This is a genomic window from Cohnella sp. (assembly GCF_041640265.1).
Lineage (GTDB): Bacteria > Bacillota > Bacilli > Paenibacillales > Paenibacillaceae > Cohnella.
Genome location: NZ_JBEQAP010000002.1, coordinates 57672 through 115342, shown reverse-complemented (window position 1 = coordinate 115342; position 57671 = coordinate 57672). Strand labels below are relative to the sequence as shown.

Here is a 57671-nt window from a genome sequence, read left to right as displayed (position 1 = left end):
GACGCCGCACCAGCGCTTGAATATTTTGATGAAATAGTTGTCGTTCTCGAAGCCAACCTGCCGGGCAATCTCGCCCACCGGCTGATTGGTCTCTGTGAGCAGCATCTTGGCTGCCTGAATTCGGCGGTTCTGCACGTAATGGGTCAGCGTTTGGCTCGTTTTCTTCTTGAACAAGTCACTTACGTAGCTCGCATCCATCGATATGAGCTCTGCCGCGCGTTTAAGCGTAATTTCCTCTGCGTAATGCTCTTCGATATGCCGAATGATTTTGTTCATCTCAGGGTGATCCGTCGGCTCGCCCTCGTCCTTCTTCGGAAACCAGCGTTCCGCCTTGCGGAGCTGTTCTTGCTGCTCAAGCTCCCTTGATACCTTGCCCATCGCTTGCTTCAGCCCGTCCACATCCATCGATAGCTTAAGCAAATAACCTGATGCCCCGAACTCCAAAGACTGCCTCGCATATTCGAACTCGTTCATGCAGGTTAGCATGATAAACCGGCAATCATAACCTTCGTCTCTCGCCGACTTGAGCAGCTTTACTCCGTCCATGACGGGCATGTCTATATCGGTAATGACTACATCCGGTTGAAGCTTGCGAATCGCTTCCAAGCCTCCTTGTCCATCATTCGCCGTACCCACGATTTCGAAGGGCAGCTTTGATTTTACCATCAGCTTGGTAAGGCTAGCTCTCGCGTGCTGTTCATCATCCACGATTAAGGTCCGCCACATCTCCATCCGCCTCCTTCTGATAAGGTTTCGATAGTAACAGCGGCAAATGCATCATAACCCGGGTACCGCTCTCGGAAGACTCCAATGACAAACCTGTACTCTGATTCTTGAATAGCAGCTCTAGGCTTTCTCGAATATTCTGCACTCCTATGCTTTTGCGCTTGCGTGACACTTTCTTTTCCTTCGCTCGTTCCACTCCTACTCCATTGTCCGCTACCTCTAAATAGAGGTTCGAATTGCGGGCCTCCGCCTTGATTTCAATTCTGCCGTCCGACAGGGATTGACCGAAGCCATGAATGATGGCGTTCTCCACAAGAGGCTGCAGGCAGAACTTAGGGATGAGCGCATACTGCAGCTCATCGTTGACTTCATAGCTAATTGTGATATGCCCTCCGAACCGGGCACTTTGAATTCGCATATACGATTCGATGAGGGCAATCTCCTCCTTCAGCAGGATGAGATCGACCTCCAGGTTTAATGTCGTTTCTAAGATCTTGCCTAGCGAGACGCAAATCTCATAGATGTCGTCCTCGTCCTTTTCAAGGGCAATGCTCTTAATAGTATTGAGAGTATTCAGCAGAAAATGGGGGTTCATCTGGGAGAGCAGTACTTGAAATCTGACGACCTGCCTCTGCCGTTCCTCCAACTGAAGCTTTTCCAAAAGGGCATTGATATCGTCGATCATCGTGTTGAAGCTCCGGGTAAGCGCCAGAACCTCCCCTCTTCCCTGCTCGGGCAGCTTCACCTTAAGGTTCGCTTTAACCGAGCTTTCCATCTTCCTCTGAAACTTCTTAAGCGGTACGGTGATGGTCGAGGAAATAAAATAGGTCATAAACACAAATACAAGCGTAATCAAACCAAATATAACGAAAAAGCGCTGCTTCAGCGTGTCCACTTCTTCGAACAGCAACGACATCGGCACTTTCTTCACGATGAACCCGTTCAACTGCGGAATTCGACTGAAAGTGTACATCGCCTGTTCACTTTCACTGATGATTGAGGCGGATGCCGACGGATCGTTTTCGCTTATCATTTGTTGCATGACCGAAGGGTCGATCGTTTCCTCATGATAGGATTGGACCATAGACTTGCCTGTATGATCCAGTAAATAATAATAGCCTTCCCGCTGCCGATCTCTCGTCGTTCGATTGAACCATTGCTCGTAATCGATACTTATTCGTGCATAAGCATATTCTTTCAGACTATCGTCACGAAGCATCTGATACAGGCTGAGCATATTCTGGTTCGGCTTCACTACAGGGCTGACATAATTCATATCCTTAGCATTCCAAATATACCGTTCACCTTCGCCCAAGGATAATCTCTGTACCCATGATTCGTTTGTTATGGAGTCATAATTCAGCTGTTCACGGGGGGCAAATGAGGTATAAACATACCCATGCTTATCCACTAGCGTATAATACACGGTCGTACCAGTCAGAAAAAAGCTATTCTCAATACTCGCGAATTTGTTCTCCACGAGATCTTTCCGCTCTATTGGATCATCATATATCTCAGGATTTTTCATGACTTCTCGAATGGTAGTATCTTGTTCCAGAAGCAGGCCTGTTTTCATGACAAGACCCAGAACATCTAGGAAAGATTCCTCGATCTCCACCAGCTGGTCCAGGTTCTTGGCAGAGGCTTCCTCCTGAAGGACTCGCTCCGTTTCCCTGAAGTTATAGATAACGAGCAATACAAAGGGAGCCAGCACTAACAGTAAAAAGGCCATTAATATGCGGTTTTTGAACGTTTCGGGTGTTAAGCGCCGGATCCATCTGTTCATGCGAATATGCCTCCGCTGGTATCTGAATGTTATTATTGGTAATAGTAAAACAAATTACCAAAACAATCGAGAAGAAAAAAAATCCCAACGAGACAGGGCTCATTGGGATTTACTGCATTTTCAATGATAATTAATATGTCATTCTTGAAGCAATTTATCAATTTTCACTGCTGCCTCCGTTAATCCTTCCTTTACCGAGTACTCCCCTTGGAAGATCTTCTTCATATAGGTGCCATATATCTCATCAATCCTACCCCAGTTCTTAACCGGCGGGCGAAGAAACGTATGCTCTAAGGCTTCCGCGAAGGGAGGGATGAATGACTCTCCCTTTACCTTTATTGCTCTAGCTTCTAAATTCGTGGGAATGATACCGGTTTGGGACATCATGATTTGCGATTCTTTTGTTGTCATCCACTTCATGAATTCCCAAGCTTCCTTCTGATTTTTCGAACCCTTTAGAATAACCAAATCCTCCCCGCCCATAATGGAAGAGGGTCCAAGCTGATGCGGGAACGGTACAGCAATAGTGGAGTCTAATGCTCTCTCTAGCTCCGATCCTTGGAAGACGCTATAAAACCACGGTCCATCATCAGTAAGTAGAATTCCCCCTGTTTTGACCCCTTCCCAATAGTCACCGCCGCCATTTAACAGCGTATGATCAATCAACTTCTCATGGTACAAGGAAAGAAGCACCTCAACCGCTTTAACCGTAGCGTCCCCATTTAAATAGCCGCTTGCTTGGGTATAGCTCTCGTTTGTCATCTGCCCTCCGAGAGCATAAATATAGGGCAAGCTCTGCCATGATTCTAATCCGGTTAACCCAATCGAATATCTTTCTCTCCGCGCAAGCTCAATGACCTCTTGGAAGCTCTCTGGCGAATCTGACAGCCCTGCTTTCTCGAGCAATTGACGATTGAATATCAGGACTTTGGTGTTCACATTAATCGGAAGAGAAAAAGAAGCCCCCGCATAATAACCAGCGGATCCTGCATTCCTTTGCAGTAAATCCATTACCGACTCATAATCGTCGAAATCACTCAAGGGAATCAACAATCCGCTGTGCGAGAATTCGGGGACCCATGCAATATCCATCCGAACGACATCGGGCGATCTGTTGGCTGAGGCTTTCGAGATCAGCGTGTACTTCAATTCGGTGTTGTTAGCCTGCCTGACGGGATTCACTTGAATGCTGGGATAGCTCTTCTCGAACGCAGGGATCAATATATCCTCGAGAATTCTTGTCTCCTCATCACTGTAAGTATGCCAGAATTCAACGACCTGCTTCGTGGGACTATTCAGCTTCTCAACAGAGCTGCGGTTACCGATAATGGACTGTTGACCGCATGCCGTCAACAGTAACAAAATACAGACGGTAATTAAATTTCTTCGCATAACCTTCTCCCCTAATCAACCGCTTTGATGATTTTCCCGATATTCCAGAGGTGTCATCTGGGTGATTTTCTTAAACAGCTTGCTGAAATATTTCACATCATTGAACCCCGATTTCTCAGCGACCTCATAGATTTTACATTCGCCCAGGACTAATAATCTCTTCGCTTCATGCATACGAAGATCGATTAAATAATCAATGAAATTCTGTCCAGCCTGCTTCTTGAACAAGTTGGAGCAGTAGTTCTTGCTAACGTGAATCGAATCAGCCACATCCTGCAGGGTTAGCTCCTCTAAGTAATGAAGCTTGATGTACTCGATTGCTTTGGTTACCAGTTGTCCGCTATGGCCCTTATCATTCAATCGCAACAGGCTGGGATGCTCCATTTCCTTCATCAAGCCTCGTACGGTCGATTCTACCTGTTCCAGAGTTTCGCACCGCCACACGTTTTCCCTGAAATCGGAATAGGATCTGGATACCCCATTGGAATAGGCAAAAGCGGTAATAAACTCGACAGCCTCTTTCTTAACCTGCTCAGACGAAAGCTCCTTACTCCTCCAGCGAGCTTCAAGAGTTTCTATTACGGATGTACTTTGCTCGGATTTGCGGATTATCTCCAGAAGGGTATGCATGTTCATTTCAATATGCTCAGTCTCATTTTCACGAATCTTGGACAGTTCCAGCCATTTATAGATCTTTCCCGTTCCTTCGAAAAATCGCAGCAAGCCCGCTGACCGACTCTTGTTGATGCTTTCTTCCAATAGCTGTGTTGCTTGCTCCATGCAATAGCTGATTGTGATCTGCATGCCTAGCGCATCCTCAACAAGTTTCTTGAATTGATACAACATGACTTCCGCATCTTCGGCAGATTCGGCATCTGGATAGAGAAGGTAGATTCCTTCACCTGCCAATAGGGGAGCTGTGCCCTTGTCAAAGGAATCATAGAATATAGCCTGAATATCTTCATAAATCACACTGATATGAAGTTTACCGTATCGCTCTTGCCAATCATGCAACCCATCCAATATAACAAAAGCACACATGTATGTGCCATTATACTCACCGAATATATCCACCAATCGAGAGTCGCTATGATTCGTTACCAATAGTTTAATTATATCCTGCTCATATTTCTTGCGCCGGAGCACGAGAGCATGATTGTTATATTTCTCTATCACATCAAGCTGCTCCCGATGATGTCGCAGGCCTTGCTTACAGCGCCTAAGGACAGAGACTAATTCATCCGCTTCGAGAGAAGGCTTCAACAAGTAATCGATGGCACCGCTCTTCATCCCTTCACGAACATATTCGAACTCGTTATAGCTGCTTATTAGAACAATCTTCATATTCGGGTTCACTTCGAGTGCTTCTCTAGTCAGCTGAAGACCATCCATCACCGGCATCTTAATATCGGTTATAAGAATATCTATATGCTGAGACTTGATGATCTCAAGAGCCTCAAAGCCATTCGCGCAATCTCCTTGTAAGGAAAGACCTTCCTTCTCCCATTCGATGAAGCTCTTCAAACCTTTGCGAATGATCGGCTCATCATCCACGATTAACACTTGGTCCTCCATGCTTCCCCCTCCAATCCTGCGCATCTACATACGCATCATGATGATGAATTGCGTTCCCGCTCCAACCTCACTTGTAATAGAAATAAGGGAACCTTCGCCGCAGTACAGCTTAAGGGAATCATGGACATGCCGCAGCCCGATACCGCCTTGGATAAACCCATCTTTGGAAGTAAGCTTACGCAGCCGATCCTCCGGGATTCCCGCTCCATCGTCCTTGACTAGAATATGCAAATTCCCTTGCTCCTCCGACAATTCGATCCGTATTTTCCCGCCGCGGTTCAAAGGAACAAACCCATGGAAGATCGCATTCTCTACTAACGGTTGAAGAAGCATTCTAGGGATCATAACCTGATGAATTCCGGGCTTTATATCCACCGACAGCTCGTATTTATGCTCGTATCTCATTTCCAGAATCGCGATATATTTTTCAATAATATCAAGTTCCTCTACCACCGTGATCAATTGACCGCTTTTGCCCATATTGGCCTCTAGTAATCTTATTAAGGCTCCCAATCCCTGATCGGCACGCTCATTCTCTCCCGAACGAATCAACCACCTCAACGTGCTTAAGGTATTGTATAGAAAATGAGGATGAATCCGATAAGTAACAGCACGAACCTCTGCAGTAACCTTCAGGCGTTGCTCCTCTTCGATCCTTTTCATAAGCTGTTCAATTTCATCCAGCATTTTATTGAAATGCTTGCTCATCAAGCCTATCTCATCCGTAGATTTAACTTCCGTCCTGACCTTCAAGTCACCTTGCCGTACTCGCTTCATATCTAAAGTCAGTTGCTTGATCGGATTCGTTACCCTCTTTGCAATTAGAAGGCCAACAAGAATCGCTAACAGACCGAAGCAAGCCGAGGTAAAAAGGATCCGATTATGGAGTTTGTCTAGAGCGCCCGTAATTTCCAAAGAGGGTACAGTGCCTACGAGAATCCATCCATTACTCAGCAGTTGCTTCACGCCATAATAGTGAATCTCCTCGCTAGAATACTCAAACTCAGCCGAATCGTCCTTTAGGACAAGATCGTACAAATCAGGCTCCTCTATCCGCTGGCCGATACGCGATAGATCAGCATCAATCATGATGATCCCTTCCGGGTTAACAACCATGTACCTTCCGGTTTCTCCAAGCCTGACCTTATTGATCGTATTGATGATGGCCTTGCCATTTAAGTTCACGACAAGCAAACCGATCTGCTTCAAGGATTCGAAATCTTTAAGCGTTCTACTGATCGGGAGCACCAAGTCCGTGTTATCTCCACCACCGCTGAAAGGATCTTTTCGCAAGGCTTGCCAGATGAGCTCTCCATCTTTTCTTTTGGACTCTTCTACCCAGTCTAGCTGAGTGAGATTTGCCTTCTTCAGCTTGGATGCCGAGAAAGTCCCGCTCCCCCAACTCCATCCGTCTGCGTCCAAGATGTATACGATCCTGACAAACGAACTGGAATAGACCACATTATTTAAGAGTGAAGATAACGATTTGTTGATCTGGTCTTGGGCACCTAACGAGCTGGCATTATAGTTCATAGCTGCTTGCTGCACCTTTAAATCACCATATATTAAATCTGACGTATCGCTGCCTGCATTCAGGATAGAGGACACGGAATCAGCTGTTTGCTTGGTAAGTTGAACCGTCGATGCTCGAACATTTTTTTTGACCAGCGATGAGGATTCCAAATAAAAAAAGAAGCCCGACAGCGTTGTTGGAATGAGAATAATCAGCAGAAAAGCCATAATCATCTTTGAGGCGAAGCGGTTCGAAATTTTCTCGAATAGCAGCATTTTCTGCCCACCTTATACGCGATTGTACTCTTAGTTTACCTGAAAAATTTGGGGTTATATACTGGAAAGAAGTGACGCAACCGCTTTCAGGCTGCGCCACTCTAATTTTGTTTTCATTTCTCGTAGTTAACCGTTATCATATCCCAGTATTTGAGTCTCGGAAGCTTTAAGGTTACCTTGCCGTCCTTTTCTTCATATTGAAGCTGAACCGGCGAGCCGTTGTAATAATCCGGTGAAGCGAACAGGATCTCGGACACCTTGCGGTCTGATTGGAATGAGATAGCTATATCACGCTGTTCCGACGGTTCGGCTTGCGTTCCCGCTGCATCGTTCCATTCCATGGTAGTCGCATCTAAGAAGTTAATGAAGTGGACGATATCGATGCCGTTCTTCCTCTTGGCAAAGGACCAAATCTTACCTTGTTCAGCGTCAGTAGATATTCCGATATTTCCGGATCCTTCTGCCTGCAACTCCGACTCTTCCATTCCATCCCGCAAAACATTTTGGTAGGCGACAAGGAAATCATAATAACGAATTAACTGCTCTTCCAATTCTAAAGGGATTGACAGGTTCTTGTGAGGAAAATATTCTTTGGACAGCATATTTTCTCCAAGCTCCAAGTGGGATCCGCCGGAAGCGAATATCACGGCATCCGTGAGGAGGACACCTGGAGTATTGAACTCTCCCGGGGAATTGGATAAGTCATAATTCATATACCCTGCAAGAACCGTATTTAATTGATTCTTACTGAACTTGCTGTTTTGATCGATTATTTCTTTCAGACTGCGATATTTGGGATGACCCGACCATACTTCCGTATATAGAAAGTCTAAAGGCGCTCCCGCAGCCAGGAAAGCCTGGCCGTACTGGCCAACCGCGTTCATCACATAATCGACATCCAGCTTTTGCTTTGCCGCTTTCAAGAAGGATACATAGCCTTCCGGAAGTCGAACCTTCTTCGAGGCCGCATTCCAGAGCGATCCGCGGTCTCCTAGTTGATCGACATGCCATCCGTCGAAGGGAAGAAGCTTGAACACTTCGACTTCTTTCCCGATCAAATAATCCTGCCATTCCGTATTCTGAGGGTCGTACAGCATAATATCGCTTGCCCAGCTATCTGGAAGCGGATGTTTATCCTGGTTGGTTTGCGCAGGGCCTTTGAACAAACCCCACTCTTTCTTCACACCCTCTTTGTCCGCATTCTCGTATGCACCGAATAAGAGGTTATAATTCATCGCTTTCATATTCCGATCATGTGCCAACTCAATGTAGTTGTTCACGGTTTCCAGTGCGACAGGCCGATTCGCAATATCATTCCACTGCGCGGCTGGCTTGTCGGCATCCATCTTGATAGGTTCATGATGCTTGTATTGCCAGTCGTAGAATTGAATCCCGTTGATATGGAATCTATTTAGACGATCTATCACTTTAGTGATTTCTTCTTTGCTCATGCTTGGGAAATCCGCCAAATAGCCATAACGCGGAAACTTGGCCCAGTCGGAAGAGATATCCACGCCGATGTTCAGATGATCCGTCACTCCGTCTTTAGATACAATAAACACTTCCGCCATATATCCTTTGCCATCGTCCGTTGGCGGTTCCCAACTCCATTCGATCTGCTGTCGGTCTAACTCATGCTCATCATTTCCGATGATCTTGCCAAGATGCCGGTACTGTACCCTTACCTTCGAACCCGTTTCTGCTAACTTGAGCTGAAGCGTGAATTTTACGGATTCCCCAGGATTGTAGGCGGCTTTATCAGTTGATACACTTTCCATAACCGCTTGGACTTTCACGACCTCTTCTGCTTTAATGTCTTGCTTTTTAGTGCATCCGACTGCTAGAACCAAAAAGCAGCTGAGGAATACAATTACTGTTGTTTGACCTCTTGAACATTTCCATGTCATTTAAGTGTACTCCTATTCTATTGACTTATCCTTTGACTCCGCCTTCATTAAATCCGCCTTGGACAAATCGTTTCTGGAAGATCATATATAAGGTTACGGTCGGAATAAGAGCGATAACGGAAGCGGCAAATACCCATCCGTAGTTCGTTGCATATTTGTCATTAAACATGAGAAGCGCAATCGGCAGCGTACGCAACGCTTCGTCCTTGATAATAACGAGTGCGGTAAAGTACTCTTCCCATGTACCCTGGAATGAAAGTACCGCTAGCGTGCCGATCGCCGGAAGAGATTGAGGCAGGTAGATGTTCCAGAAAATTCGCCAGTTCCCTCCGCCGTCTATCAATACGGACTCCTCATATTCCTTGGGAATGCTTTGGAAGAAACCTCTTAAGAAAAATGTACTTCCGACAACACCGCCGCCGATGTAGATCAACCAAAGACCCCAATAGGTATTCACCAATCCAAGCGACTTGATGATAAGGAACTGAGGAATGATGTTGATTACGCCGGGAATCATCATAGTCAGCAGGAATGTACGAAATAAGAATTCTTTCCCTGGGAAATGGAACCTAGCAAACCCATACGCGGTTAAGCAGCCTAGGAACAAGCTGCCTGTCATGGCCACGATCGTAACAAGGGTACTGTTCAGGAAGAATCTAGCAAAATTGTTCTTGCTCCAGACAATCTGGTAGTTATCCAAGTTAGGAGTAACCGAGAACACCTCGCTAGGCCGCGGCAAAGAATAGGCGCCTTTGACGAAGGTTGTCATTATCATATAAATGAAGGGGAATAGAAAAGCCAATGCTCCAAGTATGATGACAATGTATATAAGGAGCTGCATGTGCCATTTTGTTCTCATTGTTTGCCCCCCTATAAAAACCGCTGGTTGCCGAATTTTTTCATCTGGGTATAAGTCAATAGAAATACTGCAATCCCCATCATGACGGCTACAGCGGATGCATAACCAAAGTTAAAGTTCTTGAACGCTTGAATATACATTAAGCTAGGCAACGTCTGCGTTTGATCCATAGGCCCGCCCCTGGTGATGAAATAAACCTGAGGGAAAAAGTTGAAAGCGCCATTGATCAGGTTGATAAGAACAAAGGCCGTTACCGGTACGAGCATGGGAACCGTAATGCTTCTGAATTGTTGAACTCCGTTAGCGCCATCGATCTGCGCCGCCTCGTAATATTCTTTGGAAATCCCCTGCAGCGCCGCCAAATAGATAACAACTCCCCAACCGACCGTTTTCCAAATATGAAAGAGCCAGATCACCATCATCGCCGTCCAATAATTCGCAAGGAAATTAATCGGCTCATCGAAGATTCCCAGCTGTTTATAAAAAATGTAGTTGATAATGCCATACTCGCCGCTCGCAAACAAAAAGCGAAACAAAAAAGCAACGACAATCCATGAGGTAATGATCGGCAGGTAATAAACCGTCCTGAACGCGATTTTATACTTCACGAAATGAAGATTAATCAATACGGCAAATACGATGGCTAGGAACCAGTTGATAGGGACTGTAACGAATACGTTTAAGAATGTATTCTTAATCGCCATCCAAACCTTGTTATTCGGATCGGTAAATGCGGATGTGTAGTTCTCGAAGCCAATATAGGGATTTACGGCATTAGGCATGATGCTGTAATCCTGAAAGCTGATCAGGATGTTCTTGATCATAGGGTAGATGACGAATATGGCCGTACCCACAACACCCAATAAAATAAAAGGCAGAACAGCAATCCATTGCTTCAGGCCCTTCTTAAATGCTTTGGGCTTACGACCGGTTTCCTTCTGTCCTGCGATTTCGATAGACATCTTTATACTCCCTTCTCTTGCTCTCGGATGAGAGAGTAAACCTTCGCCCAGCTGCCCAGACGAAGGTTCTTTGGATCAATATTAGTTTTTCAAAATCGCTTCGATGTTTTTAGCCGCTTCATCCAATGCCTTTTGGGCACTCAACTCACCGCGCACCGCTTTTTCGAATGCCAGATTCACGATACCTTCCATCTCGCCCCATTGCGGGATCGGCGTACGAGGCAGAGCCGTTTCAAGCTGCTTCACATACTCGCTTACGAAAGGTACTTCTAGAAAAGCCGGATCGTTCGCCGCTGCCTTGTTCGCGGGAATTAAGCCTAATTTGCTCATGATTTTTTGCGGTTCGTCCTTAAGCATCCACTTCGCGAATACCCAAGCCTCCACCGGATGTTTGGAATTCGCGAACATAACTAAATCTTCGCCGCCGACAACCGAACGGCTTCCGCCGGGTCCTGCTGGGATTAAGCCGCGTACCGTGTGCTCCATTGGTTTGAATGCAGAATCCTTCTCGTTCATGAGAATGCTATAAAACCAAGGACCGTCATCAATCATCAAGTATTCACTGTTTTTCATTCCATCCCATGTTCCCGGTTCGCCTCCGAGAATAGTTGGGATCACAAGCCCGTCATTGTTCCATTGGACGATCGTTTCAAGCGCCTTCACGCTCTCGGGACTGTTCAAATAACCTTCAACCTTGGAATAGTCTTCATTCGTCATTGAACCGCCTAACGTCCAGAAGTAAGGAAGTGCTCCCCAAGTGTTAGCTCCCGAGACCCCGATTCCTCCCTTTTTCCCCTTCCCAACGGCCAGCTTTGCAGCTGAAACCAATTCTTCAATGGTCTTCGGAGCTTCCGTAAGTCCGATTTCATCCATGATTGCTTTGTTATAGATCGCAATCTTTGTATTGGTGTTTACGGGTACGCCGTAATATCCGCCATTATAGAAGTTGGTTGCCATCAGTGACTCGAATACGCTTGCTTTCAGCTCATCGAAGCCATCTAACTTGCTAACGTCCTGAAGCGCTCCCATCTTAGCAAACTCGGGAACCCATATAATATCCATCCGCATGAGATCGGGAGCCGCATCGCCGGCTACCCCTGCTATAACTTGTTCTTTAAGTCCTTCGTATGGCATGCGCGTCAGCTTTAATTCAATTCCTGGATTTTCTTTCTCGAAGAGCGGTTTAATCTCCTCAATAAGCGCTTTTTCTTCCTGGTCGCTATAGGTATGCCAATATTCAATTGTCACTTTCTTGCCGTCTGCAGCAGGCGCACTTCCTTCTTCGGAAGCGGGTGCCTTTCCGCTATTCCCAGCCGCGCTTGGAGTAGAAGCATTATTGTTACCGCTTCCACACGCAGTAAGTGAGATAGCTATTACCGTTGCTAGAACTCCATAAAACAACTTTTTGTACCCATTCATGAGATGATGACCTCCTTTATATTTGCACTGCTCCTTTATTATGCGGGGATTAAAAACGTTAAGTAACCGTTTTCATTACACTTTTGGAGTAGTATATTTCTCTATTTGGTTAATTCCTTTACTTGCTAAATAGCGAAGGTGTGTTATATTACGGTCTTCTGTGTAACAATAGACACCTTTGAGCAAGCAAGGTCGGCATCGTGGAGCGCTGTTATCGTTTCAACCTAGCAGGTTGTTTCGCCAAAAACTGTTTTTAAAACATTTGAACTGCATAAACTGCAGGTTCCACCAATAAACAGGGGCTGTCTCTCAGGTCTTTAACGACCTTACTAGACAGCCCCTTACACTTATTAAATCGCCGAAACTCGACCCGCAGCGGGAACTTATTAGCCTCCGCAGAATACCGGTTGAGTCAGAAATGAAATTATGGCTTGGATGGAAGTCCGTTCGCTTCCCGAATAAGTGAGAAATAATGATCAGCCCGAACGACTTCATAATCCGATCCGAGCGAATCAGTAATCGCAACGGCATCCGATGGTGTCATGCTCCAAGCAAGCAGCCCCAAGGAGACGAACAGCGGCGATTTACCGTCCCACTGCGATTTGGCTTCCGCTAGGATATTTTTGCCGTCTTGTGCGGTACTGATGCCTTGAATCGTCGATACAGGGAGGTCGCCGTTCAATAATTCCACGCCATATCGGTTTTCCCAGCTTAAGAAAAGACCGGGGACTTTATAATCGTTCCGATAGGCGGCTGTCCTCGATTCACTGAGCGGAACGTTTTCTCCGTCAATCCGGTTCAGTACGTATGGAATGGTCATCCCTGTTTTCTTCAGGTACGAATAAGTTTGCTTCAAGAAATCCGGAAAAGTGTTTTCCGGCCAAGCGTTCGGGTAGAAGTAACCGGCTCCCGACGGCCCGGCGATGAGCAGGTCGTTCTCGGTCGCAGTCGACTGATAGTAGTTCAGCATAGCGGGAGCGCCGTCGTAAAGAAGCGGACTCGATGTCCAGTTGATGGGTACCTTTCCACGGTTTGGGTCGTCCCAAATTATCCGCATGCGGTGCTGATTATATTGGAAATTATCGCCTTCGCTAACCGTATACGTGACATAAATTTTATTCTCTAGCTTCGGCGCTTTAACGGCTTTTGGCTCTGGCGACTGTTTCTTCGTTCCAGAGAATACGGTTAGATTGCTGAACCAGTCAGCGGCGAGGACATATACGCTATGGTTCGACGTAATTTCTACTCCGCTGAATTCGCCTTCGACGTCGTTGCTGAACCAGCCCAGATAGGGCGTTCCGGGTTCAACGTCCGACATAATGTTCTCGAAGAGAGCTTTCTGTTCCGGCACGTTCGCGTCCAGCCAGAAGACCATGGCTCTATTCGCGACTGCATAATCGCGAAGGTAGCCGTACGGTTCTTTATGTTGCGACGAAGGAGGCTGCTCGTTGCCTGCGGAAACTTTGAATTGGTTCCACATATCGACGGAAGCAGTCAACTGCATTGTGCCGGTCGGCGGCGTGAATTTGTATACGAAGTAGCGGCCGTTGTCTGCAAAACGGTGACCTCCGCTTCCTGCGGATACCTGCGAATTTTGAGCGTCGTATAGGAATGGTACTTCTTCTCGCGTACCAGGGATAAACTGAGCAATCACCTGCCCATCGGCCTTCACTGTCACTTGATGAACTGCCGGACCCCAACCGTCTTGCGGGAAGGCATCGTCGAAGCGAAGGTAAACGGACTCTTTACCCAAATAAGCGGATAGATCCAAATCATACGTTTTCCGGTTATTGGCGTCGCGTTCCTGTGTCGTCTCTTCCGCAATCGTCTTGAACGAAGCGGGAATGCCGGAAGGAATCTTAATAGAAGTGTCCGGACTTAACCCGATCAGCATCCGATGGGTCGTTTGCTCCCATAGATGCTCATACTGCCAGGTATAGGCATCCATTCGATCTGTGAATTTACCCTGCAGGTCTTCGAGTACAATCAGATTGTAAGGGGAAGCCGATAATATTGGCGCAAGCTCCGGGCTTACCACGACGGCATCTTTCAATCCTGCCATTGTGGTAGCCACATTGATCGAGTCCGGAATCTTCGGGTCGTAGATGATGATACCTTTGATTTCGTCTTTGAAGCGCATGACAACATCCCAATAACTGTCGTTAACTGTGTAAGGGATATCCAAATCGTTTAGCCAAGTAAACTTGCCTTCCTCTTCGTTTTCCAGCAGGTAGATGCGCGGCTCAGCGCGGTTCACGATGCCTTGTAAAGTGGCCATAAGCAGCTTGATATCACCGGGTGCATCATAGATGTCCGCGACTTCCAGCTGCTTCGCTTTCGCAAAGGTTGGAAGCGCTTGCTTATCAGGCCACAAAATCGAGTCTGCTTGCTGCTTCGAGACGGGATTGGCGGATACGCCGAGCGATAAAGCCAGCGTGCAGATCAGAGTGAGACTGACGGTCGTTAACTTTCGAAGCATGATTGAACACCTCGTCTTTTTTTAGTATGGTGAAGCTATAGTTCTTTTCCTTCCCCATTCACCTCCACCATTAGCTGAATATTTTTATCTGAGAAAATGATTCTCATAATACATATTAAATATATTACATATAGATATTTCAAGTCTTTCGACAAAAGTTCCCATATAAAAACATATATCAGTCAGAATTTAGGTAGAATGATGTGCGTGAACGTGCAGTTTATGATGCTTCGTCCCTATGCTGCGCCAAAGGAGAGTTATTGCTTAATACAGAAGAAGGCTATATTATATATTACAAATATCCATCAGAAGTATGGTGATTAGAGATGAACACAATCGACCGCATTCCGCTCTACCAGAAAATCCAGGATTATATTCGCGAACAGATCGACTCGAAGGGATTAAAGGCCGGCGACCGCATACCGACAGAGAAGGAGCTGATGGAGCTCTTCAATGTTAGTAAAATTACGGTCGTTAACGCCTTGTCCGGCTTGGCTAACGAGAAAATCATCAACCGAGTGCCCGGAAGAGGCAGCTTCGTCAGCGGACGGGAGCCCGAGTCGCAGCAATCCTCTGCCGTCCCATTCGCGGAGCGTCTGGGATCTAAAGTTCAGACGCGTATCATCGGCCTCGTCATGCCTTCCATCTACGACTATTTCACCATCCGGCTGATCGAAGGCGTTCAAAAGGCGCTCGGCGAGAAAGGCTACCGGAGCATGATATTGCTCTCGGGGGGCGAAATCGAGAAAGAAAAAGAAGCCATCAAGACGCTCAAGGAAATCGGGGCGGAAGGGCTGCTTATTTTCCCGGTGGACGAGGAGCAGTATAACGAAGAAATATTAAGCATGAAGTTTGCCGGCTTTCCGTTCGTGCTAATCGACCGTTACTTGCCAGGAGTGGAGACCAACTACATTGCCGCCGATGGCAGGAAGGGCGCGAGTCTTGCGGTTGATTACCTGTGGGAACTCGGGCACCGTGAAATCGCCATCTGTTCCGATTCGCCGCTGCAAACCGTCACGGTGCAGGAACGGATCGAGGGATACATGAGCGCTTTGAAAGATAAAGGCGCGCTCATCAATCCGGCCCATATAATTACCGACTTCCGCGTGGAGAGCTTGAAGGATGCCGAGGCACATCCACTATACCGGTATGTTCGAAACAAGATGGCGACGGCATACATCTCGCTCAATGGAAAACTCGCGGTCCAAATCTACCAAATGGCCCGTCAGGCGGGGCTTGCCATACCGGACGACCTGTCTATCGTCAGCTTTGACGACCCAACGTCGATTGTGGAGGAGTTTAGCATCTTCACCCATGTTAAACAATTCGAAATTGAAATGGGCTATCGCGCGGCTGGCATGCTGCTTGAAACCATACAGGGCGGTGACGGCAAGAGCGGCAAATACGCCAAAACATTGATTGACCCGGAGTTAGTCGTCCGGCAAACGACCGGCAGTCTTCGTAAGTAATTAACCGATTATACGACATGAGATCTTTTCCTTTCAGGAAAGGATCTTTTTTTATTTTTTTTAATATTAAAGATATTGAATATATAGAATAGATATATTATAGTTAATCCATATTAGAAAACACGATGACGGAGGCAAAAGGAGACTGACTATGCCATACGAAACGGTGAGACCAGAGCAATTGAAAGCGTTGTTGAACCAGCTAAAGGAGCATATCTATGCACCTCTTTCGAAACTGAACGTGACAGCTTGGGTGACACCGGAGCCGGTTCCCTATAATGAGCGGATGTCGGGCCGAAGGGTGGAACTAGAACCCGGCGACCAGTGGGGAAATTTGTGGGACTGCGCGTGGTTTCTCTTTACCGGCAAGGTACCGGAGAACGCGAGAGACACCAAAGTCGTACTGCTAATAGACGTGAACGGTGAATTATGCGTTGTTGACGACGAAGGAACGCCGTTGCAGGGGCTGACGAACATCAATTCCGAATATGATTACTCGCTCGGCCTTCCCGGCAAACGGGTTGTCGACGTGAGCGAATCGTCAACCGGAGAGGAGACGATCGAACTGTGGGCTGACGCAGGCTGCAATGATCTGTTCGGACGATTCCGGAGCGGAAAGCTGAAGGAAGCGATCGTCGCCATTTGCCGTGAGGAAGTTAGGCAGCTGTATTATGACACGGAGGTGCTGCTCGAAACCGCTGAACAACTGCCGGCGGGATCGGCGCGAAAAGAGCGAATTTTCCGGGTTCTGTATGAAGTATCACTGCTGCTGACGGAGCTAACCGACGAGCGCATCGCCGATGCGCGGAGCATCTTGGGTGAACAGCTGGCGAAGCGCGGAGGTGACTCGGTGTTGACGATCAGTGCGATCGGTCATGCGCATATCGACCTTGCGTGGCTGTGGCCGATTCGGGAGACGATCCGCAAAGGCGCGAGAACATTCGCTACGACACTGAGGATGATGGAACGTTACCCTGACTATGTGTTCGGAGCTAGCCAGCCCCAGCTGTACGATTGGATGAAGCAGCATTATCCGAAGCTGTATTCTCAGGTCAAGGAGCGAGTTCGGGAAGGTCGATGGGAGCCGCAGGGGGCGATGTGGGTCGAATCGGATACGAATGTCCCAGGCGGAGAATCGCTGGTGAGGCAAATTTTGTATGGCAAGCGGTTTTTTCTACAGGAATTCGGCCAAGAAATGAAGACACTTTGGATGCCGGATGTTTTCGGGTATACGGCGAGCTTGCCTCAAATTTTGGAGAAATCAGGCGTCGACTACATGATGACGCAGAAGCTATCCTGGAGCACGTACAACAGACATCCCCACCATACGTTCATTTGGGAAGGGATTGATGGCTCGAAAGTGCTGACGCACATGCCGCCAGAAGATACGTACAACAGTCCAGCCGCGCCCCGCTCGATCTTGAAGGCGGAGTTCGATTATTTGGACAAAAACGTATCGGATAACTGCCTCATGCTGTTCGGCATAGGCGACGGCGGCGGCGGTCCGGGGGAAGAGCATCTGGAGAGGCTGGCGCGGGAGAAAAATTTGCTAGGCTTAAGCCCGGTCGTACAAGAACCGTCGTCGCGATTTTTCGAGAAGCTGGGCAGAGGCGCTCACAGTTATCAGACCTGGTGCGGGGAGCTTTACCTGGAGAAACACCAAGGAACTCTCACAAGCCAAGCTAGAAACAAACGCTATAACCGAAAGCTGGAGAAAGCGCTGCGGGAGCTCGAGTTCGCTTACGTGCTGGCGGGGATGGCGGACGGAACCCGTTATCCTGCCGAAGATCTAGAGGTAATCTGGAAAGAAGTACTGCTTTACCAGTTCCATGATATTCTGCCTGGCTCTTCGATAAAGCGGGTATACGACGAATCGCTTGAGCGGTACGCCGTTCTGCTGAACCGTGTTGAGGGGATGATCGCTGAGGCCTACGGAGCGGTTGCCTGTCGGCTGACTACGGCAGTAGAAGAAGGGGAGGTTGTCATCTTCAATTCGTTGTCATGGGAGCGGGAAGAGTGGCTGAAGGTTAACGGACGCTGGAAACACGTGCGAGTGCCTGCGATGGGCTGCACATGGGTCAAGGCCGATGCGGTTGCAATAGTGGAAGCGTTGGAAACGGATGCTTCTTTCCCGGAACTGCGGACTTCGGCAATCGACCTCTTCACTGAGAACGACCTCCTTGTCGTGAGGCTAGGTGAAGACGGCTCCATCATCTCCATCCGCGACAAAGAGTACCGACGGGAAGTCGTTCCGCAGGGGCAAAAGGCCAATGAGTTGCTCCTGTACCATGATCAGGGGGATGCTTGGGATTTCCGCCAAGATTATCGGCAAACCGGGGGCAAACCGCTGCAGGTAACCGAAATCGCCGCATTCTCCGACGGGCCGACGACGGGTTTCATTGTGCGCTATGACTTCGGGCAGTCCGTCCTGACACAGAAGGTCGTGCTGACCCAAGGCAGTCGCAGAATCGATTTCGTGACGACGGTCGATTGGAAGGAATCCGGCCAAATGCTCCGTACGTCGTTCCCGGTTAATGTCCGATCGGACAGCGCTAGCTGCGAAATCCAATTCGGCTACCTGAAGCGGCCAACGCACCGTAATACGATGTGGGATTATGCCAAAGACGAAATTTGTGCCCATCATTGGGTGGATCTCTCCGAGCCGGATTACGGGGTTGCGTTGCTTAATGAATGCAAATACGGGCACCGTGTCGAGGGTAACGTACTTGATCTGAATCTGTTGCGCAGTCCGTCTTACCCCGATCCCGAAGCGGACCGGGCGGAACACACCTTTACATACTCGCTCTATCCGCATAAGGGCGATCTTATACAAGCGGGGGTGTACAGGCAGGGCTACGAACTGAACGTTCCACTGCGAGCGGTGGCTGTCAAGGCGTCCAGTCGAGCGGAAAATCTGCCGAAAGAGTATTCGTTCCTGCAACTGGACCATTCGAACGTCATGGTGGAAACGGTGAAGAAAGCCGAGGACGGGGAAGATCTCATTGTACGGATATACGAAACGGCCGGTACTCATCTTCAGACGATACTGCAAACAGGTTTCGACCTTTCGGAGGCTTGGCTCGCCGATTTGATGGAAGCTAAAATCGAGCGGCTTCAACCGGAAGACGGAGCGCTTCTGCTTACCTTTACTCCATTTGAAATTAAAACAATTCGATTGACGGCTGTATCATTGTTCCGGCACAAGGCAGAAGAAGGAGGAGGTTCTCGCCTATGACGGCATCCATGCTGTGGAAACGGATTTGGAAGCACAAAATTTTTTACTTGTTCATGCTGCCCGGCATCATCTGGTTTTTCCTCTTCTCCTACGTCCCTCTATTCGGCATCCAGGTCGCCTTCCGAAACTTTATGTTCTCGGGAGGCTTTACCGGAAGCCCTTGGGCCGGGCTGAAATATTTCCGCCAATTTTTCGATTACTATCAATCCTACGAGCTCATCCGCAACACGATCATCATCAGTATGTTGAAGCTCATGATCGGATTTTCGATGCCGATTATTCTGGCCATTCTCTTAAACGAAGTCCGTAATCTTAAATTCAAAAAAACTGTGCAAACGCTTTCCTACTTACCTTATTTCGTCTCCTGGATCGTCGTTGTTACTTTGATGCAGCGGCTCTTGACACCATTCGGCGGACCGTTTAACGACCTGCTCTCATCCTTCGGCATGGAGCCGATCCAGTTTCTGAACAATACTGCGTGGTTTTATCAGATCATCGTCGGCTCGGACATCTGGAAGAACATCGGGTGGAACTCCATCATTTATATGGCTGCAATTGCCGGTATCGACCAGCAGCTGTACGAAGCGGCTAAGATCGACGGCGCGAGTCGCTTTCGCCAAATCTGGCACGTCACGCTTCCGGGGATCCGCAATATTGCCGTCATTCTGTTCATTCTCTCGGCAGGCAGCCTGATGAGCGCCGGATACGAGCAACTGCTGCTTCTGAACGGACCTGCGACGGCCTCAATCGGCAGCGTCCTCGATGTGCATGTCATCAATTCCGGCATCCGCGAGGGGCGATTGAGCTATGCCGCGGCGGTCGGCTTGTTCCAAAGCGTTATCGCCCTAATCCTGATTTTGACGGTCAACCGTATTGCACGCAAGGTCAGTGACGTATCCCTGTTCTAAGGAGTGGTTTCTTATGAAAGTGATTCGCCGATTCTCCCTGTTCACCTTGTTGAATTACGTCCTCCTGACGCTCTTCGGTTTTTCGATGATTTATCCCTTCATTTATATTCTCGTCTATTCCTTGAACGACGGGAAGGATTCAATGCTGGGCGCCCTTTATTTCCTGCCTCGCAAACTCACGTTGGATAATTATGCGGAGGTGTTCGACAACGCCCGAATCTGGCAGGCCTACAAAATTACGCTGATGCGAACCGTACTCGGTACGTTCCTGCACGTAGTGTTCTGTACGCTGATGGCCTATGCCCTATCGAAAAAATCGCTGCCGGGAAGAACGTTTTTCACGTTCTACATTTTTCTGCCGACCATTTTCAGCGCGGGATTCATTCCTTACTTTATCACGCTGCAGAAGCTCCATCTTATCAATAGCTTCTGGGTGTACGTAATCCCGATGATGTTTAGCTTTTTTCATATCGTCATTATCCGCACATTCCTCCAGGGGATTCCGGAGGAGTTGGAAGAGTCGGCCCGTATCGACGGGTACGGGGATTTCCAAATCTTCCTGAGGGTTATTCTGCCGCTTTCAGGTCCTGTGCTTGCTACCATCTCTCTGTTTATTGGAGTTTCCCACTGGAATGATTGGTTCTCCGGTGCCTATTATGTGTCGGACAAAGATTTGATTCCCGTTCAGACGCTGCTTCAGCAAATGCTTACGGAAGCGGAAGCGTTATCCTCTTCTATGCAGCGGGCGGCGCAGCAAGGCGGTCAGACGGTTAATGTAAACGTGGCCGGAGCCACACCCGAGTCGATGCGGATGGCACTGCTCGTCATTACGGTCTTTCCCATTCTCTGTATCTACCCGTTTCTACAGCGGTACTTCGTCAAGGGCGTCATGCTCGGTTCAGTCAAAGGATAATCGTCCCTAGCCGGGACTTTATCATATTCTATTATGGTATTTGGGAGGGTTCTTTTCTTATGACGAACAAATGGGTAAAAAGCGCCTCGATGCTGCTGGCGGTCGCCATGATGGCCGGAACGCTGTTCGGTTGCAGCGGCGGCAACAACAATGGAAATTCAAGCAGCAGTAACGGAAATGTCAGCAGTGACAAACCGTCTGGGGACGACGGCAAGACTGTCAAAGAAGTCAAGCTCAAAATTCTTCACAACTGGAACGGCTCGACCGGCGCGGACGTCGACATGACGCCCGTGTCCCAAGTTATCAAAGAAAAAACCGGCGTAACCGTGGAATGGGAATATACAGTAGGAAGCGAGGTAGAAAAGGTAAACACGATCTTCGCAACCCAGGACCTTCCGGATATTTATACTGGACCGGCATGGGGCGGCGAGCTGGATGGCATTATCAAAGCAGCTAAGGAAGACCAACTGGTTGATCTGACGGATAAGCTGGACAAATACCCGAACCTGGCGAAAGCAATCGCAAAAGAGAACGTTCCGCCGGCTTTGTACGATAAAGCGATCGACGCCTACGGCGGCAAGAAATTTCTGCTTTATCAGAACCATCCAGCAACTGACAACGACGCCATGGACTGGCTTTACGGCTTCTATGTCCGCAAGGACATCGCCCAGAAAGTCGGGGTGGATCCGCAATCCGTTAAAACGAAGGACGATCTATACAGCTTCCTGAAGAAGATCAAGGACGCAGAACTGAAAGAGAGCGGGATGCCCGTTATTCCGCTTGGCGGCTTCCATAACGGATGGGCAGTCGAAATCGGCAATACGATGTTTTACGGTGCAGGTTATGTCGACAAAGGAGACGGTACGATTACGCATAATTTCTTCACGAAAGCCTTCGAGGACTATACGCTGTACTATCGGAAGCTGATTTCAGAAGGGCTGATCGACTCCGAAACGTTCACTCAGACCGCTCCGATCGCCAATGAGAAAATTAAGCAAGGACGCATCGCCGTTCTGGCAGCGCACTACCCGGCCATTCTCGATGCATCCAAGGATTACGTAAAAGCGCATCCGGGATCAGATTACGTGCCGATCGGTCCTCTGGAACGTGCCGACGCCGAACCAAACCGACCGGCCGATCTGGGTATCCAAGGAAATAACGTGACTGTCATCACGAAGAAAGTCAAAGACGTGGATGCCGCCCTTCGGCTGCTAGACTTCCTCGCGTCAGACGAAGGCTTCATGCTCGCCCGATACGGCGTGCAAGGGGTGCACTGGGATATGGAAAACGGCAAGGCCGTTGCGAAGAAGGAATGGTTTGACAAATTCACGGCAGATACGTCGGGCAAGCTGAAGAAAAACGAAGGCATCAGCATCGGTTTCGAATCATTGACTGGCCAGGATCGAATCAACTCCGTCGGCGGGGGCGACATATGGGCAGATCAAGAACGGCTTGCTGCGATGGAGAATGCCCGTAAAATTCTTCGTCCGAACGGCATCAGTGTCATATCGGCCTACAATGCCGGGGATGTCATAACCAAGACGACTCAGTGGGAAATGCTGAAGCCTTCCATGGACAAAATCGGCGACGCCTGGAAACAAGCGATTTTCACCAAATCCGACGAAGAAGCGCTCAAGGTGCTGAACGATCTTCGCGGGCAGATGAACAAGACAGGGTACCCGGAAGCGATCCAATTTGTCAATGAGAATCTGAAAGGAAAAGAAGTGGTGAAACTGCAGATGCCGAACTAAGGAGGATTATCCTTTGAGCCGGAAAACGAAAGCAGGTCCTGAGTGGACCGGGTTTCAAGAGTCGCGGCCTTACGGGCCCAAGTACGATCTGCGGACTGATTTTGTCATGGTGTACGGTATCGGAAACGACCTGCCAAAGCGGATCAAAGGCTGGAAGCGGGCTGGCTATACGATTCATCTGATGACGGGAGTATCATGGGGCCAGTATCAGGACTATTTGTACGGCCGCTTCGACGGTCGGAATCATTGGGATGAAGCCCAGACCGACCGTGATGGCAAACATTTGCTCCATGGCAAGGATGTTCCGTACATGGTGCCGACGATTTCGTTCGCCGAATATTTGGCGAGCCATATCAAGCTGGCGATCGACTGCGGTGTGGAAGCCATTCACATGGAAGATCCGGAATTCTGGGCGGCTTCGGGGTATTCGGAAGCTTTCAAGCGGGAGTGGCTGAACTATTACGGGGAGGATTGGATTCCTCCCCACTCCTCACCCGACGCCCAATATCGGGCTTCCAAGCTGAAGGCCACGATGTATTACCGGGCGCTCGACCGGATTTGCAGTCAAATGAAGGAATACTCTCTCGTTACCTACGGCAGGACGGTACGCTTCTATGTACCGACCCACAGCCTCGTCAATTACACGCAATGGCGGATTATCAGCCCTGAGGCTCTTTTGGTTTCCATGCCGGCTTGTGACGGCTTTATCGCCCAGATTTGGACGGGGACGGCGCGGACGCCCAACGTTTACAAGGGTGTCCGGCGCGAGCGGACGTTCGAGACGGCGTATTTGGAATACGGCATCATGCAAGAGCTCACGCGCGGCACGGGACGGGATATGTGGTTTCTGCATGATCCGATCGAGGATAATCCACGCTACAGCTGGAGCGATTACCGGAAAAATTACCGATCGACAGTTGTGGCCTCCCTGCTGCATCCCGGCGTCAAGCAGTACGAAGTGTGTCCGTGGCCGCGACGTGTGTTCGAGGGCACTTATCCAACGGAAGATAGGATGGGCAAGGAATCTATTCCCGGTGATTACGCGACTGTCCTGCTTACGGTCATGAACGTGTTGCGCGACATGCATAATCACGAAGAGGAAAGCGGGGGTGAAGCGTACACAACAGGGATTGGCCTCTGCTTAGCCAATTCGGCCATGTACCAACGGGGCGATGTAATTGCGGGCGGGGATGACGAAGGTGCCGCATTCAAATATGACGGCACCATCTCTGCTGAATCGCTAACGACGGAGCAGCAGGAGTTGCTCGATTGGTCTGCGTTCTATGGCTTAGCAATGCCGCTTGTGAAAAGCGGGATCCCGCTTCGGCCGGTGCAGTTCGACAACATCTTAACTTTCCCTGGTTATCTGGAAGGCTACCGGGTGCTGCTCCTTAGTTACGAATTCATGAAACCGGAGCATCCCGGCATTCATCAAGCGATCGGCCAATGGGTAAGGGAAGGCGGCGTACTCATCTATATAGGGGACGGTGCGGACGCATTTCACTCCGTTCGCGAGTGGTGGAATCGCGAGACTGGAAGCCGGAAGTATGACCAGCCCGAGGAGCATCTGTTCGAATCGATGGGACTCGGGCGCAGCCCGGCGGAAGGAGAGCACCGGGTTGGTAGCGGCGCCGTTCTATTCCATTCGTTGAACCCTGCAGCGTTGTCCCGTTCGGAATCGGGAGCGAAGCGAGTTCAGGACAGTGTCCGGCAGGCGCTTATCATTCGCGGGGAAGTGAAGGATTACAAGGAGAACGGACAGGTGCAAGTGAGGCGCGGTCCCTATCTGATCACCCACGCGCTGGACGAGACGGACTCGGCGCAAGTCGTGGTGCTTCAGGGCCTGTACCTCGACTTGTTCGAGGCGGATCTGCCTGTACGGCAGACGGTGGAACTGAAGCCGGGTGAAGACAGCCTGCTTTATGATCTGACCTGGGCGAAGGGAGAGGTTAGGATACCGGCCATTCTCGTCAGTTCCTCGCGGATCAGGGACGAGCGGCAAGAGGAGTCTCGCTTCTCCTTCGTGTCGGAGTCACCATCCGATATGACCGTAAGTACGCGCATTCGTGTCATAGGCGAACCGCTCAGCGTAATGGCCGGCAGCTCAACGGCGGAATTCCACTACGATCAGGAATCGAGAACGGTAATGGTCCGGTATCTCGGGGTACCAGAGGGGATTGAAGTGACCTTGGAGTGGTAACACCCTGTTGAGCCAGATTGTAATACAAAATTAGAGAAAGAGCCGGACAACTATGTCAGGCTCTTTTTTATATGAAACAAATTCGCCTTCCGGCTACGGGTGTTTGGGGTTACACCCCTTCTTGTGTTCCAAAACTGATTAAATTCCCTTGCCCCCGACCGGACGCAGCTTTACCGGTTCCATGCCAGCGATCAACGGCCTGCCGCGCTGGATCAATGCCAATACATTTTCATTCTTAAGAGATGCGGCATGTGCTTCGGCATCCCTCCATAACTCCGTCACCCATACGGCATCCGGGTCCTCGTCCGACACGTTAACGATATACAATGCGCAGCCTTCCGCAGACCCCAGCAGCTCGGCCGCTTCCAGCAAAATTTGCACAAGTGCATCTCTCCGACCCGGATGAGCCGTTAATTTTCCATACATGGCGAATTTGTTCATGTCCATCACCCTTTGCTTTTATTTTTTGCCGACTTCATCGATTCGTAATGCGCTGTAATACCACTGCTTACCTCCGCCAGCTTCTCGACAAGAATGTCCGGCTCAAGAATGATAAGCGATTTGCCGTAAGGGAGAAGATAATAAGGCACATAGGACAGCAAGGAAGGAACGCCAAGCTTGAATAAAGCTTGTTCGTCTTTGCGTTCAACAAGCGCATGGCCAAACAACCAATGCTGGCATAAGAGATCCAACGCTTGCTCGTGCCCTTGTATCCTTACCAATAGGAGAGATTCCGCATCAAGGGAGTCGGGAAGCAGATTGCGCATCAAAAAATCTTTGGCGGAAAAAGCGGCTGGCCGCTCGAAATGACGATCAATCGGTTCCAATCGCACAATGCGATCCGTTCTGAAGCTGCGCAATTCCTGACGAAGGCTGCAAAAGCCAACAGCATACCAGCTGCCCTTCCAGTGTATTATGCCGTAGGGATCGAATATTCGTGTACCGGGAGCATCTCCCTTACCCTTGTTGTATACCATCTCCATTGCCCTGCCTTGGGCTGCTGCTTCCTCCAGAATCCGAAGCATTTCCTGCTGCTTCCCCACGATCGCCGGATGAATAACGGAGAGCCCTCCCATGTGGCGTTCAATGTGATCGAGTTGATCCTCATTCGTGTAGCGCTTCAACTTATCGACCGCTCGGTTAAGCGCATCCTTGAAAGAATATCCCGTCTCCAGTGCGAATGTCGAAGCGTGCACGAGTGCTTTCTGTTCTTCCATATCAAACAGCAGCGGAGATTCCGCGAAACGACCCAGTAAATGATAGCCGCCGTTCGGCCCCGAATCGGCAATAATGGGAACCCCGCTTACACACAATGAATCAATATAGCGATATACCGTGCGGATATGAATCTCCAGCTCATCCGCAAGCTGCTGGGCAGTCATCCGTCTGCCCGACCTAAGTAACCATAAGATGGAAAGCATGTTGTCTGCTTTGGACATACTCTCATCGAAACCTTCCTGTTATGGAATATGATTAGGGATAGGCATCCCTTATCCTCTTCCTTTGTCACATCATTTTCTTGCAATTATCATGAAACGTTTTGAATTGGTCATTATCCCCTTATTTGTTTGATTATCTTCGATGAATTTTTCTAAAACAACAAAGTCATTTTCGCTTTTCCCAAAGTTCGGAATGATTGGTGTGTGTTTCAGAAGGAATACTAGATCTTCGTAAGTTTTGTAAAATTCTGTTGCATCATATTCAAAAGACTGGATATCACTAAACCCTGCTTCACTTAATTCCGAAATATATTTATTTTTTAAAGTCCCGTCTTCAACAGTTGTCCGTTCTTTTCCAAAAGCTTTTATGATATTGAGTTTATCATTTTCACTTACTTGCTGTGTCAGGAACACGCCGTCATTTACTAAGACCTTATCTATTTCTTGTGCGGAAAAAGGTGAGTGCCGACATGATACCACATTAAAAAAGTTCTCGGGAAAGTCAATTTTTCCAGCATCCATTTGTAAAATGCGTACATTTGATTTCTTTGCCTTTTTCAAATTAATATCTGCGGCTTGGATCATTCCAGCTGAATTATCAATTCCCACTAGTAGTAAAGCGACCTCGGCAATTGATAGTAAAGCTTCCCCACCACCAGTACCGATATCCAGCAATATGTCGGATTTTTTGCATTTTTGGGAAACTTCACGATAAAAACTCCATTTTACTCCTTCGGATGTACATTTAACCTTACTAAAGTCCCATCCATTTATTTTTCCAATGCGATCGTAAAAATTCTTATACTCTAATTGATTCATACCTATTTTCAATCCCTTCAATGAGATAATAAAAAGCCAAAGGATTTTGAGATCTGCTGAATAGGATCCAATGAAAGATCATCAGTTCCGTTATCCAGACAAACCTTGGTGTCCATTGGCTTTTACATCAGTGATGACAGCCGACACCGTTCAAAGTTATAGTTTTCATGTGATCAAAAGGGCAGAAAAGCCCCTTGATGGCTGGTACGCGTTTTTCCCAGCCCGAAAACTATATACCTCGAACGATACGGAATGACATCCACTTCACCTCATAAGAAAAGATTATTTTCATTATAAATTCTGGGGAAGTCGCTTTCAAGTATTTCTATTTAGAAGACAGTAGCTTCGATAATGTCTAAACCCATTTGGTTGAATCCGCTAAAGATTCCCCAGCGACAGCCCCTAACGAATTCGAATGGCAATGTAAGAGACAGCTCGCGTTCTGGACAGATTAATGTGGGTTAACTAAATCCTCTAGATACAGACTCCTGTCTATACTCTAAGGACTTGTTTAACATAAATTACAAAAAGGCAGGTGATGTATATGATTGAAATAAAGATTGCTGCCGTTGGCGATCTTTTAATAAACGGAAAAATATGTATGTCTGTTAAGCAAACAGGTGAGAACATATATAACTTTGACTCTATTTTTGAAGAGGTATCACCTTACTTGCAGGAAGCAGATCTTACAATTGGAAATTTGGAAATTCCATTAAAAGGCGATACACCTTTTATTAAAAAAAGGAACCCAAAAACGGGATGTCCTCTATTCAATGCTCCGGAGCAATTAGCTCCCGCTTTGAAAAAAAATGGATTTGATGTACTTTGTACGGTAAACAATCATTGCTTGGATAATGGAATGGACGGATTACAGCGCACACTCGAAGTTCTAGATGAGAATAATTTGACTCATACTGGAACATTTGCAAGCCTGAACCAATCCAAAGAACATCTGATTATGGACGTTAAAGGAATAAAAGTGGGTATTCTCTCATACACCAAGGGCACCAATAGAATACCGATCCCTAGACATATGCGTTGGGCAGTCAATTTGATAAATGAAGACCAAATTATTAAGGATCTTGGTGAATTAAAGAAAAAAACGGATTTGAATATCGTTTATTTACATTTTGGAAAAGAATACCATGAAATGCCGGACCCAAAGCAAAAAAAGCTTGTGAAAGCCTTGTTTCGACACGGAGCTGATATTATTCTTGGATCTCATCCCCATGTTTTACAGCCTCTCATAAGGACGAGATCAAATAAATTAGCAATCTATTCTTTGGGAAATTTCATCTCGATCCGATTGAAAAAAAAACCCCCATACTAATAACGGTTTAATTCTGCAATTAACTGTACGGAAAGAAGAGTGTTCTCGTGCAACGATCACTCGCGTAGATTGGATCCCAACATGGACCCTGCGAAGATTTAAAAATGGAGGTGCATCGTATCGCATCCTTCCTAATCAACAGAAAGAAATAAGCATACGCAGCGTGAGGGAAGATGTCACACTACGAGAGAAAATAATGATGGAAAAAATGTTTAAATACACTTCAAAGTTACTGAAAACAAGATTAACCAGAACCAAGATTTTCAGCAAAAGCAGGAAACATTGAAAGGTTGAGGATGGTCTTCCCAACTAACCTGTCGGCAGCTTAATAAAAAAAGGGCAAGCCCTCAGTGGCTGCCACAAGTTTGATTTATCCATCCCTTATCCCCGGATTCGTATCTGAAAGCTGGTTGGGACTATTCTCCAGCTCCGAACCAGTCCACTCTCTCAGCTCTCTACCCTCGGCTTTGTCGGGTCGCAATTCGGTATTTGCGTCAGCCCGCTTAGCGCGAGTTTGGTGATGTAGTAGCATTCCTCCCGCATCATATGGTCGGGAATTAGCGGCGAAATCTGGTCGAGGACCTGGGAGGACAGCTCGTATTCTTCCAATTCGTTGAGAAATGTCATAAAGAGCCGCATTTCCAGATCGACTTCTAAGTGAAACCTCTGGAAAGCCGGGAATTCTCGTATATTCGTTCGCAAGTACCCGGCCATTTCGATCGCTTTCAAATAAAACTCCTCAAAATGCTTTTCGAATTCTTTGCTTCTCTTGATCAACCTTTTCTCCACCATATCCAGATTCGAAGCGATGGCGCTCGCATGCCCTACCGCGTCCAGAAGCCAAAGCAAATCATGGTGCAGCGGGTCGAATTGCGGCACAGGTTGGCCGGAAAGAATCGCCTGCAGAATCCGTAAATATTCCTCCAGCTCGTTCACCATATGATTGAGGAAGGTTGGCGTGAGCATGATGTTCACTTTGCCCAGCAGCAGCCGTCCAAGCAAATCAAGCTTGAACGCCCGCAGAGCGCACGTCAGGTTGTAGGCTTCCTTGTTCAATGACGACAGATCTGCAGAGGCCGAAGCCCCCCGCGCTACTGCTAGCTGCTGATCGAATCCCTGGATGAATGCTTGGGCTTTCTGAACATCGGCAGTTTCCTTAGGTGACAAGGAATTTAAAATAAACCTGCTATGATCCCCCAAAATTTGAAGCCAAAAACGGTGCTCAAACAATACGCTCTCCGAACGGTAATCATCCATTTTCGCGCACGCTCCTCTCGCCTCACCCTATGCGCGAAGGAAGTCCCTTATGTGCCTCTTCTTATTTAAATGGGACGTTAATTATGAGATTTTGTATACTCTTGCTTCGTACGGACGTAAACGCAATCCATCGAGCTGATCTTCCGTCATATCGTTATAGTTAGCAATAATCAATTGTTTGTGATCGCCGCTGTGTAACTGTAACGAATCGGGAGATTTGAATATCGCTTCACTATTGGAGAAGTTTAAGATCACGAGCCACTTTTCATTAGCCCATGTACGAGTGTATGCATAGATCTGGTCATGATCTTCTGCCACAATGTCATAATTTCCATAAATCATAATGGGATGCACTTTACGCAGCTTAATCAGCTTCTGATAGTAACGGAAGACGGAATCCGCATCCTTGAGCGATTCTTCAACGTTAATAGTCCGGTAGTTGGGATTCACGGCGATCCAAGGCTGACCCGTCGTAAAGCCGGCTTGATCGTTGCCGTTCCATTGCATGGGCGTGCGTGCGTTATCCCGTCCCTTCACATAGATGGAAGCCATTGCTTTCTCCGGAGAAATCCCCCGCTCATTTACGGCTTCGTTATAATAATTAAGAGTTTCAACGTCTTTGTACTCCGCTATGCCTTCAAACTTCACATTGGTCATACCAATCTCTTCCCCCTGATAGATATAGGGAGTTCCTTGCAGCGTATGAAGAAAGGTTGCCAGCAGCTTGGCGGATTGCTTCCTGTAAACCGTGTCATCTCCAAAACGAGAAACCATGCGTGGTTGATCATGGTTATTCAGATAAAGACTGTTCCATCCTTTACCATTCAAACCGTATTGCCACTTACTTGTGACGGCCTTCAAGTCGGCGAGCTTCCACGGCTTGAAATTCCACTTGCCGCCTTCTCCCGAATCGATATCCATAGTCTCAAATTGGAAAACCATATTCACTTCTTTATTCTCGGGTTTCGTGAAGGCGATGGCTTGCTCCGGGGAAACGCCTGGCATTTCACCGACGGACATTGTATCATACCGAGATAAAACCTGTTCATTCATTTCTCTCAAGTAGGAATGGAGACGGGGTCCACATAAGAAGTATTCTCCGCCCCAAGCGTATTTGTCTTCACTCAGTACGCTGGGCAGCCCATCTACTTTGGAAATACAATTGATGACATCCATCCGGAAGCCGTCAATCCCCTTATCCAGCCAGAAGGTCATCATATCGTAAATTTCTTTACGCAGCTGCGGATTCTCCCAATTCAAGTCGGGTTGTTTCTTAGTAAACAGGTGAAGATAATATTCATTCGTTGCCTCATCGTACTGCCACGTGGATCCGCCGAAGAAGGACACCCAGTTGTTCGGCTCGGAACCATCCGGCTTGCCCGGTCTCCAGATGTAGTAATCACGATAAGGGTTATCCTTGGATTTCCTTGATTCCTCGAACCAGACGTGTTCATCCGACGAATGGTTAACGACCAAATCCATGATCAATTTGATTCCACGGCCATGAAGCCCATGCAGCAGATTCTCCCAATCCTCCATCGTTCCAAATTCATCCATAATAGACTGATAGTCGCTTATATCATATCCATTATCATCATTTGGCGACTTATACACCGGGCTTAGCCAGATTACCCCCACACCGAGCTCCTCCAGATAATCCAGCTTGCCTATAATCCCCTGAAGATCTCCAATCCCGTCCCCATTACTATCCATGAAACTTCTAGGATAAATTTGATACACAACACCCTCTTGCCAGAATGCTCCCACATTAATCCTCCTCTGCTCAGATGGTTACCCACTTTTCTTGTGTAAAGGATTCAATAATAGAATCAATTGTTTTCTGATTGATATAGCCATCCTCGATCGAGGCGTCCAGTCCGTCTGCATTGCCGTTCAGAAGGTCGAAGAATGCTTGCATTTGGTCGACTTTGAATGTGTCCGGAATCTCAACTTTACGGAAAGCTTTGCCTTCTTCTTCCGCTAAATTCACATAAAGAGAATCCTCTTCTTCGAGATTATAGACCAGTGATCCCTTCGTTCCGTAAATCTCCATCTGCTGGTAATTCCCGCGTCCATATGCAAATCGGGATATAGACATGGAGGAAGATGCTCCGTTATCAAGCTTTGCCAACACATGACAATAATCATCTACGTCTACGATTCCTTTACCTTCTGCATTTAATAAATTCCGTTCCCGGATAATCGTGTCGGCGTGTGAGATCACGCGGTGGGTTTCACCTACCAGGAAGCGCATCAGATCCAGAATATGCGAGCCTAGATCGCCCAATGCCCCTGAACCGGAAAGCTCCTTCTGGAACCTCCACTGTAGAGGAATTTTTTCGTTTATGGCCCAACCTTGGAAATATTGGCTGTAAATATGGTTGACATGGCCCAGCTTTCCTTGTTCAATCAGCCATTTGGCGTACCTGACTGCCGCTTTGTACCGATAAGTAAAACAAACCATATGAGGCACTTGAACATTTCCCAACATTTCCCTTAAAATCGCTGCTTCCTTAGTGTCGAGAGAGATGGGCTTTTCCAGCGCAAAAGGCTTGCGTTGTTTAATCGCTTCGTATGCAACGGCAAAATGATTAAAGTTAGGAGTTCCTATCGTTACTGCGTCTACATCCGGAGCCCTGAGCATATCCTCATAATTCGTGTAACAACGAGATTCCGGTATATTTAATTCGGTTGCCCTAGCTAACAGGGACTCTTTGTTAACGTCACAAATAGCCCATACTTCAGCATCCTTGCTTGCCAAGGTTCCTGAAATATGAAAATTCGCGATTCCACCTAATCCAATCACACCGATTTTCAGCTTTTTCATAGCCACCACCCGTTCCTTAGGTTCCTGAATTACTTCCCCAGTATAGGCTGTGGTACAATGAACAGGAATGTCGAATAGATACTCTTCTTGTACAATAGCGACTTTTTTTCGATTAAGGAGGACCAGATTTGCTTGCTATCAACGTGTGTATAGTCCCTAAAATAAAGCTCATGGGGTATATCTCCTACAAGAACCCCTGGATTCATTTTAAGAGAAATCTGAATGAATATGTCCTTTATTTCATCAAGAGCGGCGAGCTTCATCTCCAAGAAAATGGTTGTTCCTTTATCTTAAAAAGGGGCGATATCTTTATCTTAGAGCCTTTTCTTGATCATGAAGGCACCGAAAAGCACGTTTGTGATTATTACTACATCCACTTCGAGCATCCGGATATCCAATCGCTCCAAATAGAGGATTTGCTGCCCCTCGCGAAAAGCTTTATTCTCGAGGATAATCAGACAGCAAAAGAATCCGATTTCGATAACATGCAAAATAATGATACCTGCTACTTCCCGAAATATTATACATTAACCAACAAAAACAGCCTTCACCAAACCTTCCATGCGATGAACGAGATGCTGCAGCTATACAAACGCAAGCATTATAATCGCAGCTTGACTGCTCTTAAATTCTCTGAACTTTTAATCGAGGTTTCTCGTGACAATTTAATGAATAAACTTCAAGGCAATAACAGAAAAAACACGAAGTCGTTCAAGAAGGTACATGCGTTATTGGACTACATCCATCAATACTACACCAGAAAAATAACCAGCATTGATATTGAAAGGGAACTTGAATGTAATTACGACTATCTTAATCGCGTCTTTAATGAAGTGACTGGTCACACCATTACCCGATATATCAACTTGGTTAGAATTAACCATGCTAAGGAATTGATTGAGGCCACTCACCTAAGCATCGGCGAGATCGGTTATCTTACCGGACTTGAAGATCCCTTTTACTTTAGTAAAGTATTCAAAAAATACGTTGGTCTCTCCCCTATCCAATACGATAAGAAAATACGGGAAACCACTTGATAAATTGAAATAGTTGCTCCTAATTTTGTAATTCTAAAGGTAAAGAGATGGTGCAAACCGTACCTTTGCCTTTTTCACTTTCGTAAATAATACTTCCCTTCATCGCCTCGATGATTCGTACAGCAACAGAGGTTCCGAGCCCTGTCCCGCTTTCTTTCGTTGTATAGAACAGTGTCCCGATTCGCTGGATCTCTTCTGGGGTCATCCCTTTGCCTTTGTCAATTATTTTGATTTCTGCTTGATCATCTTTTAATTCTAGTTTTATTTGAACCACTGCCTTTTCCAATGAAGCTTCTACTGCATTTTTAATTACGTTGACTAATGCTTGCTGCAGTTGACCGCGATCGGTATGCATAAAAATTTGCTCTTCCACTACACTATCGAACCGTATTCCTTTGTAACTTGCTAGTGGCGTTAACATTATAGTGATATTCTCGATTAAATCAGATAAAGAGAAATTTCCATATTTTGTCAATTTCGGCTTTGAAAAATTTAAATAATCATTTATTATTGCCTCTGCTCTTGCAATCTCATCTAGCGCAATTTGTAAGAAACTTCGATTTTTTCCCTCAACGATAGTTTCACTCATGAGTTGTAAAAAGCCTTGAACAACGGTCAACGGGTTGCGGATTTCGTGGGCAATGGAGGCGGCGACTTCACCTAATGTCTTTAGCTTTTCCGCACGTTGAATTTCCTCTTTCATTAAAGCTCTTTCAAGGTTTAATTCCTGAAGGGTGCAAGATAACCAAGTCCCTAATGTTTGAATCAATCCAAACAACAAAATTGCCCGGATGGGCTCAAAATTCAAGGGCTTTTCAACTTGATTAAGGAGTGTAAATGAAATTAAAATAAGCAGCATCACAATGGAAGGGATTACAGAAACGAGGATCACTGCTCTTATTCGTCTGCGTCCGGTTAATCGGCCGATTTTCTTGGCAAATATTAAAGGTCCCAAAAACGCCAACGTAATGCTTATATATCCAAATACTAAGGCATTTCCGCCTAGATAAGTCCGGGTAGCCAAAATCATTAAGTAATTGATGAAGCCAGCAAGCGGTCCACCGTACACCGTAGAAATCACAAGTGGGACATACCTGAGATCCCAGTACAAATCTAGTGCGTAATATGAGAAAATCAAACAAAGTGAAGACGAAATCCCATGCAAAAGACCTATTGTATATGGAGATTTGGAGTGCGGCCAACGATCACCAAACGCTGTAAAGACTAAAACAGGAGCCAAGACGATTAGAACGTTAAGAAATAATTTTTCTAGAAACATATCGTTGTGCGAGCCCCTTATTAATTATTAATAATATCTTTTGGAATGCTTTTTCGGCAGTCCTTCTGATACCAATTAATTCTTCATAGCTATGTGATTTCCTCTTATTTCGCCTCTGCAGGACCTTGAGCAATACCGCCGTTTATTCCTGGCTTTTAATCGGAGCCTGTTAAAAAAAAGTCCCGACAACTCATTCAAGAGTCATCGGGAATTTCGCAATTATACAGAGAAAAAAATCACTTCCAACGATTATCCTTTAACGGCTCCTGCAGTCAAGCCTTTCATGAACGTACGGGAGCCGAGCATAAACAGAATCAGCACGGGGATCGTTGTCATCGTAAGCGCGGCCATTCTCGCTGCGTAATCCGTCCGATGAACGTATCCCAGATTCGATATGAAGATCGGAAGGGTGAACCATTCGGCTTTATTAATCGTGACCAGAGGGAGCAAGTAGTTGTTCCACGACCATAGGAATACAAGTGTCGCAAGCGTGGCCAGTCCCGGTTTGATGATCGGAAGCACAATTCGCAGAAGGATCCCCGGCTCTGAGCAACCGTCAATCCGTGCGCATTCAAGCAAGTCGTTAGGAACCGAATCCCGCATGAATTGAATCATGAAGAAGGCACCGAAAGGGAACGCGGCCCATATAAGAATAACTGGCCATAACGTATTACCGACCCCGATATTTCTCATTTCAATAATATATCCGATCAGTCCCACCTGCGCCGGCACCATCATTGTGAGCACTACAAACATTTGCAGTCCTTTGCGCCCTCTGAATTCAAACTTCGCTACAGCATAACCAATCAGAGTGCTTGTAAGCAGCGCAAATACGACGGAGGCGACTGAAACAGTTAGGCTGTTTCCATAAACCCGCAGAAAATCGGTTTGGAATACAGTCTTCAGGTTTTCAGCCAAATAGCTCCCTGGAAAAATCGGAATTCCCTTAAACAAATCCTCGTTGTAATGAGTACCCATGACTATCATGATGTAAAAGGGAAACAACGACAACAATGAGATCAGAGCTAGACAAATCCACATGAGTACCTTCATCGTTTATCCTCCTTAGGCGCCGTAAGACGATAGCTGACCAGCGAGAAGATCACGATCAGCAGGAACAGCGAATAGGCGATCGCCGAAGCATAACCGAATCGAGTATTGGTAATGAACGATTCGTCTACGAACTTCCAAATAACGGTAAGCGCTGTATTGTCCGGTCCGCCGACTTGCGCCGATCCCGACCAGCCGCCATACAGCAGCTTTGGTTCGTCGAACAGCTGCAGCCCGCCGATGACGGAAGTGACAACGAGAAATACAGTGATGTTTCTCAGTAAGGGCATCGTTATACGTCGGAAGGTGTGAAGTCCGGTCGAGCCGTCCATTTTGGCCGCTTCGTAAATATCTTGCGGAATGACCGTCATGCCTGCCATATAGATAATCATGAAATAACCAAGATTTCGCCAGATGACCATCAATGCGATAATGGCTCTGGAACTCCAAGGATCTTGGAGCCAATAGAAACCTTCCTGCAGCCATCCAAACTTCACCATGAGCAGGTTTACGAGTCCGGTCTGCCAGTCGAACATATAAGAAAAAATAAAACCGATGGCGACAGGCGTCGTGATATAGGGTAACACGTTTATGGTCTGAATCAGTTTCTTGCCGCGAACTAGATGAAAGGTCCAATAGGCCAGCAGCAGTCCGAGAATTAGAGTTATCGGGATGAACATCGCCATCATGATCAAGGTATTCCATAATGATTTGATAAACAACGGGTCGTTAGTCCACAGTTGAACATAGTTTCTGAAGCCGATGTATGTTTTGGCGCTAATACCGTTCCAATCATGCAGACTAAGCATGAACGAATAGACGACAGGATACAATTGAAAAGCCGCATAAGCCAGCACAAACGGCAGGGAGAAAAGATAGGGCCACAACTGTGGCCCCCATCTGCGTTTGCGGGATGCGGCAGAAGAAACACTTACTCTTTCCGCGTTCACTGTCATCCCTCGTTTTGGCTGTTTTTTATTTCACCGTTGCCTCAGAAGCTTTGTTCTTCAGTTCGGATTTGAACTTATCAAGCGCTGCGTCGGCTGTTATAGACGGGTCCTTGGTCCATAATGGATATAAGGAGTTAGATACGGAATCAACGACTGAATCATATTTGGATTGCGGTGAGCCTTTCATATCGGGAATGACGTTTTCTAAGTAATATTTAGCCAGATTCTGACCTCCGAAGAACTCATCGTAGGCTCCAGGTGATTCGAACAATGCTTTTTGTTTGTCATAGAATGATTTATTGCTCGTCATGTTTCCGAAGGTTTTGAAGCTGAATAACGAACCTTCCTCGGATTGATAAGCGAATTGAACATAGGCCCAAGCGGCTTCTTTCACTTTGCTATCCTTGTAAATTCCGATTGCGGTTCCTCCGCGCGTAAATCCGACCTCCGGTGCCTTTACGAGACCCCAACGTCCCTTGCCCTCTGGATCGTTAGCGGAAATATGCCATTTAGGACCCCATGGCGCCATCGGATAAAACATGAATTCGCCTTTAGCCATGGATGCCGACCAGGCCGGCGTCCACAGTTCGTTCTTGCCAAGAATACCGGCATCGCGCATTTTGAATAACGTCTCGATTGGCTGTTTCAATTTCGCAGTCAAATCGACTTCGGTGCCATTGACATAGGGTGTAATATTTTGATTTTTCAATACGAGGAAAGCATCGCCGAGGCCCGGGAACATGAGCACTTTCCCTCCGCTCTTCTCTTTCAGCTCAGTACCCTTCGCGATGAAATCATCCCAAGTGGATAATAGCTTCTCTAGCTCGGCCGGGTCATCGGTCCCCCAATACTGCTTGGCGAGGTCGCGTCGGTATGCGAAGCCCGCTGGCGTAATCGCCTGATCGACGGCTACCACTTCACCTTTGGAGTTCGAAATATAGGGTACCGTATAGTCGAGCACGCTTGTTCTATCGAAGTTGTATGGAGCCGCTTCTAGATTGTCCAATACGTCCAGATCGAACAGCTTGCCGCGATATGCCTCTTCCCCGAGAATGACATCCGGCACGTCGGAACCGGAAGCGATGCCGCTTTGAAGCTTTTGCAAGTAGTCATTCGGGTTAACTACGGTAACTTCCACTTTGATGTTCGGGTATTTCTTGTTAAACTCCGGAATCATTCCTTTATCGAATGCTTCGTCCCAATCCCATACTTTGATCGTAGCGCTCAACTGCGTAGGATCTGCGCTCTCGGGTGCTTCTGCGGATTGAGATTCAGATGGGCTTGCGGATGGCGCGGTGGATGATGATTGCGAGTTATTGTTGTTGCCGCCGCAAGCAGAAAGCAGACCAGCCAATAAGATAATCATGATAAAACCAATATGCCCTTTTAATAAACGTTGGTTGTTCATTTTTTTACATTCCCCCATGATCAATTTGGTAAGCGCTTCCCGGATTTAATCGTACTCCACCGCTCGTGTGCGCGGTATGAGTGAAAACGGCGATTTTGTATAAAATCCTGCGAAAGCGCTTTATTCTGTCTCCGTCAGGGGAAGTCGAATACGAACGAGTGTCCCTCTTCCCTCGCTTTCGATTTCAAGACGCGCAGCTGCGCCGAAATGTGTTTGAAGCCGCTCCCGGATGTTCGACAGACCGATACCTCTTGTCCGTTCGGGCTCCGCCGAGGTGCCCGAAGCGGAAATACGGCTTTTAGTTGCCTCGATCCCTTGACCGTTGTCTTCTACCTCTAGATACAATTGACCGTCCGCCTTATAAGCCCTCGCCACTATATCCCCTTCCATGATATCCGAAGGGACGATTCCATGAACGATCGCATTCTCGACGAGCGGCTGCAATGCCATTCTCGGCACGGGCATGTCCAGCAGCGCTTCATCCAGCTCCCAAGTCAGACGAATCCGACCAGGGTACCTTGTTTGCTGAATAAGCACGAATTTATCGACAATCCTTTTTTCGTCCGCCAGCGGTGCCCGTACAGCACCCTCCCCCGTCTTGATCGTATCCTGCAAAATTCCGATGAGTGCCTGCGTCACTTCAACTGCTTGACTGTTTCGATTGGCATGGGTTAAGTAGATAACAGTGTTAAGCGTGTTGTACACGAAATGCGGATTGATCTGGGTCATCAGCAGATCAATTTGCATTTTTCGTTTCATCTTCTCGCTTTGAACCGACGTCTCGATCAAATTCCTCAAATCATGTACCATCCGGTTGAATCCTGAGCCTAATATCTGCAATTCATCTCCGCTGCGGATGGTAACGCTAGTAGCAAGGTCTCCTACGGCAACCCTCTTCATCGCGTGGGTGAGCCGGGACAACGGCTTCGTCAGGTTGACGATGATTGGCAGCATAACAACAAGAGTGAAGAAGATTCCGCACAAAATAATGATGATATAGAAATAGAAGATCCGGTTGATCTTCTCGAATAATCTGGGTTTGGAAAGAAGCGCGGCCTGCTTCCAGCCCTGATTCATCGAATCGTCGGCTAGGACGATGCGACTTGCGTCTTCCCGATACGATTGACCGCTGGCGAGGGTATCGGCCATGAATGTCGCATCGGACTGCGCCTGAACGTTCCTTGTGGCAAATAAAAGCTCGCCCGAGCCTGTATAAAGCTCTACCTGTTCAAAATCTTGTGAGCTTTGCAGGAACACGTTGCCAAGCTCGGAATAGGCGATATCCAGCACCAAATAGCTGTACGGTGATCCATTATCCCCGATCGGACGGAATTTGAGCACATAGCTGAACACCTGACGATTCCCGCTGAGGAAGAAGAACGGATGCGGTTCTGAGTATCCATTGCGCAGCTCCTTCCTTTTCTCAAACCATTCCTGCTTCAAATATTCCTTGAAATAGTCCTCGTACCCGCTGAAATTGGAATAAGTCTCTCCGTCTGGACGGACGATCAGTACGTTGAGGATGAAGTTATTGATCGCGGTGAAGCGCTTGAGTTTCTCCTGTGTTGCGTATTTGCGGAAATAGTTCTCCTCAATGTCAGAGCTTGGCGGCTCATAGATAAGCGAGGTTATTTCATCGTCAGAAATAATGTATTCTGCTGTCTTCATGACCTGCTCTTGAATTTTCTTCAGTTGGAAGGAAACCTGGGCCAATTTAGTCCGACTGTCTTTAATCGATTGTTCGCGCACAATATCTTTGGAATAGTCATAAATAAAAAAACCGCTGAGCACGAGAGAAAGCGAAACGACCAGCACTGTACTCGCGATGATTTTGGTGCGGATTTTCATTCGCATTGGAGCTTCACCTTTGCCTCTCCATGTACTCGAGCGGGTTCATTCCCGTCGTCTTGCGAAAAACTTGACTGAAATAACGACTGTCGCGGAACCCCACTCGCTCGGCTATCTCGTATACTTTGTATAACCCTTCATCCAGCATTTTTCTCGCATGCTCCATACGAATGTCAGTCAACCGGTCAAGCACCGTTTGACCGGTTTCCTCCTTGAACAAGTGACGAAAATGGTCACGGCTTATCCCAAGATGACGTGCAATCGTATCCGCGCCAATATCGTCTTCCGCAAAGTGCATATCCATATAATCGAGTGCCAGCCTCATTTTACGGGAAAGAGCGGACTGCCCCCTCCCCGCTGCGGATATCGCTTCTAGCTCTGACAAGAACCAAGTTCTTATTCCCTCTAAGGAAACCCATGGAGTGGAGGATATTATTTGTTGTTCCCACAACTCCCGAAGGGATGGCAAATGAAATGACACTCTAGAGCGATTCACCATGGAGATCAATTGCCTGCACATATCCGTGAAACCTGCCAAATCGCGCGAGGATGCCGCTAGGTTAAATTGTTCCGACAGTTCCAAGCGAGCCTCCTCAAACCTGTGCGCCGCCACCATTTCCTTAATACGGCTGACTCCCTCTTCCCATGCTAAAGTCTTGGATAGACGGTCCTCCGGTCTTAAATCGTTTAAGCGATGGGTATGACTGGGACCGAAGAAAATGGACTTCGCCAGCACCCGAAGAGCTTCAGCTAGTTTGATTGGAACTTCGGCGAAGCTGCGTAACCCCGATACGATGGACATCGACAAGGTTCCCTCGGTTATCCGTTCCATCGCATTCCGGGCGTCTGCGGCTTTCCCCTCGAGTAAATCCCGCATTCTCCCTTCTCCGCTTACTCTGTTGTCCACGTAAAGGAGGACGAAAACATCCTCGCGGAATCGGACTGCTGCCAATTGGCCCTCAGAATCGTCGTCCTCCGGCCATTCCGTTGGTAGTAACGGCACGGATAGCGAGGGTTCCGTCCCAAGCCCCGCTAGAAGCGGAAAAGGACGGTCGGCCTGCAGGACGATAATATGCAGCCTGTCAAAGCTTGTGCTTCGGCCAAGGAATGCCGTCTGCCATTGCTTATCCGATAGTGGACTTCCCGCAAGCCATTCACCTATAAGTCTTCTTCGGTCCTCTTCGCGTTGCTTCCTTTCTCGCTCGATCTCCTGGCTTAAGCTGCTTAACTCGCGAGTCAGCGTCTCTACATCCATTTCATGCTTAACCCAGTAATTCGATACGCCGAGCTTGACTGCTTCCTTGGCATAGTCGAATTCTTTGAAAGACGTGAGCAAGACAATCTTCGAAATCGAGTTGAAGGACAATATTTCCTTGCTCATCACCAGCCCGTCCATTCCCGGCATGACGATATCCGCGATTATTAATTCGGGATGAAACTTCCGAGCCAGCTCCAACGCCTGAGATGGCTTAGTCGCCGTACAAACGATTTCGTATCCAAGCTGTTCCCACGAGACCAGCTGCCGAATATGCTCAATCGCGAGAACCTCGTCGTCTACGATCATGACGCTGATCCTTTTCATCCGGAGATCCCCTTCCTTCAATTCCTAACTTATTTTATTAGTTGCACATTTGCTTTTAGTTAAACCAAATTGAGGTATTAGAAGTGATATAGTGGTAGTTTTGCTTCTACACTGAGTGGAGGGTTTACGAGGTTTACTTACTGTTGCGGAGAATGAATTCCAGCATTATTTTATTCGGCAACGGATAAAGGGGCTGCTCCATAAGATCAACCTATGGGACAGCCCCCTGGAAGCTGCTATTTCTTCGATCTTGCCGTGCACTTAAGAATTCGAACTCCATAAAGAGGCAGTGAAATATTGCCCGAAACGGGTTCGCCAGTTTCGGCATCCGAATATTCATGATCATCCAAAGCAAATTGCGCTTCCTTACCGCTAAAGTTAAGGATAAAGATATATTCATATTCTCCGTCCGTACGAAGCTGCGAGGTGACACCCTTCGGTAGATCGGCGTCAATAGAACGTCGAACGCCTGCGTCTTGAACGAGCTTACTATAAAGCGTCTCATAGAAAGAAGCATCGCTTACGCGTGCAGCTAAGTAGAATGCTTTACCTTCCCCTAGTGAGTTCATCGTTAGAACAGGCCGTCCCTTATAGAAATCGCTCTGGTATACCGCAAGTACATCGGCACCCTCAGCATGGATCAGCTCACATAGCTCATGAATCTCAAAGGTTCCGCTTACTCCAAGCGGATTGCCTTCATTCATGACTAAGCCGTTGCGATCATGTTCATGAAGACCTTCAATTTCTTCCGCCCATACACCAACAGTGTTTCGAAGAGGTCCCGGGAATCCATTCAAATGGCACAGGTCGTTCTCGTCAACGATGCCCGACCAATAGGTGACAAGTACGGTTCCCCCGGCTTTTACAAACTGCTCGATTCGCTCTCCCGTTTCTTGTCGCATGAGGTATGCCATTGGAATAACGATAAGCTTGTAGCTATTGAAATCATCCGAGGAGCCAATAATGTCCGTTGGAACACCTAGCTCCCAAAAAGCGCGATAATGCTGTACGACCATTTTCTCGTAGTTTATCCCCCTGTTCAGAGGTCCTTGAGCATCGTTCACTGCCCATCTGTTATCCCAGTCGAACAAAATAGCCGCTTCCGCAGGAACCGATGTGCCAATGACTTCTGTTAATTCCGATAAGGTCTTACCAAGTGTTGTTACATCTTGGAATACCCTCGTATTCTCATGTCCGACATGATCGACTACCGCTCCATGAAATTTCTCACTGGAGCCCCGGCTCTTGCGCCACTGGAAATACTGCACCGTATCCGCACCATGCGCAACAGCCTGCAGGGATGACAATCGGTGCATACCCGGGCGCTTCAGCTTGCTAACCGGCTGCCAATTCGTCAGACTCGGAGTGCTCTCCATCAGCATGAACGGCTTCTTCAGCAAGGAACGGAATAGATCATGATTGAAGGCAAACCAAGAGGAAATATCACCCTCCGATTCCTTCTCGTGCCATGTCGGATAGGCATCCCAGGATATAACATCCAACACTTCGGCGAACTTCCGGTAATCCAATCCATAGAATAGGTCCATCATATTCGTTGTGCAAGGAAGATCAGCGTTCGCTTCCTTCAAAGGAACGATCTCATGCTGATAAAAGTCAATCGTCTGGTCGCTCACGAAACGTCTCCAGTCGAGATTCATACCGTGAACCATGGTTTCACCATGCGGGGCCGGCGACTCGATTTGCGACCAGTCGGTATAAGTGTGGCTCCAGAACTTAGCCCACCAAGCCAGATTTAATGCATCCAGTGTGCCATATTTACGTTGCAACCAGCCTCGGAAGGCGTCCTGGCAATAATCACAGTGGCACTCCCCGCCGAACTCGTTCGAGATATGCCAACCAACAACAGCTGGATGTAAGGAATAGCGTTCAGCCAATTTACGATTCATGATCGAGACTTTCTCCCGGTAAACCGGTGAGGTGTAACAATGGTTGTGCCGATGACCGAACAAATTACGTTGACGATTTGCACCCACCCGGAGAACCTCCGGATATTTCTCAGCCATCCATGCAGGGCGTGCGCCGCTTGGGGTTGCCAGCCATGCATAGATTCCGTTCTCAGCAAACGTATTCAGCACATGATCGAGCCATTCGAATTGGAAATTCCCTTCCTCCGGCTCTAAGCCAGCCCATGAGAAAATTCCGACTGCCATCACGTTGCAGTTGGCTAACTTCATCAAACGAATATCTTCCTCTAACACCTTCGGATCATGCAGCCATTGATCGGGATTGTAATCCGCGCCGTGCATGAATACCGGCAATTTATGACTGATAGGTGGATACCGTTTACTCACAAAACTTCCTCCTTATGAAAATCGATAGTTAATACCAGTAAGACATCGCTCCCTTTATCTGAAAATGTCGTCAGTAACGACAATTTCTTCACAAAGGAACGATGTCCTCTTAACCTATTTCAGCACTCAAGTTATTTATTTATTTTTGTGCTGCAAGGAAAGCGTCGATTTGAGTCTGCATTTCCTTTTGAATATCGTCAATACCCGCAGCCTTCATTTGCTTATTCAGATCCTCTAATGCTTTATCCACGTCTTTGATCACGCCATATTCAAGCGGAATCGCATATCTAAGCATAACATTACCAACATTAGCAACCTGCGATTTCACGTTGGTGTTATTGAATACGAAGGTTTCAAGCGGATAGTGATACACTTTCGCTTCCCAACCGAGCTGCATATCCGCAGCTTCCTGAGGGAATTCCTCATTGCCGCGGTTCAATGGAGAGTTAAAGCTCCAATTGGAGAATCCAGTATAGTTAACGCTCGCGTCTGTTGCTTTGAATTTATCATCGCCAACAGGTGTATAATGTACTCCAGAAACACCGTACATCATAAGATCATGCAGTTCTTTATCCGTTTGCATGAGATCGATGAACATCAAGGCACGTTCCGGGTTTTTGGATGTTGCATGAACCGATGTTCCGTTTTGTGTAGAAATGGCCGTCGATTTCTTGCTATTCGGAGTGATATCCGCTAGAGCGACTTCAAATGGTGAATTTTCCTTACGCATCAGGGCCATTAAATTTCCAAGGGTCCCCATGTTATGGGTTATAGATGCCGTCTTACCTTCTTTGAAGTCCTGTTGATGATCGTTCTTGCTATTCAATACGTTCTTGGACCATGCATTGTTATCAGCGAGATCCTTATAATAGTGAATTAAATCTTTGAATTCCTGTGATTCGTATACGTTAAAAATTTGTCCCTTTTCATCCGTTAGCTTAAAGCCAAGCGGAAGATCGAAATCCAGCATGTTCCAGTCGCTTTGTTGCTTGAGCAATACGCGATCGAGGTTGTGTAATTTCCAATCTCCCGTTTCCGGAGTAAAAGGAATAACTCCCTTCTCGTTTGCGGCTACTGCTTTCAAATAGTTAGCATAAGCTTCCGGACTGTCGATAGCCGGAAGATTGTATTTCTTACGCAAATCTTCACGGTATAGGATAAGCTTCTCAACGGATTCCCCTTGATTCTGAGGGACCATATACAGCTTTCCATCTACTTTTGCTTGGCCCCAACTCACTGCAGGCATTTCTTTCCAAGTTGTTGGCATATATTTAGAGAGCATATCTTCCGTTAATTCCAGAAATCCACCCTTCAGCGCTTGATCATTATATCCAGCCCAGTTCGCGGAATAGATTAAATCGAAGTCTTCATTAGCTGCTAATTTCAATGGATACTTCTGCGCCCAATCGGACCAATCCAGGAATTCGCCCTCGATCGTTGCATTGATTTTTTCTTTTAGCTTGTTGTTAAGCTCAGTGAAAACCACATCATAATCAACCGGTTTAGGTCCAACGAATATCATCTTCAATTTAACTTCTTTAGAGGTATCCAATCCGCCTTCTGTTGCAGCGGGTTGCGACTCACTTGCTTGCCCAGTTTCCGCAGCCGGTTGTGTGCTCTCTGAAGCTCCCTTATTGTTGTTGCCTCCACATGCGCTCAGAATCATTACCAATGTGAGTACGATAGACAATAAAATCAATTTGCTCTGCTTTTGCATTTGGATATTTCCCCCTAATCGTATATTCAAATCTATTGATAAACCAAGTTTCCTTGGAATCATCCTTTTACCGCGCCAATTGTTAAGCCCTTAACGAAGTACTTCTGAATGAATGGGTAAGCGATTAGAATCGGTCCGCTTGCCACGATGGTCATTGCCATTTTTAATCCCTCAGTTGGAAGAGCTGTAGTCACAACCGCTCCTGATCCCATCATAGCCTTTCGCATACCATCCATATTCCCAAGCATTTTGTATAGGTAATATTGCAGCGGCATCAAATTCTCGTTCGATACGAACAGCAATGCATGATACCAATCATTCCAGTACCCAAGTGCGAGGAACAAACCTATGGTCGCTAACGCCGGTTTAGCAAGCGGAAGAATAAGACGAATGAAAATGAGGAAATCACCTGCACCATCTATTTTTGCCGATTCTACTATCGCTTCCGGAATGTTACTCATGAATGATTTCATGACGATAATGTAGAACACGTTAAGCAGCATAGGAATGACTAATGCCATCGGGGTATCTTTCAAATGGAGATAGTTAACCATCAAGAGATACCAGGGAACAAGCCCGCCGCTGAACAATGTAGTAAAGAAAAAGAAGAAGGAAAATTGATTCCGCCATTTAAAGTCTCTTCTTGATAGGCAATAGGCGGTCATCGCAGTAAGGAATAAGCCAATCAGCGTACCTGCTGCGGTCACGAGCAATGTCACTGAATAAGCTCTGATCAACTGGTCGGGGTACTTAAACAGGATTCTATAAGCTTCTATAGAAAAATCTGTTGGGAAAAACTGATACCCTTCCAATACAATTTTGCTTTCTTCGGATAGTGAAGAAGATATGATTAGAATAAAGGGGAGTATACATAGAATGGACAGAAATGCTAGCGAAACATAACCGATAGTGGAGAATATTTGGCGGTCCATTTGTTTCATTCCCGCAGATTTGACAACTTTTTTATCGAAGCTAATATCGGCTGCACTCATTTGATCACCTCCCTATTAGAATAAAGCACGGTCTTTGTCATGTTTACGAACGGCATAGTTTACGAGCATAATAGTCGTAAATCCAAGAACGGATTGATAAACTCCTGCTGCAGCCGACATTCCGATATCATTCGTAGTAATGAGAGTTCTGAATACGAAGGTGTCAATTACATCTGTAGCAGAGAACAATATCCCGTTATTGCCAATCATGTTATAGAACATTCCGAAGTCTCCTCGGAAAATGTTACCAACCGCCAACAGGGTCAGGATAATAACCGTCGGATATAGGTTTGGAATGGTAACCTTCATAATTCTCTGGAAAATATTCGCACCATCCATCTCGGCTGCTTCATACATTTCAGTATCAATGCTGGTAATAGCGGCTAAGTACATCACTGTTCCGTACCCAAGCGACTTCCATGCGGATACGATGACTAAGATATAAGGCCAGTACGCAGGCGTGTTGTAAATGTCGATGGGTTCCATGCCTATTCCTTTGAGGATTACATTTACTGTTCCGATATCATAATTCAGTAAATTATAGGCAATAGCTCCAACAACGACCCAGGAGATGAAGTAGGGGAGAAACAACACCGATTGGGTTATTTTCCTAAACCATTTGCCTCCGACCTCAAAAAGCAGGATCGCTGTAAAAATTTGAAGTAAATTGTTGATCACAATAAATGCAATATTATAAAGCGCAGTATTCCTTGTGACCCTCCAAGCATCCCCGGATTCAAAGAAAAAGCGAATGTTATCAAGTCCATTCCATTGACTGCCAAATACACCGCCCGCGTAGTTGTACTGTTTAAAAGCAAGGATGATCCCTACCATCGGAACATAAGCAAATAGGAGAAAAAAGAATACTGCCGGCGCCAGCATCAGCAATATCGTCCTATACTTAACTACATCATCCCAAAATCCATGTCGATTCATTCTGCATCCCTCTCTTATCTCTGTATAGTCTTATTATAAGAAAGAGGGGTCAGCGATATAATTAAGAGAAACAACTAAAACTAATACTAATTCAACGATACGGTTAAAAACCGACAAATAAAACGGCTTCGCCGTCCTTTAGTCGGTTCTAAGAATGATTGGGTCAGCACCTCTAGGTTCAGAATCTGTACCTACAGCTCTGAAAAGAGCCGCTTGAGCGCCTCTAGGTTCGGAATCGAGGCTGTCGATTAACAGTTCATAACTTCGGAAATCTGCGGGAGACCACAAAATGTATGCGAAAAATCATACAAAATGAGCGTCACACACATCGAATCAGTCGATTCTATACGAAATTTCATACAAAAAAATTTGATTTGAGCCCGGATTCTGGAAATGTATGCGAAAAATCATATACATTCTCTACATGTGTAGGCGGAGTCTATGCCCTTCTTATTTGTAAAAAAATGGCCCATAGTCATCTTCCGACCAGAGCCACTAGGTTATCATTCCTATATTTTATGCTTTTTTCGATATTCTCCGGGAGACATTCCCATGGATTGCTTGAACTGTCTGTTAAAATAAATAATGTTCTTATATCCGACTTGTTCGGCAATTTCATAAACTTTCTTGGTGGGGTCTTCCAATAGCTCACATACGCGTTTCATACGCAATTCAATTAGAAAATCGCTGAATAAAGTATTCGTCTCGGCTTTGAACAGGTGGCCCAAATAATTAGGAGTAAAGTCGAAATGCGCAGCAACCTCGTTAAGCGTTATTTTCTGCTCCAATCTATTCTCCACATATTGTGTAATTTCTTCGATCAGCTTTCGTTTTTGTCTTTGTTTCTTCAAATACAGCAGCTCGGATAATTCGAAAAACCTTCTTCTTAACCAAGAGAGAATATCATGCACGGTTTCGAATTGAAACAGAATAAACGGTTGATGCGAGTCCCACTTAAGAATGTCATAAAGATGCTCATTCATCTGCTGCAAGTCGGCATGAAGCTTTGAGGTAATACGAATGATAAGATCATAAATATCGTTTTTCTGTGTTAGCGGCTTGTCCCCATTAAACAGCTGGATCAAACAATCATCAATCGTCACTAGGTCATATTCCAGCATGGCTTTCAGCATTCGATTAACGCTTTCTTCGAGGTTCGATGCCATCCTTTCTCTTGGCGACCATTCAGCAGCATCCTGAATCAACCTGTTTTTCCCGACAATCCATTTAATGCTTAACGCGGCTTGCGCTTGCCGATAGGATTCATGCAGCTTGTCTACCTCGGTTGTGTACATACCCGTTCCGATCGTAAGTGAAGTCGAGAACTCTTGGTTAAACGCTTGAATCAGCTCTCCAAGCAATGCCGTGAAATATTCTTCCGGGACTGTAGCTAATAGAACATAACGATAATCATAGCTAGTCATAACCGTGCCCAATTGGTTGGCGTGGGAGAAATGACGGATAAAATTCGTGACCTTCGTCGTAAACAAACGTCGCTCTTCTTCGGTCATATGTTTGTTCTTCCAAGCTATATCGTCTATTTCAATAATAGCAACAGCTGATCCGTCTCTTAATAAAGGCGTTAAAAAGTTTTGGATATATAAATCTACCGGTCCCGGAGTCGTCTCATTAAACCAGCGGAGCAGAAGCTCTTCATTCACAAGCGACAAGGCTTCCGATAAGGAAATATCCTGTTTCCGTTCTTGTTCAATTTTGGTGCAGAGCTGGATAATCATTGCGATTAGTTCATTGTCGTCCACGGGTTTAAGCAAATAACCGCTGGCATTTAACTGAATCGCCTCTTTGGCATAGCTGAAATCTTGATGTCCGCTAATAAAGACGATATGGACATGAGGATTGATTTCCTTCGCTTTTCGCGCGAATTCCATTCCCGACATAATAGGCATACGAATATCCGAGAGGATGAGATCTATTCGCTTTTGCTCCATTATTTTCAAAGCCGCGAACCCGCTTGTCGCCGTCCCGACTTCAAGAAAGGTTAATTGATCATTGCTCGCCACCCGACGCCTTAACCATTCCAAATCAACAGCCTCATCATCCACCAATAGGATGTTCATGTTCATACCTCTGTCACCTCTTGTGATGATCCAATTATGATAATTGTTCCTCATTCTCACGTATTTCTGTATTTTCTATTGGGAGGATAATTTGAACTGTCGTTCCCGCTCCATAATAGCTGGCAATATGGATTCCGAAATCCTTTCCGTACCTAAGCTTTATCCGTTCCTCCACATTTTTCAGGCCGTATCTATCCAGATGGATCGTATTAGACAGCATTTTTTGCACAGTTTCAGGTCTCATCCCTATCCCATTGTCAATGACTTTCAATTCGATACGATCCCCTAACCGTTTCCCCGTAATTCGAATGGCGATCGTTTCACCAAACCAAGCATGTTTAAATATATTTTCCACAAACGGCTGCAAAATCAACTTGATGATGGGAATGTGTATAATCTCAGGATCAATATCATAATAAACCTTGAAGGCATCCGCATACTTCACTTTCTGAATCTCAAGATACGATTCTACCTGCTCCAGTTCATTTCCAATGGTTATATATACTTGTCCGCCATTCAAAGTCAGCCTATAGAACTTAGAAAGCTCTTTGATCATTTTTGTGACCTTCTGGACTTCTCCCAAGTTAGCCAAGCTGCCAATCGTCGATAATGTATTGTAAAGAAAGTGAGGACTAATTTGGGCTTGGAGTACATCTAACTCCGCCTGCTTCTTCTGAATGCCCTGCACATATACATTCTCGATAAGCCCTTGAATGCTTGTTGCCATCTGGTTAAATGAATCGGCAATATGCACAAATTCATCGTTGCCGGAGAATCCAATCCGCTTGTGAAAATTTCCTTCCTGGAAAGATCGGACTAATGTCACAATCCGCTTCATTTTTTTCCCGGAGAGACGGGCCACAAGGTAACCTATACATGCCATGACCAAGAAACTGATCAAACAAACCGTACCGATCACCTTCTGCATCCTGCTGGCATCTTTGTTTAAGTATGCATAAGGCACCAATGTTTCTATCACGAAATTTGTTCCGGGGATCTCTTCCCTTACACTCAGATAGGAGCCCTTGTATATTTGTTCATCCGGAGCGCCTCGCGTATACATATTCGTACCCGCAGCAACATCAATAAGACGTAAGCTAATGCCTTGTTCAATGGGAAAAGTGTCGAAATTACCTAGAAGCTCATCAAACCGGGCTGTAACGCGAACATAACCGATTACGGATGAAATGCCGCTGGAATCAACCAGTTTGCGAAAATGCGAGATATTATCCAACTGGCTATCCGTGTCGATCTGAAGCCATAGGTTATTTTTGTTTAAGGATAGGATGGACTTATACCACTCGCTGTTCTCTATGCTTTGGGAGGAAAGAACATAATAATCGCTTCTATTGATCGGAGTCGACATATTATCGCCGGGAACCTCTAGCATCTTATCGTTTACCGTATATACGGCCAATCGGATTTTATTCCCATACAGCTGTAAAGGCGCCTTCATTTGGGGGATCATGTCATCCCTCATCTTAAGCATAACTTCCAGCGGTTCTCCCCTATTCTGAAGAGCGTTCTGGAATGTAATACTGGTAAACAGTGTGTTAGACATTCGCTGGATTTCATCCATTTGGTATTGAATGTTGTTCCTAGTCTGTTTCAAGGCAGTCCGAATATTGGTCTCCGCCATCTCGGTCCGAGATTGAATGAGCATCGTATATGAAATGTAGCCAATCAGCACATCTGTCAATAATACAAGGACAAGATAAGGAATCATCATCTTGTAAGTAAATGGAATATATAGCTTACTAGGAATGAATCCTCTCATTTGTTCCCCTCCTATACCCGGTTAAATCGATTTCATTTATTTGCACCATTCTACAATATAGGAACAAATTTTAATATATAACCTTTTTGCCAGCAATCATTTCGAATATCCCTTGCGATACTTTAGCGGAGAAACACCGATCCTCTCTTTGAAACAGCTAGAGAAGTAAGGTACATACTGGAAGCCGACATGCTCCGCGATCTGCGCGATCGACCATTCGGTTGCGATGAGGAATAGCATTGCTTGGTTCAAGCGATATTCATGCAAATATTCCATAGGCGTGCAATGGTAAGTTTCCTTCATGCAACGAACAATATAATTAGGGTGAAAATGAAGAGCTTTGGACAATGTCTCGTTTGACAAACTCGCTTGATAATTCTGCCTTAAGTACGCCTCCGTTCTCTCCGCGAGCAAGACGGAAGGGGCCAACTTTAAGTGTTTTTCCCCTTCCTCCAGCAGCCTCAGCAATTCGAGCAGAAGCTTCTGCTCTTGCCAGAATGCGTTAGAGCGATGTTCACCTCGCAAAGAAAGAAGGCGATCGATCAGATGGTACGCCTGTTGCAAATTCGTCAACTGTGACCGCTGTGGAAGCTGAATGATATAACGGTTCATGAAGCCTCGGTCACCCTTATCATCCGCTGCTCTAACCGCATTAAAGTGAATCCAATAGAACACCGTTTCCTCCTCGCAAGGCTTTACCGAATAATGCTCTCTATCTGGTAATAATAGAAGTGTTTGTCCGGCAGACAACGCCCACGCCTGATCATTCTCACCTATATGGAGTGTCCCGCTTACGACTACAAGCAGATCATATACACCCAAGTTCCGACGATTCGGATGCTGGTAACCGATTGGATACTGCGATTGGCCGCATTCAAGGTAATAAGGCGTTGGCGGTGTTTGCAATTCTATAATCTGTTCGTTTTCCATCGAAGCCGCACCTCATTATGAGTGTTAAATATTATAAAAATAAGCTCAATTCAAACGTATTTTGTTTCTATTTAATCGTATAAGATATTGTTTGTAAAGGTTTAATTATTGACGTTTTGAGGAGGCATTATGATGCGCTTGATAAGAGCTGTAGAACCACTTTCACCGCAAGTCCAAATTCTTGATCCATTCTGGAGCAGCTACACTGAGCTTGTCCGTAATGCCGTCATTCCCTACCAATGGGAAGCGCTGAACGACAGAGTTAAAGACGCGGAACCGAGCTACGCCATTCGCAACTTCCGAATTGCCGCAGGGCTTGAGAAAGGTGAGTTCGGAGGCTTCGTATTCCAGGACAGCGATCTTGCGAAATGGCTGGAGGCCGTCGGTTACACGCTTGCTTCGCATTCTGATCCAGAGCTCGAGAATACGGCGGATGAGGCCATCGACCTAATTGCCGCGGCTCAGCACGAGAATGGTTATTTGAACACTTATTTTACGATCAAGGAGCCCGGCAAGCAGTGGACCAATCTTACCGATGCCCATGAGCTATATTGTGCGGGACATATGATAGAAGCGGCAGTCGCCTATTATAATGGTACCGGCAAGCGTAAATTGCTTGATATCATGTGCAAGTTCGCGGATTACATCGAATCTGTATTCGGTATGGAAGCAGGAAAGATCCGCGGTTACGACGGCCATCAGGAAATCGAGCTCGCCCTCGTTAAGCTTTACGAAGCGACCGGAGAGCAACGTTACTTAAAGCTGAGCCAATATTTCATTGACGAACGGGGTCGGCAGCCTCACTTTTTCCTAGAGGAGTGGGAGAAACGCGGCAAAACGAGCCATTGGGTTAAAGGTATTGTTCCACCTCCTAATCTCGAATATCACCAAAGCCACCTCCCCGTTCGCGAGCAATCTGCGGCTGTCGGGCATTCGGTACGCGCAGTCTATATGTACACAGCTATGGCTGACTTGGCCAGATTAAACGGCGATACTGAGCTTAAGGCGGCGTGCGAGACACTTTGGAACAACATGACCGGCAAGCAGATGTACATTACGGGCGGGATCGGATCCACACACCATGGAGAGGCTTTTTCCTTTGATTATGACCTGCCCAACGATACGGTTTATGCGGAAACCTGCGCCTCGATCGGACTTATTTTCTTCGCTCGCCGGATGCTGCAGCTAGAGGTTAAGAGCGAATATGCGGACGTCATGGAACGCGCGCTTTACAATAATGTGTTAGGAAGTATGTCTAAGGACGGCAGGCATTTCTTCTACGTGAATCCCCTTGAGGTGTGGCCGAAAGCGTCAGAGCGCAATCCGGGGAAACACCATGTAAAGCCGGTTCGGCAAAAATGGTTCGGTTGCTCCTGCTGCCCGCCCAACGTCGCAAGGCTGCTCAGCTCGCTGAATGATTATATTTATGAGGTATCGGTTGAGTCAAACACCATTTACACTCATTTGTTCATCGGAAGCGAAGCTGAGTTTAAGCTCACTGCCGGCAAAGTTTCGCTGAAACAGCATTCAGAGCTCCCATGGAAGGGATTAGTGCAATTTACCGTGAAACCGGAGGTTGGCGGAAGCACCTTTGCACTTGCCCTTCGTATCCCGGATTGGTGTCAGGGTAAGCCCCCGGTTATGTCCATCAACGGGGATTTGGCGGACTATCGAGAAGAGAAAGGCTACGCATTCATTGAGCGTCAGTGGGGTGAGGAAGATATTGTGGAGTGGAATTTGCCGCTTCAGTCGCAACTCATAGTCGCTCATCCGGAAATCCGCGCGAATGCGGGCAAAGCAGCCATCGTACGCGGTCCACTTGTATATTGCTTGGAGGAGATCGACAATTCCGCGCCGCTCGCCTCTCTATCTATCGCTGCAGATACTCCATTGACTGAGCGTTTTGAGGCAGGAATACTCGGCGGAGCTATTGTCGTTGAGGCTGATGGTTATGTAAAGAATGCTGCTGAAGCATGGAGCCATGGGAAGCCTTATCAACCGCTAGGGCTGCAAACTGAGGCTGCGCCGCTTCGCTTGAAGGCGATCCCCTATTATCTCTGGGGAAATCGGGAGCAAGGCGAGATGCACGTGTGGATTAGGACGTAAATCAGAGTGAACACTAACACAACAAGCAGCCTCCCAGCTCTCGGGAGGCTGCTGCTTTTCTGTTTAGGCTAATCAGATTGTTTCTAAAACCAACTCGAACGCTTATGCTTAGCAGTGCGCGACACCTGCAATTCAGGGATTTCGTTAGGTTCTGCTAGTGTGACAATAGGAGAGGGAATGTCTCCACCAAAGCCATCTTTCGGCTGCTTCTCAAGCAACTCAACTCTATTTCTCAAATCCTGTACTTCCTTTTGAAGATCACGAACGATCTGTTCCCAATAGGAAGCTGCGAATTCTCTCCGGTTTTGGCTCATACTTTCAGAGGAAGACGAGACTGGAAGAAATTCTTCGACAGCAGGTGACAATAACTCCGCAAGTTCTTCCTCGGACAATATTTCATGTATGGGTTTATCCTTCACCGCAACCACACCTCAATCCACAATAAAACCATAAACCAATTATGCCACAATTGTTTCATGGGACTCAAGAACTATATATTAAGATCTGCGGACATAAACCGGGATTGCGTTTATTCAACTGCTCTGCATAAATAGGGTTTCGCTTAGTAAGCTCATTGAAATAACTGCTAATCACATGATTGCCAGACACGGAGCCCTTGTGGAAATGAAGAGGCATGTCTTCACGGACATGCATGTAGCGGTAGGTTTTTACACGTCTGGGAAGCTTGTAGATATGAGGAGGCAACTGGGGAACGACATCGAAGCGGTTGTTAACCCGATAGCTTTGACCTACTGTGTTAGAAAAGACCTTTGCGAAAATAGGATCACCAACACGCGGCGCTCCATAAGTATATAGGTTAGGATTGCTGAATTCGGAATTACCCGCAACATCGACTGCACACAAAGCAGCTAATGCTCCTCCTAGACTATGGCCGGTTATAATCAAGTCTTTTTCCTTAGACAGCCTTTTTAGTGAACTCAAAATCTGATCTCTTGCTGAATAGTAGATATTCGATATTCCTACATGGCTTAGTCCTGCATCTTTTACACACTTATACTTCGCCTGTTTCGCGATGGCGTCGGATATCCAATCCGTTGTCGAGCTCGTACCGCGGAAGGCGATAATGATATGGTCCGTAGACTCAATAATAAATCCGAACCGTTCAGATTGACCTGTAATCGATCTCGCAAGGAAAGTTGAAACCTCTTCGTAGAACTCCGGAATAACATAAGCACCTACCGGATTGCTGTATTGTTCATAGGTTTGAAAACAGATTGCCGCAAGAAAGATCGCTGTCCGATCATCGAAAGTGTTCGTTCGCATGCTCCCCATCACCTCTCTTTACCACACCATATTAAGAAGAGGTGATGGGGGTGCCTGCTTAGAGGTTCAATTTAGAGTAAGCTCTACCACAGTATTACGGTCATCCGGCAACGGGTAAGAGAAATGCTCAGGTCGCGCCAAATTGATGAACGCATCGTTAGGATACATTACCGCATTCCACGGACGGGAAATGAATATTTCGGAACCATCCGATAGCAGTCTGGCTTGCTTAATGCGACCTGCGAGCTCAGCTAGATTAACAGGACCGATGCTCTCCTCGAATAAATGGGCGTAAAGCTTGTCACCTCTTCGTGTATACCGTCCCCAATCAGGTTTAGGCAAGTCTGCTTGTCCGCAGCCATATATGCTCTCGCCGTTAAGCCGTAACCATTGACCAACTTCTTCAAGAATTTCCAGCGATTGCTGCGGAATTACGCCCGTGGCATCCGGACCAACGTTTAGCAACAGATTTCCGTTCTTGCTAACGCATTCAACTAGCTTACGGATAACGGTCCGGGCTGATTTGTATGAGTGATCACTTGAAGCGTAGCCCCAGTTGTTATTCAAGGTAATGCAGGCTTCCCATGGAATCGGGTTGCCATCCTCATCAGTCAGACCGCTTGGAGGAATGATCTGCTCCGGTGAAGCGAAATCGCCTGAGAAAAAGCTCGGATCCTTTTTGTAGATGCTGCCACCCTCTTCACCGCTTGCTTCCAGGCGATTGTCCACGATGATATGAGGCTGAAGGGAACGGATCATCTCCATTAGCTCGTTTGCGCGCCAAGCTTCTCCTTTTAGATCCCCGTATGAGAAATCGAACCACATGATGTCCAGCTTGCCGTAGTCGGTTAGAAGCTCGCGAACTTGGCCATGCATATAATCCAGGTAAGCACCGAATTTACTCGGGTCACGCTTGTAAGCTTCATTCTCGCGCATCGGGTGAATCCTGTCCCCATAAGCTGGGAAATTCGGATGATACCAATCGATTAAGGAATAATACAAACCCACTTTAAGTCCTTCCGCACGGAATGCCTCTACGAATTCTCGTACGAGATCCCGCCCTGCTTGCGTATTCGTGGACTTATAGTCTGTCAGCTTGCTATCGAACAAACAAAAACCGTCGTGATGCTTCGCCGTCAACACTGCGTACTTCATGCCCGCCGCTTTCGCAGCCTTCGCCCAAGCACGTGGATCGTACCTTGCTGGATTGAATTGATCGAAGTACACCTGATAGTCCTCGATGCTGATTTGTTCCACGCTTCTTACCCACTCCCCTCTGGCAGGGATCGCGTACAATCCCCAATGGATAAACATGCCGAAGCGGTCTTCTAGAAACCATTTGGT

At 46.8% G+C, this 57671-nt stretch carries 41 protein-coding genes (2 of these 41 cut by a window edge); 9 read left to right on the top strand and 32 right to left on the bottom strand.

Features of this window, described 5'->3' with window-relative positions:
* From ACESLK_RS02410 to ACESLK_RS02365, 10 genes are all read right to left on the bottom strand, one after another.
* Positions 1-726: the 5' portion of a response regulator transcription factor gene (locus ACESLK_RS02410; RefSeq protein ID WP_372661674.1), read on the bottom strand. Its footprint begins 36 nt before the window's first position; the window shows 726 of its 762 coding nt (coding positions 1-726); it begins with the start codon at positions 724-726; its stop codon lies off the left edge, out of view.
* Positions 701-2512, bottom strand: a complete 1812-nt coding sequence (locus tag ACESLK_RS02405) for a sensor histidine kinase (RefSeq protein ID WP_372661671.1) — start codon at positions 2510-2512, stop codon at positions 701-703. Before ACESLK_RS02405 ends, ACESLK_RS02410 begins: the two co-directional genes overlap by 26 nt.
* A gap of 138 nt (positions 2513-2650) precedes the next feature.
* Positions 2651-3904, bottom strand: coding sequence for an extracellular solute-binding protein (locus ACESLK_RS02400; RefSeq protein WP_372661668.1), 1254 nt, complete (start codon positions 3902-3904; stop codon positions 2651-2653).
* A 15-nt stretch (positions 3905-3919) separates the two neighbouring features.
* Positions 3920-5479 carry a response regulator transcription factor gene (locus tag ACESLK_RS02395; RefSeq protein WP_372661665.1) on the bottom strand — a complete coding sequence of 520 codons (1560 nt, stop codon included), beginning with the start codon at positions 5477-5479 and terminating at the stop codon, positions 3920-3922.
* Between the two features lie 24 nt (positions 5480-5503).
* Positions 5504-7267, bottom strand: coding sequence for a cache domain-containing sensor histidine kinase (locus tag ACESLK_RS02390; RefSeq protein WP_372661662.1), 1764 nt, complete (start codon positions 7265-7267; stop codon positions 5504-5506).
* 113 nt (positions 7268-7380) lie between these two features.
* Entirely contained in the window at positions 7381-9174 is a 1794-nt protein-coding gene (locus tag ACESLK_RS02385; protein WP_372661659.1) for a glycoside hydrolase family 66 protein, read from the bottom strand.
* 25 nt (positions 9175-9199) lie between these two features.
* A complete protein-coding gene (locus ACESLK_RS02380) occupies positions 9200-10033 on the bottom strand; it encodes a carbohydrate ABC transporter permease (RefSeq protein ID WP_372661656.1) in 834 nt (277 codons plus the stop codon).
* A gap of 11 nt (positions 10034-10044) precedes the next feature.
* Positions 10045-10995: a carbohydrate ABC transporter permease gene (locus ACESLK_RS02375; protein ID WP_372661653.1), complete on the bottom strand. Its 951-nt coding sequence runs from the start codon at positions 10993-10995 to the stop codon at positions 10045-10047.
* 81 nt (positions 10996-11076) lie between these two features.
* Positions 11077-12414, bottom strand: a complete 1338-nt coding sequence (locus ACESLK_RS02370) for an extracellular solute-binding protein (RefSeq protein ID WP_372661650.1) — start codon at positions 12412-12414, stop codon at positions 11077-11079.
* Positions 12415-12838: 424 nt separating this feature from the next.
* Complete coding sequence (locus tag ACESLK_RS02365; RefSeq protein WP_372661647.1) at positions 12839-14893, bottom strand: GxGYxYP domain-containing protein; 2055 nt, start codon at positions 14891-14893, stop codon at positions 12839-12841.
* Between the two features lie 326 nt (positions 14894-15219).
* Here ACESLK_RS02365 and ACESLK_RS02360 point away from each other — a divergent pair, with 326 nt between their 5' ends.
* From ACESLK_RS02360 to ACESLK_RS02335, 6 genes are all read left to right on the top strand, one after another.
* Positions 15220-16362 carry a GntR family transcriptional regulator gene (locus tag ACESLK_RS02360; RefSeq protein WP_372661645.1) on the top strand — a complete coding sequence of 381 codons (1143 nt, stop codon included), beginning with the start codon at positions 15220-15222 and terminating at the stop codon, positions 16360-16362.
* Between the two features lie 151 nt (positions 16363-16513).
* Positions 16514-19597, top strand: coding sequence for an alpha-mannosidase (locus ACESLK_RS02355; protein WP_372661642.1), 3084 nt, complete (start codon positions 16514-16516; stop codon positions 19595-19597).
* On the top strand, positions 19594-20505 hold the full coding sequence (locus tag ACESLK_RS02350) for an ABC transporter permease (RefSeq protein WP_372661639.1): 912 nt from the start codon (positions 19594-19596) through the stop codon (positions 20503-20505). Before ACESLK_RS02355 ends, ACESLK_RS02350 begins: the two co-directional genes overlap by 4 nt.
* A 13-nt stretch (positions 20506-20518) precedes the next feature.
* Entirely contained in the window at positions 20519-21418 is a 900-nt protein-coding gene (locus ACESLK_RS02345) for a carbohydrate ABC transporter permease (protein ID WP_372661636.1), read from the top strand.
* Positions 21419-21477: 59 nt separating this feature from the next.
* A complete protein-coding gene (locus ACESLK_RS02340; RefSeq protein WP_372661633.1) occupies positions 21478-23169 on the top strand; it encodes a type 2 periplasmic-binding domain-containing protein in 1692 nt (563 codons plus the stop codon).
* 13 nt (positions 23170-23182) lie between these two features.
* On the top strand, positions 23183-25369 hold the full coding sequence (locus ACESLK_RS02335; protein ID WP_372661630.1) for a hypothetical protein: 2187 nt from the start codon (positions 23183-23185) through the stop codon (positions 25367-25369).
* 138 nt (positions 25370-25507) lie between these two features.
* Here the strand turns inward: ACESLK_RS02335 and ACESLK_RS02330 are convergent, their stop codons facing one another.
* From ACESLK_RS02330 to ACESLK_RS02320, 3 genes are all read right to left on the bottom strand, one after another.
* Positions 25508-25810 carry a putative quinol monooxygenase gene (locus ACESLK_RS02330; RefSeq protein ID WP_372661626.1) on the bottom strand — a complete coding sequence of 101 codons (303 nt, stop codon included), beginning with the start codon at positions 25808-25810 and terminating at the stop codon, positions 25508-25510.
* A gap of 5 nt (positions 25811-25815) precedes the next feature.
* Positions 25816-26808, bottom strand: a complete 993-nt coding sequence (locus ACESLK_RS02325) for a helix-turn-helix transcriptional regulator (protein ID WP_372661622.1) — start codon at positions 26806-26808, stop codon at positions 25816-25818.
* Between the two features lie 72 nt (positions 26809-26880).
* Complete coding sequence (locus ACESLK_RS02320) at positions 26881-27627, bottom strand: class I SAM-dependent methyltransferase (protein ID WP_372662129.1); 747 nt, start codon at positions 27625-27627, stop codon at positions 26881-26883.
* Positions 27628-28171: 544 nt separating this feature from the next.
* Between ACESLK_RS02320 and ACESLK_RS02315 the strand changes: the two genes are divergently transcribed.
* Entirely contained in the window at positions 28172-28957 is a 786-nt protein-coding gene (locus ACESLK_RS02315) for a CapA family protein (protein ID WP_372661619.1), read from the top strand.
* 447 nt (positions 28958-29404) lie between these two features.
* Here the strand turns inward: ACESLK_RS02315 and ACESLK_RS02310 are convergent, their stop codons facing one another.
* From ACESLK_RS02310 to ACESLK_RS02300, 3 genes are all read right to left on the bottom strand, one after another.
* Positions 29405-30214 (bottom strand): DUF2935 domain-containing protein, encoded by an 810-nt coding sequence (locus tag ACESLK_RS02310; protein ID WP_372661616.1) that lies wholly within the window; start codon positions 30212-30214, stop codon positions 29405-29407.
* A gap of 81 nt (positions 30215-30295) precedes the next feature.
* Positions 30296-31927 carry a glycoside hydrolase family 13 protein gene (locus ACESLK_RS02305; protein WP_372662126.1) on the bottom strand — a complete coding sequence of 544 codons (1632 nt, stop codon included), beginning with the start codon at positions 31925-31927 and terminating at the stop codon, positions 30296-30298.
* 70 nt (positions 31928-31997) lie between these two features.
* Positions 31998-33041, bottom strand: a complete 1044-nt coding sequence (locus ACESLK_RS02300) for a Gfo/Idh/MocA family protein (protein WP_372661614.1) — start codon at positions 33039-33041, stop codon at positions 31998-32000.
* 128 nt (positions 33042-33169) lie between these two features.
* Here ACESLK_RS02300 and ACESLK_RS02295 point away from each other — a divergent pair, with 128 nt between their 5' ends.
* The gene (locus ACESLK_RS02295; RefSeq protein ID WP_372661612.1) at positions 33170-34078 is read left to right on the top strand and encodes an AraC family transcriptional regulator; all 909 of its coding nucleotides are present in this window, start codon (positions 33170-33172) and stop codon (positions 34076-34078) included.
* Between the two features lie 19 nt (positions 34079-34097).
* Here the strand turns inward: ACESLK_RS02295 and ACESLK_RS02290 are convergent, their stop codons facing one another.
* From ACESLK_RS02290 to ACESLK_RS02230, 13 genes are all read right to left on the bottom strand, one after another.
* Positions 34098-35357 (bottom strand): ATP-binding protein, encoded by a 1260-nt coding sequence (locus ACESLK_RS02290; protein WP_372661609.1) that lies wholly within the window; start codon positions 35355-35357, stop codon positions 34098-34100.
* Positions 35358-35606: 249 nt separating this feature from the next.
* Positions 35607-36410 (bottom strand): carbohydrate ABC transporter permease, encoded by an 804-nt coding sequence (locus ACESLK_RS02285; protein WP_372661606.1) that lies wholly within the window; start codon positions 36408-36410, stop codon positions 35607-35609.
* Positions 36407-37363 carry a carbohydrate ABC transporter permease gene (locus ACESLK_RS02280; RefSeq protein WP_372661603.1) on the bottom strand — a complete coding sequence of 319 codons (957 nt, stop codon included), beginning with the start codon at positions 37361-37363 and terminating at the stop codon, positions 36407-36409. The genes ACESLK_RS02285 and ACESLK_RS02280 overlap by 4 nt, the downstream gene beginning before the upstream one ends.
* Before the next feature lie 19 nt (positions 37364-37382).
* Positions 37383-38765, bottom strand: a complete 1383-nt coding sequence (locus ACESLK_RS02275; RefSeq protein ID WP_372661600.1) for an ABC transporter substrate-binding protein — start codon at positions 38763-38765, stop codon at positions 37383-37385.
* A 120-nt stretch (positions 38766-38885) separates the two neighbouring features.
* The gene (locus ACESLK_RS02270; protein ID WP_372661597.1) at positions 38886-40619 is read right to left on the bottom strand and encodes a cache domain-containing sensor histidine kinase; all 1734 of its coding nucleotides are present in this window, start codon (positions 40617-40619) and stop codon (positions 38886-38888) included.
* A gap of 7 nt (positions 40620-40626) precedes the next feature.
* Positions 40627-42195, bottom strand: a complete 1569-nt coding sequence (locus ACESLK_RS02265; RefSeq protein ID WP_372661594.1) for a response regulator transcription factor — start codon at positions 42193-42195, stop codon at positions 40627-40629.
* Positions 42196-42431: 236 nt separating this feature from the next.
* Positions 42432-44462: a beta-galactosidase gene (locus ACESLK_RS02260; protein ID WP_372662123.1), complete on the bottom strand. Its 2031-nt coding sequence runs from the start codon at positions 44460-44462 to the stop codon at positions 42432-42434.
* Positions 44463-44646: 184 nt separating this feature from the next.
* On the bottom strand, positions 44647-46224 hold the full coding sequence (locus tag ACESLK_RS02255) for an ABC transporter substrate-binding protein (protein ID WP_372661591.1): 1578 nt from the start codon (positions 46222-46224) through the stop codon (positions 44647-44649).
* A 59-nt stretch (positions 46225-46283) separates the two neighbouring features.
* Positions 46284-47156 (bottom strand): carbohydrate ABC transporter permease, encoded by an 873-nt coding sequence (locus ACESLK_RS02250; protein ID WP_372662120.1) that lies wholly within the window; start codon positions 47154-47156, stop codon positions 46284-46286.
* A gap of 75 nt (positions 47157-47231) precedes the next feature.
* The gene (locus tag ACESLK_RS02245) at positions 47232-48152 is read right to left on the bottom strand and encodes an ABC transporter permease (protein WP_372661588.1); all 921 of its coding nucleotides are present in this window, start codon (positions 48150-48152) and stop codon (positions 47232-47234) included.
* A gap of 509 nt (positions 48153-48661) precedes the next feature.
* Positions 48662-50236, bottom strand: a complete 1575-nt coding sequence (locus ACESLK_RS02240; protein WP_372661585.1) for a response regulator — start codon at positions 50234-50236, stop codon at positions 48662-48664.
* Between the two features lie 28 nt (positions 50237-50264).
* Positions 50265-52007 (bottom strand): sensor histidine kinase, encoded by a 1743-nt coding sequence (locus ACESLK_RS02235; RefSeq protein WP_372661582.1) that lies wholly within the window; start codon positions 52005-52007, stop codon positions 50265-50267.
* Positions 52008-52103: 96 nt separating this feature from the next.
* Entirely contained in the window at positions 52104-52937 is an 834-nt protein-coding gene (locus tag ACESLK_RS02230; RefSeq protein WP_372661580.1) for an AraC family transcriptional regulator, read from the bottom strand.
* A gap of 132 nt (positions 52938-53069) precedes the next feature.
* On the opposite strand from ACESLK_RS02230, the gene ACESLK_RS02225 reads away from it, so the two are divergent.
* Positions 53070-55043, top strand: a complete 1974-nt coding sequence (locus tag ACESLK_RS02225; RefSeq protein WP_372661578.1) for a glycoside hydrolase family 127 protein — start codon at positions 53070-53072, stop codon at positions 55041-55043.
* A gap of 83 nt (positions 55044-55126) precedes the next feature.
* On the opposite strand, the gene ACESLK_RS02220 is transcribed toward ACESLK_RS02225, so the two are convergent.
* The 3 genes from ACESLK_RS02220 to ACESLK_RS02210 form a co-directional block, all read right to left on the bottom strand.
* On the bottom strand, positions 55127-55462 hold the full coding sequence (locus ACESLK_RS02220; RefSeq protein WP_372661575.1) for a hypothetical protein: 336 nt from the start codon (positions 55460-55462) through the stop codon (positions 55127-55129).
* Between the two features lie 64 nt (positions 55463-55526).
* Complete coding sequence (locus ACESLK_RS02215; protein WP_372661572.1) at positions 55527-56327, bottom strand: lipase family protein; 801 nt, start codon at positions 56325-56327, stop codon at positions 55527-55529.
* 66 nt (positions 56328-56393) lie between these two features.
* A protein-coding gene (locus ACESLK_RS02210) for an alpha-L-fucosidase (protein WP_372661569.1) crosses the window boundary here: on the bottom strand, positions 56394-57671 show its 3' portion. The gene runs 36 nt beyond the window's last position; 1278 of the gene's 1314 nt are visible here — the last part of the coding sequence; the start codon falls outside the window, past its right edge; its stop codon occupies positions 56394-56396.

Excerpts from the sequence above, each read along its gene's own strand:
- ACESLK_RS02360 (WP_372661645.1), top strand. The coding sequence starts at position 15,220 with ATGAACACAATCGACCGCATTCCGCTCTACCAGAAAATCCAGGATTAT.
- ACESLK_RS02395 (WP_372661665.1), bottom strand. The coding sequence starts at position 5,479 with ATGGAGGACCAAGTGTTAATCGTGGATGATGAGCCGATCATTCGCAAA.
- ACESLK_RS02255 (WP_372661591.1), bottom strand. The coding sequence starts at position 46,224 with ATGCAAAAGCAGAGCAAATTGATTTTATTGTCTATCGTACTCACATTG.
- ACESLK_RS02240 (WP_372661585.1), bottom strand. The coding sequence starts at position 50,236 with ATGAACATGAACATCCTATTGGTGGATGATGAGGCTGTTGATTTGGAA.
- ACESLK_RS02405 (WP_372661671.1), bottom strand. The coding sequence starts at position 2,512 with ATGAACAGATGGATCCGGCGCTTAACACCCGAAACGTTCAAAAACCGC.
- ACESLK_RS02305 (WP_372662126.1), bottom strand. The coding sequence starts at position 31,927 with ATGGATAGTAATGGGGACGGGATTGGAGATCTTCAGGGGATTATAGGC.
- ACESLK_RS02245 (WP_372661588.1), bottom strand. The coding sequence starts at position 48,152 with ATGAATCGACATGGATTTTGGGATGATGTAGTTAAGTATAGGACGATA.
- ACESLK_RS02380 (WP_372661656.1), bottom strand. The coding sequence starts at position 10,033 with ATGAGAACAAAATGGCACATGCAGCTCCTTATATACATTGTCATCATA.
- ACESLK_RS02345 (WP_372661636.1), top strand. The coding sequence starts at position 20,519 with ATGAAAGTGATTCGCCGATTCTCCCTGTTCACCTTGTTGAATTACGTC.
- ACESLK_RS02375 (WP_372661653.1), bottom strand. The coding sequence starts at position 10,995 with ATGTCTATCGAAATCGCAGGACAGAAGGAAACCGGTCGTAAGCCCAAA.
- ACESLK_RS02385 (WP_372661659.1), bottom strand. The coding sequence starts at position 9,174 with ATGACATGGAAATGTTCAAGAGGTCAAACAACAGTAATTGTATTCCTC.
- ACESLK_RS02370 (WP_372661650.1), bottom strand. The coding sequence starts at position 12,414 with ATGAATGGGTACAAAAAGTTGTTTTATGGAGTTCTAGCAACGGTAATA.
- ACESLK_RS02355 (WP_372661642.1), top strand. The coding sequence starts at position 16,514 with ATGCCATACGAAACGGTGAGACCAGAGCAATTGAAAGCGTTGTTGAAC.
- ACESLK_RS02310 (WP_372661616.1), bottom strand. The coding sequence starts at position 30,214 with ATGGATGATTACCGTTCGGAGAGCGTATTGTTTGAGCACCGTTTTTGG.
- ACESLK_RS02330 (WP_372661626.1), bottom strand. The coding sequence starts at position 25,810 with ATGAACAAATTCGCCATGTATGGAAAATTAACGGCTCATCCGGGTCGG.
- ACESLK_RS02290 (WP_372661609.1), bottom strand. The coding sequence starts at position 35,357 with ATGTTTCTAGAAAAATTATTTCTTAACGTTCTAATCGTCTTGGCTCCT.
- ACESLK_RS02365 (WP_372661647.1), bottom strand. The coding sequence starts at position 14,893 with ATGCTTCGAAAGTTAACGACCGTCAGTCTCACTCTGATCTGCACGCTG.
- ACESLK_RS02340 (WP_372661633.1), top strand. The coding sequence starts at position 21,478 with ATGACGAACAAATGGGTAAAAAGCGCCTCGATGCTGCTGGCGGTCGCC.
- ACESLK_RS02315 (WP_372661619.1), top strand. The coding sequence starts at position 28,172 with ATGATTGAAATAAAGATTGCTGCCGTTGGCGATCTTTTAATAAACGGA.
- ACESLK_RS02265 (WP_372661594.1), bottom strand. The coding sequence starts at position 42,195 with ATGAAAAGGATCAGCGTCATGATCGTAGACGACGAGGTTCTCGCGATT.
- ACESLK_RS02285 (WP_372661606.1), bottom strand. The coding sequence starts at position 36,410 with ATGAAGGTACTCATGTGGATTTGTCTAGCTCTGATCTCATTGTTGTCG.
- ACESLK_RS02215 (WP_372661572.1), bottom strand. The coding sequence starts at position 56,327 with ATGCGAACGAACACTTTCGATGATCGGACAGCGATCTTTCTTGCGGCA.
- ACESLK_RS02400 (WP_372661668.1), bottom strand. The coding sequence starts at position 3,904 with ATGCGAAGAAATTTAATTACCGTCTGTATTTTGTTACTGTTGACGGCA.
- ACESLK_RS02230 (WP_372661580.1), bottom strand. The coding sequence starts at position 52,937 with ATGGAAAACGAACAGATTATAGAATTGCAAACACCGCCAACGCCTTAT.
- ACESLK_RS02300 (WP_372661614.1), bottom strand. The coding sequence starts at position 33,041 with ATGAAAAAGCTGAAAATCGGTGTGATTGGATTAGGTGGAATCGCGAAT.
- ACESLK_RS02280 (WP_372661603.1), bottom strand. The coding sequence starts at position 37,363 with ATGACAGTGAACGCGGAAAGAGTAAGTGTTTCTTCTGCCGCATCCCGC.
- ACESLK_RS02235 (WP_372661582.1), bottom strand. The coding sequence starts at position 52,007 with ATGAGAGGATTCATTCCTAGTAAGCTATATATTCCATTTACTTACAAG.
- ACESLK_RS02320 (WP_372662129.1), bottom strand. The coding sequence starts at position 27,627 with ATGAATCAATTAGAGTATAAGAATTTTTACGATCGCATTGGAAAAATA.
- ACESLK_RS02270 (WP_372661597.1), bottom strand. The coding sequence starts at position 40,619 with ATGCGAATGAAAATCCGCACCAAAATCATCGCGAGTACAGTGCTGGTC.
- ACESLK_RS02260 (WP_372662123.1), bottom strand. The coding sequence starts at position 44,462 with ATGCACGGCGCGGATTACAATCCCGATCAATGGCTGCATGATCCGAAG.
- ACESLK_RS02390 (WP_372661662.1), bottom strand. The coding sequence starts at position 7,267 with ATGCTGCTATTCGAGAAAATTTCGAACCGCTTCGCCTCAAAGATGATT.
- ACESLK_RS02250 (WP_372662120.1), bottom strand. The coding sequence starts at position 47,156 with ATGGACCGCCAAATATTCTCCACTATCGGTTATGTTTCGCTAGCATTT.
- ACESLK_RS02325 (WP_372661622.1), bottom strand. The coding sequence starts at position 26,808 with ATGTCCAAAGCAGACAACATGCTTTCCATCTTATGGTTACTTAGGTCG.
- ACESLK_RS02225 (WP_372661578.1), top strand. The coding sequence starts at position 53,070 with ATGCGCTTGATAAGAGCTGTAGAACCACTTTCACCGCAAGTCCAAATT.
- ACESLK_RS02275 (WP_372661600.1), bottom strand. The coding sequence starts at position 38,765 with ATGAACAACCAACGTTTATTAAAAGGGCATATTGGTTTTATCATGATT.
- ACESLK_RS02350 (WP_372661639.1), top strand. The coding sequence starts at position 19,594 with ATGACGGCATCCATGCTGTGGAAACGGATTTGGAAGCACAAAATTTTT.